Below are 57,323 nucleotides of genomic sequence, written 5' to 3' on the forward strand. Positions count from 1 at the left end.
ACCCCCCCCAAACGGTGATTTGGCCTCAGAATAAAGAAGACCCCTACCAGCGTTTGCACCGGTAGGGGTCTCTTCTTAGTGGCGGGGGTAGGATTCGAACCTACGACCTCTGGGTTATGAGCCCAGCGAGCTACCGAGCTGCTCCACCCCGCGTCAACTGTCCTGGCTTTTACAAGCACTCACAGCGGGCGCTGGTCTCTCTGACCAACGAGAAGTAACTGTAGCACGGCGTTCCCAGCAAAGACCAATCCCCAGGTCATAGCCGGTTTCGCTACAACCTGGGGAGTCTGCGGACCATAGAAACCTATGATTCTCTGTTAACTACTCGTTGCACGTCTTAATCACCGTAAGCCTTACTGGCCGTTGGCCTTTTGGTAGTCAGCGGCAGCGCGGTCAAGTTCGGCCAGTGCCTGGCCCTGTGCCGCGTAGTCACCGTTCTTCTGTGCGTCGTTAAGCTTTTGCAGTGCGTCGGAGATACGGCGAGCGGCATCGTCACGCGCGGCGACATCAACCTTGCGATCTTCCTTCGGTGCCTCGTCGTCGGACTCAGCGTCGGCGGCATCCTTGTCCTTATCCGCCGGCTGCTCCCCAGCCTCTTCCTCACCGCGGACCTTGGTCACGGCGGAAGCATCGATACCGACCTGGCTCAGAGCCTCAGTGACCGTGGCGCCGTAGCCCACCTGGCCGCGGTAAGCGACGAGAATACGCAGCAGCTTCGGGAACGCGGTCTCCTGGCCCTTGCGCTGGGTGTAGACCGGTTCGACGTAGAGAATCTCGCCATCGCCAACCGGCAACGTCAGCAGGTTACCGTTGGTGACCACGTTCGTGCCCTCGAGCAGGGTACGGTCCTGGGCGACCTCATCTGCGGACATCATCGTGTCCTGCGCCTGACGCGGACCCATGGTCTGGGTGTTGGTCGGCAGGGCACGGATGGTGATGCGGCCGTAGGTCTCCGGATCAGAGGACGCACTCATCTGGGCGGCGAGAAACTCGCGCTCCAGACCACGGAAAGCGGAAATCAGCTGGAAGCTCGGCTTGCCGGTCTCCGGATCGGAAGCGACAACGTAGTACGGCGGCTGGGAGAGGTTCTGCTCTTCCGGCGCGGTCGGGTCAGACGGGACAGACCAGAAGGAGTCATTGGCGAAGAACACGCCCGGATCGCTGACGTGATACTTGGCCATCAGCTCACGCTGAACCTTAAACAGGTCCTCCGGGTAGCGCAGGTGCTCCTGCAGCTCCTCGGAGATCTCCGACTTTGGCTTCACTACGCCTGGGAAGACACCCTCCCAAGCCTTGAGCACCGGATCCTTCTCATCGAACTCGTAGAGCTCAACGGTGCCATCGTAGGCATCGACGGTCGCCTTGACCGAGTTGCGGATGTAGCTGACCTCGCTGTTTGGCAGCGGGCGTGGAGTGCCATCGGGGTTAATGGAGTCCTGCGTGGTTTCCTGGAGGCTCATGCGCTGGGAGTACGGCATCTTGGCCAGCGTGGTGTAGCCGTCGACGATCCACTTCATACGACCATCGACTACAGCCGGGTACGTCTTGGTGTCAGTGGTCAGCCACGGGGCGACCTTCTGAACACGGTCACGCGGATCGCGGTTGTAGATGATCTTGGAGTCCGGCCCAATGCGGTCGGACAGCAGGATGTTCAGCTCCTGGTAACGGGTGGCAAAAATCATGCGGCTGGCAAGTCCGCCAACGCCAACGCCGCCCTTACCGTCGTAGGTGAAGTTACGACCGTCAGCATCGTACTCATAGTCCTTGCCGTCACCGTTACCGCCAACAATCGCGTAGTCGGCATCGCTGTTGGCGATAACCGGGCCGTAGTAGATACGCGGCTGCTTCAGGTTCAAGTTCATGCCGTTCGGGTCCTCGGACTCGAACAGGTCAGCCACGGTATACAGCGGGTAACCGCCGCGGGCGGAACCGGACTCGGAGGCAACCTCGTCGACCTTATTAGCCGGTGCGGCAACAAAACCATTGCCGTGCGTGTAGACCGTGTGACGGTTGATCCAGTCAGTTTGGTTGCCTTGCAGCGTCTGCGGGTTCAGCTCACGAGCGGCGACGATGAAGTCACGGGACGCGCCATCAATCTGGTAGCGGTCAATGGCAAGCGGATCGGAGAAACCATAGAAGTTCTTCAGCTGACGCTGCTGCGTGAAGGTACGTGGCAGCACTTCCGGATCCAGGATTCGGATATTGGCCAGAGTAGCGGCATCGCGGGAAATCGAGTCCGCCCCTTCCTTCGCGGCTTCCTTATCGCCTTCCTTTTCAGCCGGAACGCCCCAGTCGCGCTCAACCTTCACCTTGTCGTCGGTAAGCCCGTAGTGGTAGCGCGTCGATTCAATATTGCGCGCAATGTACTCGCGTTCCTTGGAAGCGCGGTTCGGGTTAACCGAGAACTGCTCAACTGCCATCGGCCAGGCCACGCCAATCAGACCGGCGGAAACCAACATCAGCACAGTGGCAAACGCCGGGATGGAAAGATTGCGCAGGAAAATGGCCGCGAAGAATGCAGCGGCCACGACAATTGCGATGACCAGCAGCGTAATCTTCGCCGGCAGCAGCGCATTGATATCGGTGTAGGAACCACCGGTGAAGGTCTTCTGCTTGTTATTCAGCAGCTCATAGCGGTCCAGCCAGTAAGACACAGCCTTGAGCAGCATGAAAACACCGGCCCAGCACGCCAACTGCGCACGAGCCGCATTGGAAACGCGGGTCTTCTCCCCTGTAGTCGGATTACCTGGGCGGATGCCACCAAGGAAGTAATGCGTCACCAGCGACAGCAGGAACGCAATGACTACCAGGACAACCAGCGTCGAAACGATGTACGACCACAGCGGCAACTGGAATGCATAGAAGCCCAAGTCCTTGCCGTACTGCGGGTCAGTCTCACCGAAGGACTGTCGATTTAAGAACAGCTGCACCGTCTGCCAATTACCCTGCCCCACAAGGCCACCGAGTACGCCGAATACAACGGGCAGCGCGGTGAACATCGACTTCGAACCGGATTCAGCCATCCGTCGGTACACTGCCTGCGGGCTGCGTGGATCCGTCAGTCCGAGGTCGACGGGTCGCGAGCGCCACGCCAGCCACATAGATAGAAATGTCAGTACGCCCGTTATCAGGCCTACGGTGATAAACAGGACGATACGAGTGAGCCACGTGGTGGCGAATACCCCTCGATGGCCCACTTCACCGAACCACTGAAAGTCCGTATAAAGATTGACGGCGATCGGAATAACAAAGGTCAGCGCGGCAATCACCAACACGGTAATCGCCAGCCACCCCGGGCGGCCACCCGCCGATCGTCTCGGTCGAGTCTGGTTTAGAGACAACGTCTCTCCTGTTCGAGTTGAGCTTGACTTGCCAGCGAGCTGGTAAGTCGGTCGTATGCTTATCTGTCATCTACTCTAAATAAAGTTCCTAACAATTGACTAAGGATGCTGTTAATACAGCGTTGCCAGGAAAGGGGCGTCGTCAAGCGTCATGAGCGAAAACAACGGCACTCAGACTCATCTCAGCCAGCAGGCACTCAATCGCGCCGTGCGTGAGGCTGCCGAATACGTCCACGCCGAAGGTTGGGACCGCGCTCCGAGTCTCTTCGCCCTCGTCCCCACCGCCGCGCTTGCCGACGTGCTTGCCGACGAGCTGATTGACAGCGCCCCGCTGACTGTCGTTGCGCAGGAACCCCTCCCCGAGGGAATTGAAGGTGGTAGCCCTGAGTTGGCGGACTTTATCGCTCGGACATCGTGGCCGGCAGGTGTCGTCGGTGCCGTGTTAGCGCAGGAAATTATGGTCGTCGCCCCGGAGCAGGCGGACAGCTTTGAGGGTGCATCCCTGGACGAGGTGCGGGCGCAGGCGGATGGTGAGGCGGCTCGTCAGGCACGTCTTTTCAGTGGCGTTATCAGTGAAGGTCCACACCTAACGCTGATTCAGCCGCGCCCCACAGAGGCAGAACTGGATGAGCGTGGCCCCTTTGCTGAAGATGAGATTGAGCTAAAAGATGGTTCTGGGGTAGCCGATGGTGTCATCGCTGCGCTGTATTCCACGTTCGGAAGCGCCTCATAAATCCGCCTACCAGCGATAAGAGACAAAAAACGGCATTGAAAGCGCCGAATATCCATATAACTAGCTGATTCCGGTTGACATCAGGACTAGAACCTAGTTGTATAACAAAGTGATAAAGGCGCGTCTCTAAGTATCCGCTCAGGGTTCTGTCGGGCTTGGTTCTTCCAGGGACGGTCTGTAGCGAAGAAATCGCGAGTGTAGCGCGAGTTTTTCCTTCTATTGGTTTTCAACTAAGAGGTTTTTAATTATGAAGAACAACGTTGTTCGCCGTGCAGCAGCCTCGGCAGCTGCAGCTTCTGCGCTGGCAGCCTCCCTCCTGACTGGCGGTGTTGCCAACGCTCTTCCTACTGGTAACTACGTTGCTTTCGGCGATTCCTTCGCTGCTAACCCGGGTCAGTCCGACCCGGCCGTACCGGGCCGTGGTGGCTGCCCGATTTCGGTCTCGAACATCGGCTCTCACGTTGCTCGTGAGACTGGCCTTGAACTGCACGACTACTCCTGCAACGGCACTACCGCTTTCATGCCGACTCAGCCGCAGAAGTCCCTGATGGGCCAGGTTGACAACGCCATCGCTCAGGGCTCCCTCGGCCCGGCTACCCAGCTGGTGACCATCTACGTTGGCGCCAATGACGCAATGCAGGGCGCTGTGCTGCCAATGCCGGTTCAGGATGACCTGTACACCACCAACGTTGTGGCCGCTGTAGAGAAGATCAGGGCCGCTAACCCAACTGCTCGCGTCATGCTGATTGGCTACCCGGCTTTCACCTCTAATGACCCGACTCACTACGCATGCCCGGTTAACGCCGCAGGTTTTGCACCACACATTCCGGCTGCCGGCATGCACGACTTTGAGATGGCTCTGCAGAACCGCCAGCAGCGAGCTGCAAATGAATCCGGTATCGGCTTCGTCAACATGAAGGAAGTTGCCCACATCGACGTGGCAATGTGTGGTCCGGACGGTGAACGTCAGGTCTCTGCAATTCTGGATACCGATGTTGCTTCCTACAACATGACCAACCACCCGACCTTCCACGGCTCGGCAGTTACTGGCACCACCATCGCCAACGTCTACAAGAGCACTTTCTAAGACTTCTCAACGTCGCTCAGGCGTTATAGAGTGTAAAACCCCTCGACCCCGCTTTGAAAAGTGAGGTCGAGGGTTTTGCTGTCTGTTGCCGCCGCGGGCCCAGTTTTTACACTTTCGCTTCCGCCACGTCCGCCTCTGCAGTGACCTTAATGCGTTCTCTTCCCTTCAGCGCGCGGAGGGCGTAGAGAATAGTTGCTAGGTCGATAACCTCCTGCAGTAGCGCACCGACCACTGCTGGGATGTAGCCGAATGCTGCAACAAGCATCAACGCAACGGAAAGCACGATACCGATCCAAATGGCTGTCTTGGCTACGGTCAGCGTCCAGCGACCAATATCAATAGCTCGCGCCACTCGAGAGATATCGTCGCGAGTGATGACCACATCTGCCGCCTCGGAGGCTTCCGTGTCACCGCGTGCACCCATGGCAATACCGATGCCAGCAGCTGCGAGCACCGGGGCATCATTGATTCCGTCGCCCACCATGATGACCGGGTGCGGCTCCATTTCCTTCAGCAGGCGTACCTTGTCCTGCGGCAGCAGAGAGGCATGGTATTCGGGAATGCCTACCTGACCTGCGATTGCATGCGCGGTGTTGGTGTTGTCACCGGTAAGCACCACCGTTCGTTCAAAGCCGTGGTGCTGGAGTGCACTAACTAGCTCCGCTGCATTTGCGCGTGGCTGATCATCCAAGATCAATGCGCCGGCGTACTTGTTGTCAATGGTGACGTACGCTGCCGTCTGGCCGTGACGGAAATCAATTTCCCTAGCCTCCGGCGCCACCCGCCGAATGAAGTCCAGCGTGCCGACGCGCACCTTCACTCCATCGACCGTGGCTTCCACGCCTTCGGCATCTACTTCCGTACCATCTTCGGCCACTGGCAGCTCCAGCCCATCGGCTGCCTGGATAATGCTGTCGGCCAGGACGTGCGTGGAGAACTGCTCGGCTGCCGCAGCGTAAGCAAGCATCTGATCACGATCGACGCCTTCCGTGTGAATCTCGGCGACTGTTGGGCGGCCATAGGTCAGCGTGCCGGTCTTATCGAAGGCGATTGACTTAGCAGCAGCAAGGCTCTCTAGAACGGCACCGCCCTTAACAATCACACCAGCATTGGATGCACGACTCATGCCACCAAGGAACGCCACCGGAGCGCCAATCAGCAACGGACACGGGGTAGCTAGAACGAGCACCTCCGCGAAGCGCACGGGATCGCCACTCATAATCCATGCCACCGCTGCGATGAGCAGCGAAACTACCGTAAACGGCACCGCGTAGCGATCCGCCACACGCACAATAGGTGCCTGCTGATCTTCTGCCTGCCGCACCAGCGCAATAATCTTCTGATACTGAGAATCTGCCGCTGACTTGGATGCTTGAATACGAACTGCCTGTGTCCCGTTGACGGAACCTGACAGAATCGTGTCTCCGATATTCTTATGTACAGCCGCTGCCTCACCCGTTAGCGAGGACTCATCGACCGAAGTTTTATCAAAAGTCACACCGTCAACCGGAACGACCTCCGAAGGACGTACCAGCAGGTAGTCGCCTTTTGCGACATCCTCAATGAGGATTTCCTCCGCCTCATCCGGCGCCGCCTCCAGCGACGGCAGACGACGTGCCATATTCGGTGCACGATCTAGAAGGCTGCGCAAATCCCGCTTTGCGCGGTAGGCCGCATAGTTTTCCAGTGCCTCACCGCCGGTGAGCATTAGAGCAATGATCGATGCCGCGATGTATTCCCCCACCGCAAGGGTCGCAACCATCGCAATAACAGCGAGAATATCTAGCCCGAATTCCCGGCGTATTATCTGCTTTACCATGTCGAATGCTGTCAAAATAATGACGAACCCGACAAAAACTGTTGCAACAATTTGGGCTGTAGCTGTCAAGCCTGTGAAATGCAGAATAAGCACAACAATAAGCTCGATTACTACAGCAACCAAAAGACGGTATTTCTTTAAAATGTTGCGCATTTTCCCCATAACCCTATAATGCCAGGTTATTGGGCATTTTGCGAGTTCAAAGGGTGCAATTCAGATTGTTCAACGAGCATTACCTAATGCCTTTTACTTTGCAGTGCCTGACCAATTAAAAATACAATTGCACAACATAAAAAATATAAAAGCAAAATCCCCGGCCATGATGACCGGGGATTTCCATCTGTGGAGCTGCCGAGAATTGAACTCGGGTCCACCGCCAACTCGCCAGGGCTTCTCCGTGCGCAGTTCGCACAATCGCCTCTACTCGACCCTTCGGCTCAGGCAAACATGTCCGAATGACGGGCCCAGCCGCAAGTAAGAAGATCCCCGATGAGCCTTACGGCACACCCATCGGGCGAGCCCTTTTAAGTCGATGCCAGGGTCCGGACCAAAGGGCAAGCCCGGTCTGACAGACACGCTAGTCGCTTAATTAGGCAGCGAGAGCGTAGTCGCGCTGAGTGTTCTCGGCGCTTAATCAGTTGCTACGACGCTTAAACGGTGGTCTCTAGCCTGCACCGGCACGCTTCCCCTGGCTCACTGTACGGTGTCGAAACCATGTCAGCCCCATACAATGCCTTCGAGCACGGGAAAGTGCGTAGCACTCAAAGGATGTTCAAGAATAACGCTTTACGACGAGTAAAGTCAACAGACCTCGTCGTAAAGCCCACTACCCCTTGATGCCTTTCACACGGCGGCCCAGCGCACGAGTAGCTTCACGCTCCTCCGTGCGGCGCTTGATGTCCTGGCGCTTGTCATAATCCTGCTTACCGCGGGCGAGTGCGAGCTCGACCTTCAAGCGGCCGTTGGTGAAGTACAGCTTCAGGGGTACAAGCGTGTTGTTGCCATCGCGGACCTTGCCCCACAGGGTGTCAATCTCCTTGCGGTGCAACAACAGCTTGCGCGAACGACGCGGCGAGTGATTTGTCCACGATCCGTAGGAGTACTCCGGGATATGCAGCCCGCGCAGCCACACTTCTCCGTCATCGATGGTCGCGAAGGCGTCGTTAAGCGATGCTTTGCCCTCGCGCAGCGCCTTGACCTCAGTGCCCACGAGAACGACACCGCATTCATAGGTGTCAAGAATGTTGTAGTCATGGCGGGCACGACGATTGGTGGCCACCACCGCGTTGTTGGCGCTGACCTTTTCTTTTTTCGACTTCTTCTTGCCCATAACCTGCTTAACTCTAGTCGAAGAAGGTGCACTACAGCTATTCCCGAGCTATTCCCTAACTTATTCCCTTAACTTTCCCTTATGCGCCTGCTTACAGCTCGCATACTTACAGCTCGCATACATATGCCTCTGGCCTTTTACGTTGTGACGCAACTTACTTTCCCCTAACCTTTTACCAACGTCTAACACAGAGAGATTTATACATATGGGACAGTCAAAAACGTTGGAACCGGACAAAGCGCCACCGAAGCCAAAGGGGTTCCTAGCCACACTTGAACGCATCGGCAACGCACTGCCAAATCCGTTTTGGCTGTTCGTGATTCTTGCCGGTGTAGTCATCGTTTCTTCGTGGCTCGGTGAGACTGCGGGTATGCAGGCCAAGGATCCCGCGTCGGGTGACATCATCGAGGTGGAAAGCCTCGCTACCGCTGAGTATCTGCAAAAGATGGTTTCTGAGGCGGTAACGAACTTCACGGACTTTGCGCCGGTTGGCCTGATTCTGGTGTGCATGCTCGGTGTCGCAATTGCGGAGTACTCCGGTTACATCGGCTCGGCAATCCGCGCGGCAATTTCCAAGGTGCACTCCCCTGTCCTGCTGACATTCATTGTCGCCCTGGCCGGCGTGACTGGTTCGATCGCTTCTGACGCCGTCTACGTGATTCTCATTCCGCTAGGCGCCGCCTCATTTGCCGCCGTTGGTCGTAACCCTATTGTCGGTGCGATGGTCGCCTTTGCCGCCTCGTCGGCCGGGTTCAATTCGTCGCTGGTGCTCAACATCACCGATGTGCTGCTGGCAGGTATCTCCACGCATGCGGCGCACTTCGTGGATCCGGAATACGTAGTTTCTCCGCTGGCCAACTACTTCTTCACCATGGCCTCGTCGATTGTGCTGGCGCTGATTATTACGGCTGTTACTGAGCTGTTTATTACCAAGCACGTGGAGAAGACCGTCCACGACGACCACATTGACCACGATGCCGCGGAGTTCACCAAACCGGGCGCTTCGGAGGAAGCTGCCGAGGAAAACGCCAAGAAGGAGGAGCGGAACACCGCATCTAGCAGCTCCAGCAATGGCCGCGACAAGCTCATCCTGAACGCCTCCGAACGCCGCGGCCTGCGCTATGGCAATATCGTCGCCGTCATCTTCCTGGCACTGTGGTTCACCGCGCTCTTCACTCCCGGCTCGCCCTTGCGCGGCGAGGGCGACGGCATCTTGAATTCCGTACTGCTTACCGACGTCGTGGTGTCCATTGCCCTCTTCTTCGCTGTGGTCGGTATTGCGTACGGCATTGGCGCCAAGACCATCACTTCCTCTGCAGATGTGCCCGCCTTCATGGAGCGTGGCCTGGGCACACTGACCACAATGATGGTGCTCTTCTTCGCTGTCTCGCAGTTCACGGCCTACTTCAAGTGGTCCAATATCGGTCAGTGGACCGCTATCAAGGGCTCCGAGTTCCTGACCAAGGCGGATCTGCCGCCGCTGTTGCTCTTTGCTGCCTTCGTCCTGATGGTGGCTGTTCTCAACCTGCTGATTACCTCGGGCTCCGCACAGTGGGCACTGATGGCGCCGGTCGTGGTGCCGATGCTGATGTACGTCAATGTCTCCCCAGAGGTCTCCCAGCAGCTATTCCGTATTGGTGACTCCCCGACCAACATCATTACACCGATGTCGCCGTACTTTGCGCTGGCACTGACCTTCCTGCAGAAGTACTACAAGCCGGCGGGTGTCGGCACGCTGATGTCACTGGCCATCCCTTACTCGCTGTGCATGCTGGTGGGCTGGTTCCTATTCTTTGTCGTTTGGTATCTCGCGGGTATTCCGCTGGGGCCAGGGGTTCCGGTGCGTTAACTCACAACTTCTGGGCAACTGAGGGATTGGTCGAATTTTTCGGTCAATCCCTCAACTATTTGCGGTACTCGGGTTTAGTATTGCGTACGGTCGCCACCACAACGGGCGTCGTTAAGCGAAAACGTACACACTTTGAGCACACACTGAGACGCGGATATAACCTATGCCAACAAAGCACCTAAAATTTACGGGATCGACAGGCGAGACTCTGGCTGCATCGATTGATCTGCCGGACGGTAAGCCACGCGCGTGGGCGCTATTTGGTCATTGCTTCACGTGTAATCGGATGGTGCCCGGCGCGTCACGCACCTGCAAGGCGCTGGCGAAGAAGGGCATTGCGGCGTTCCGGTTCGACTTCACTGGCCTTGGGCAATCCACTGGCGATTTCGGTGAGACGACGTTCCAGACCAACATTGATGATCTCAAGGCCGCCTACAAGTTCATGGAGGCAGAGTTCGAGGCACCGTCACTGCTAATTGGGCACTCGCTCGGTGGCGCAGCGGCGCTGAACGCCGGGCACGATATGCCGAAGGTCAAGGCGGTAGCGACAATCGGTGCGCCTTTCGATCCAGCTCACTCGATTGTGCGCATTGCCGGTGATATTTCGACGGTCGATGAGCATGGCACGCAGGTTCTGCAGATTGAAGGCCGTGGCATTCCCATCTCCCGTGAGTTCCTGGAAGTGTTGGCGGACTACAACCCGGAGGTTTATCTCAGCCAGCTGCGCAAGCCGCTTCTGATTCTGCACTCTCCGACCGACCAGACCGTGGGTATTGACAGTGCGCAGAAGATTTTCCAGGTATCTCGCTATCCAAAGTCTCTGATGAGCTTGGATCGCGCGGACCACTTGCTCACTCGCGCTAAGTCCGCTGCGCGTGCCGCTGACCTGATTTATGCGTGGGCTGACAGCTATCTTCCGGAGGCTGAATAACCCCGTTATCATTAGGGGTTATGGACACGACTGAACACTCTGGCCACTCACACGGCCACGGTCACTCACACGGTCATTCACACGGCCACGGTCAGGGCCACTCTCATTTTGACCCCGCGAATACTCCTGCCCGCCGCCTGCTCGCGGCTGCGGGTCTAACTCTTGTCGTATTTCTCGCCGAGCTCATCGGTGGCTTGGTTTCGGGTTCACTGGCGCTGCTGGCAGATGCCGGCCATATGGTGACGGACTCCGCGGGCCTGCTGATGGCGGTTGCCGGTTTGGCTATCGCCCAGCGCGGAGCCAATCACCGCGCGACGTACGGGTACCGTCGTGTTGAAGTTCTGACTGCTCTCGTCAACGGTCTGACAGTTTTCATCATTGCCGCTGTGATTCTCTGGGGCGCAATCCGGCGATTCGGGTCAGTGGAGCAATCTGAAATTCAGACCACCTCGATGCTCATCATCGCGGTCATCGGCCTGCTGACCAACGTTATTGCGGCGTTTCTGCTCGCGGGTGCTGCCAAGGAAAGCGTCAACGTCCGTGGCGCATATCTTCATGTGCTTGTCGACGCCGCTGGTTCGGTCGCCGTCATTATCTCCGCTATCGCTATTGCATACACAGGTTGGACCGCCATCGACTCGGTGGTCTCCATCGTGATTGCGCTCTTCATTGTCCCGCGCGCTGCCATTCTGGTGCGCGACTGCCTTCACGTGCTGCTGGAGTACACCCCGGAAGGCGTCGACACGGAGAAAATTGCTGCTGACCTGTCTGACCTGGACGGAGTCGTCGATGTCCACGATCTCCACGTCTGGTCCCTCAACGGCAATGACCTGTTGGCATCTGTCCACCTCGTGCGCTGCGACACGCTCCCCAACGGCGACGAGCACGCATTGCTCGACCGTGCGCAGGCACTGCTTCACGACGTCCACGGGATTGAACACGCCACGGTGCAGATTGAACGAACCGGGCATGCTGACCACGAGTACCCGGCTCATACCTAGATTGTTCGGCTAGTAGCTGAAGTAAGGCGCTAGCCCTCGAGCTGCTCCCCTAGCTCCAGCCATTCCATCTCCAGCTCTGCCTTTTGCTCAGCCACCTCTGCAGCACGGCGATCGAGATCCGCCAGCTTTTGTGTGTCCAAGTTGGCTACATCAGCACTCGCTTCCGCCATCTGCGCATGCAGTTCACTTTCTTTCTGGCTGAGCTTCGCCATCTTCCGCTCCAGGGCACTCATCTTCTTTTGAACAGCATGAGCTTCCGCGGCCGAGAGCTTCGAGGCATCCTCCTCTGAAGCTGCGCCACGAGCCTGCGGACTACCTGTATTTGCTTGAGAGGCACCGCCACTAGCGGCCGAGTCAGCTAGCTGTGCGCGGCGCTGGAGGTACTGACCAATCCCACCTGGCAGGTTCGTCAGCTCGCCATCGCCGAAAAGAGCCCAGGTCGAGTCGGCAATACGCTCAATCAGGTAGCGGTCGTGCGAGATGACCACCAGCGTGCCCGGCCAATTGTCCAGCAGGTCTTCCAATTCCTGCAGCGTGTCAATGTCCAGGTCATTCGTCGGCTCGTCGAGCAGCAGGAAGTTCGGCTCACTCATCAACACACGCGTGAGTTGCAAGCGACGGCGCTCACCACCGGAGAGGTCTGCGATTGGAGTGCGCTGCCGTTTCGGGGAGAATCCCAGCCGCTCGGCCAGTTGCGAGGCACTAATCTGCTTCTTGCCCAGGTCAATATAGGTCGCTACATCCTCCACAGCGTCGAGCACACGCATATCCAACGGCAGGTCATCGAGCTCCTGGCGCAACCACCCCAGGCGCACCGTCTTACCCTCGATTCGTTTGCCCTCACTCAAGGGGTAGTCCCCGGCCAGAGCACGTAACAAAGTGGTCTTACCCGAACCGTTGACACCGACCAGGCCAATGCGCTCACCGGGGGCCAGACGCCACGTGACGTCGTTAAGCAGCTCCCTGCCGTCGGGCGTTTCCAGGCAGGCATGCTCCAACTCCACGACCACCTTGCCCTGCCGACGCTGGGAAAACGCCATCAGCTCCACGGAATCACGCGGCGCCGGGACGTCGGCGATGAGCGCCTCAGCTGCTTCGATGCGGTAGCGAGGCTTCGAGGTGCGGGCCGGCGCACCACGGCGCAACCACGCGAGTTCCTTGCGCGCGAGGTTCTGACGACGCTGCTCGGCGGCATCGGCCTGGCGCGCACGCTCGGCACGCGCGAACGTCCAGTCGTTGTAACCTCCGTCGTAGAAATCGACAGTGCCGTCGTGGACTTCCCACGTCTTCGTGGCAACGGTATCCAGGAACCAACGATCGTGCGTGACGACGACCAGGGCTGCTCGGCGCGAAAGAACATGATCGGCCAACCACTGCACACCCTCAATATCGAGGTGGTTCGTTGGCTCGTCGAGAATGAGCAAATCCAGATCGCGGACCAGTGCGGCCGCCAGGTTTACGCGACGGCGCTCACCGCCGGAGAGATTGGCGACCTTGGTATCCATACCGAGGTCATTGATGCCGATGCCATCGAGGACCTCTCGGATGGAAGCGTTACCCGCCCACTCGTGTTCGGCGAGACCCAGCGGTGCGATAACACACTCGAACACAGTGGAATTCGGGTCGAGCTCCGCGCCCTGGGTGACATGCGCCATGGCCATGTCGTTGGCTCGCGAAATACGTCCGGAGTCCGCCGGCTCCACGCCTGCCAGAATCTTCAGCAGCGTGGACTTGCCGCCACCGTTCAAACCGACGACACCGATGCGGTCGCCCTCTTGAACGCCGAGACTGACGCCATCGAGCAGCGTCTTGAGCCCGAAGGACTTAGAAATATTCTCGCAATTAATCAGATTCGCCATGATGAGTATTTATTGTGCCCCATTCGACGTTGCCAAGCACACGCCGGACATACCAGGCCACCGGCAGCTCATCGAACTGCTCTCGGGTTACCCATTTAAATTCCGGATGCTCGCCGCTGAGCTGGACATTCTGCGTGTCGTCGGCCTCGCGTACTAGAAAAGTCACCGTGTGGAAACGGAAGTTCTCCCCGCCCAAATCCGGGTTGGAATAGTGGGCAAATTCGCTGACCTCCGCTGCGCGCAGGCCGGCCTCTTCACGCAGTTCGCGCACAGCGGCCTCCACGGGCTCCTCCCCTGCGTCGAGCTTGCCACCGGGCAAATCCCACTGGCCCCCGAGGAAGCCCTCGTATTCACGCAGCAGAAGCAGCAAGCGGTCACCGCGGAAAACTATGCAGTTGCACACCCAGCCGTCGTCGTTAGGCCAGAACTTAGTCCAAGCCACGCCGCGCGGTTCGCGCCGGGCGATTTCGGCCCTGCTGGGGTTGTCATCACGGTGCATGAAGGGTGTGCCTGCCTTTTTCAGTTCTGCTTTTTGGCTCGCTTCTAGGCGCCTCTTCCCACTTTAGCGGTGCGCTCACTACAAAAGGGTGTACCAGGTGGATTCACCGATGAGGCTTGGTGAATACCAGTAATTTATAATTCACGGATATTCTTTTGCCACTAAATTCTCCTGGCGCAGCGACCGCACTTCGTCACTGCGCTTTTAGTTATTGAAAGAACTTCCCTACCTCTATGCCTCGTCCAGTAAAACATCCCGAGCAGTACGTACCGGCTCTCGACGGAATCCGTACCATCGCGGTCGCACTTGTAGTTCTCTATCATCTGGCAGTGCCAGGCTTCGGTGGTGGGCTTCTCGGCGTCGCTGTCTTTTTCACTCTTTCGGGCTATTTGATCACCACAAACCTGGTCAATTCCAAGCTCCGCCACGACACATTCCGCCTAAAGACCTTCTGGTTCCGACGCTTCCGGAGGCTCTTGCCGGCCGTCATCACCACGCTGCTGGCGGTCATGTTCCTCACCATCGCATTTCGCCCTGAGGAGACCGCTAAGACCGGTTGGCAGGCCCTGTCGGCACTGTTCTACGTCAACAACTGGCATACGATTGCCGCGGGCGAATCCTGCTTTGACAAGTTTGCCGGTCTCGGGCCGCTGGATCACATGTGGTCACTGTCCATCGAGGAGCAGTTCTACCTAATCTGGCCGCTCATTCTGGTTGTGCTCTTTGCCACACTACGCGGTCGTCGCCGCATCGTCGCAGCCACCATCGCACTGACCGTCGCATCGTTCGGGCTGATGTGGTGGCTGGCGTCCGCCGGCGCCGAGCACACGCGCATCTACGAGGGAACCGACACCCGCGCAGGCGGACTGCTACTCGGCGCGGCCCTCGCCATCGCCCTTGCTTTTCGACGTCACGAGGGCGCCACCGCCAACTTGAACCGCGGTCTTTCCGGCATGCTGGGACTCATTGGCCTGGCCAGCATCATTGCATTAGCAACGCAGACCTCACAGCAGGGTATATTCCTCTACCACGGTGGGCTAATTCTCGCGACCATCGCGAGTGTTCTGGTCATTATGGCCGGATTGAACCGCGAAAGCCTATTCAGCCGAATCCTGGGCGCCACCCCAATGCGCTGGCTGGGTGAGCGATCCTATGGCATCTACCTATGGCATATGCCGATCATCGCATTTCTTCCCCGGCAGTGGCTGCCAGGTACTACGGAGAACACTGTCGTTGCCTGGTCTAGCAGCGCGCTAGTTTTCATCGGCTCAACCGCGCTGGCCGCCATCAGTTGGGTAATACTGGAAGACCCAATTCGTCGGCACGGCATTATCCAGCCACTGCGAGAGCGTCTCCAGGCGCGCCGTAATCGCCGTGCTGGGAAGAACGGCGCGAATGAATTTGTGCCCCGCTACATGGGCGCTATTCCCGCTACCTCGACAATTACGATGCTGGCACTAATCCTCATCGGTACACCGTTGCTCATCAGCGGCACGGACAACCGCGGCGAAGGTGCTGGCAACTCTGCCGTAGCCATGGAGCTGCCGAAGGATGCCTCGAAGAAGTCCAAGGCGGAAACGAAGTCAACAAGTGACACAGAGGCTTCTGATGATACTCGAATGCGCTGTACAACAGTTGTGCATGTAGGGGACTCGACCTCCATTGGCCTGTTCGACACTAACCAGGTCCCGGAGGGCGCTGCTACTGGCTTCCAGACCTATCTCGACCATGGTGCCAAGGAAGTGACCGACAGCGTCTTCGGCGCCCGTGCGACAAACCAAGGCTTCCAGGACTACCCCTCAGCGGTACAGTCCGTAAGCGAGTTGCTGAGCATGGGACAGGATTCGAATACCTGCTGGGTCATTGCCACTGGCGTCAACGACGCGGCGAACTACGCTGCGTTGCCAGACTACGGCTACGAACAAAACCCTGAGGAAATCAAGGCAAATATCCGCACCATGCTGGACCTTCTCGAGGGCCAGATGGTCATGTGGAATACGGTCGGCACCTACCAGCCGGCAGACAGCTACTACGACAATGCCAACATGAAGCTGTTTAACAAGCTGCTGAAGGAAGTCGCCAAGGAATACCCGAATGTCGCGATTTGGGACTGGGCCTCGGAGGTCTCGGAGCACAACGACTGGTTCATCCCTGGCGATGGCACACACTACCTACCGGAGGGCAACGCGGAGCGTGCAAAGCGCTTCGCCAGCGCTTTGGCCCACGCCTTCCCCGAGGACGGCACAGGCCACAAGCCAGCTAAGAAAATTGTCAACAGTTAGTTCAGCTAGCTCAGTTAGTTCAGTTAGGTTTTAGCGCGAGACCTCAGCGAGGCGAACGAAATCGGCAATTTCGAGCTTCTCTCCTCGCTGCCTGGGGTCAATCCCCGCTGCCATAAGCGCCTCTTCGGCTGCGGCACCAGATCCGTAAATCCCCGATAGGGCCGCCCGGAGGGTCTTGCGGCGTTGCGCAAAAGCAGCGTCGATAAGCGGGAAGAGTCGCGCGCGGAACTGCGGTGAGATTTCCCACGGGGCCGCCTCGGGGGCACCGGAGACATCGGAGGTCTCTGGAGCGTCGGAGCGGGCGTAGCAGTCAATGCGCACAAGCCCGGAATCAACCTTGGGGACCGGCCAGAAGACGTGCGGGCCAATGGCCCCGGCGCGACGCACTGTGCCGTAGTAGGCGGCCTTGACACTGGGGACACCGTAGATCTTGGAGCCCGGCTGAGCCGCCAGCCGGTCAGCGACCTCAGACTGCACCATCACGAGCACGCGGCGGATGGTGGGTAGCTCGGCAAGCATGTGCAGCAGCACCGGTACAGAAACGTTGTATGGCAGATTGGCCACCAGCGCATCTGGGGCAGTCTGAAAGTCCTCGCGGCTGACCTTCAGCGCGTCTTTCTCAATAAGCTCAAGTGCGCAGCCTTCGGCGCGCTCAGTGACTGTCTGGGGCAGACGCGCCGCCAGCCGATGATCGATTTCAACCGCCGCGGCACGGCCGCAGTGTTCGAGCAACCCGAGGGTCAGCGAACCCAAGCCGGGGCCAACCTCAACAGGGTAGGAATCCTCCGGCAAGTCCGCCGCAGCAACAATTCGACGCACGGTGTTGGCGTCGTGGACGAAGTTCTGCCCCAATTTCTTCGTCGGGACAATATCCAGCTGCGCCGCCAAGTCGCGTACTTCGACCGGCCCCAAGAAAGAAACTTCTGCTTTAGTCACAGTTAGATACTACGGGGTCAACGCAAAAATAGTTTTAGCGGAGCCCCATGGAAGCGGTGCAAGCGGGCCATGCGCCCCAACCCTGACCAGCCTGGACGCGCTCAGCGACAGCAATCTGCTGCTCGCGGGAAGCCTGCGATGCGCGCGGTGCATACTCAGTACCGCCATAAGCTGCCCAGGTGGAATCGGTGAACTGCAGACCACCGGAGAAACCGTTACCGGTATCGATAGCCCAGTCGCCGCCGGACTCACACTGAGCCAGCTGATCCCACACACCGTAGCCGGCAGCCGGAGCTGCAATGCGGGACTTAGTGCCCTGGCGGATAGTGGAGATACCCGGAGCCTTTAGCTCCTTTTCTTCCAGGACCTCGCGTCCGAGCTCTTCACCGTCGCGAGACGTGACCTTGACCTGACGCTCTACCTGGCCCGGCTCACCCTCCTGCTCAACGATGCGCTCGTCTTCGAACATCGAATCATCTTCAATGATGTTCTCGTGAGCTGGAATCTCCTCAGTCTCGGTGATGGTCTTATCAATCAGACGAGACAGAGCGATGCGCATCCCCTCGGTGACCGGAGCATCCAGACCCGGCTCGACGGTGTCATCTTCACGCAGCTCAATGCCACGCTGAGCCAGCACATCACCGACGGTCATAGCCGGGACTGTAAGGTCGATGTCCTTGGCATCGTCGTGAAGCACAATATTCTTGGCGCGAACGACGTCGAGTTCGACCCCCTTAGCGGAAATCTCGCCCTTTTCGACCTCGACCTTGTCCTTATCGGAGATGAGCCCCTGCTTCTTCAGACCTTCAATCAGCTCATCGGTAGTGATGGCATTGGTCTTGTGCTCCTGCGGCTTGCCATCGACGATCATCGTGACCGGCTTGGCAGAGCGGTAGACCAGCTTGCCACCGTCCGTGAGATCGCCCTGACGCTGAACCAGGTCTCCGCCGGCGGTTTCGACACCAGCCTTCTCCAGAATGGCCTTGTCATCCTTGGACCAGGTTGCAATCTGCTCGACCTTGCCGTCGATTTCGACGGTGATGGTGTCATAGTTGGATGCTGCGACAGTGCCCCCCAGAGCAACAGCAGCGACCAGACCGCCTGCGGCGATCTTGGACGAAGTGGAGACTCCGTCGTTAGCACGATTGAGATGACGCTTCTTCGCAGCACTCACGGGGTTCGTCACAGCCTTTCGGAGGATGGGCAGTTAGCAGATGAAAGAAATACAGTTTGTAACAGTACGGTAAAGATTCAGTGTTGTCTAAAATATATCGATAAAAGTGACGGGAAATACAACAAACCGCCCCGGCTGCATTTCCACAGCTCAGGGGCGGCAATACGCCGGCACATGCTTAAATGCCGTACACCCGACGTGCGTTATCCGTCAAAATCTGTGCCATCTCCTCCGCCCCGATTTCTCGGGCCGCAGCCATCGCACGTGCCTGATGACCGATAAAAGTGGACTCGTTGCGCGCACCTCGGAAAGGCTCCGCGGTCATGTACGGGGCATCGGTTTCCACCAGCAGCTGCTCCGCCGGCGCCTCAGCCACAGCCTGCCGCAGATAATCATTGCGTTTGAAGGTCACGTTGCCGGTAAAGCTCAGCAGGTAACCGCGTGCAATGGCTTCGCGGGCAACCTCGATGGGCGAGGAGAAACAGTGCAAAATGACCGTATTGTCATAGCCGTCCAACGCCGCCATCAGGTCTTCATCGGCGTCGCGGTTATGAATCATCAACGGCTTGCCGACGGTCGCTGCGAGCTCCATATGCCACTGCAACGCAGCCAGCTGTTCGCTCTTCGACGCGCAGCCGTCGAGGGAATCCAACCAGTACCAATCCAATCCCGTCTCCCCCACGGCCACAACCCTGGGGTCGGCAGCCATTTCGGTTAGGCGAGCCTTGGCGTCGTCGTCAAGCTCTTGTGCGCGCGTCGGATGGATAGCGGCGGCGGCCCAGACGTTGGGGTGCGCGTGTGCGGCGGCAAAGGCCAGTTCGGTTTCCGGCATGCCATCGCCGACCGTGCAGACTCCGACGACACCCGCTGCGGCAGCCCGATCCATGAGAGCCGCAATCTCCTCCGGAGTTTGCGCCCCGCAGGACGCGAGATGCGTGTGGGCGTCAAACAGCGGAGTGAGATACTCCGCGGGTTCTGCAATCTTGCGTTTGCGCTTTCCCATACCTCTACTGAGCCTCTACTTCACCTGTGCCCACTCGGGGCCGTGCTCAGCCAACTCAGAGTCGAGCTTGGTGAAAATCGGCTTCGGCTTGGCCAACGCCGTACCCGGCTCAATGTCGAAGCGACGCCAGGCGGCCTTCTGATTGACGTAGTCACCAGTGATGATTGGGTAGCTCCTACCCTCTGCCGGCAGGTCAGCGCCGACCGGTTCGACCGGCATGTCGTCCTGGACTTCCTGGACTTCCGGCATTGCGGCCCAGATGCCCTCGCCGCCCAGGGTCTCGAAGACCTTCTGCGCGCTTTCCGGCAGGTACGGGGTCAGCAGCACATTGGCATCGCTGACTACCTGCAGTGCTGTCCACAACACGGTGGCCAGGCGCTCGCGCTGGGACTCGTCCTTCGCCAGCTTCCACGGCTCCTGCGCAGCAATGTAGGCGTTGGCCTCTCCGACCAGGTGCATTGCGGCAGTGATACCAGCGCGGAAGCGGGACAGTGCGAGTGCGTCGCCGACCTCGGCGAAAGAGCGCTCAGCCAGGTCGAGCAGTTCACGATCAGCGTCGGTGAGTTCGCCCGGAGTCGGCACCTCTCCGAAGTTCTTGAAAGCCATGGACACGGTGCGGTTGACCAGATTGCCCCACGAGTTGGCCAGCTCGTTATTCACGCGGCGGACGAACTCATCCCAGGTGAAGTCGGTGTCCTGATTCTCAGGGCCTGCCATTGCGATGAAGTAGCGCAGCGGATCCGGGCCGAACTCGGCCAGGAAGTCCTTCACATAGATGACAACGCCCTTGGAAGAGGAGAACTTCGAGCCCGACATGGTCAGGTACTCCGAGGAGACGACCTCCGTCGGCAGGTTCAACTCACCGAGCTGACCGACCTCGCCCCCACGGGATCCCTCGCCACGGTAGCCCAGCAGCTCAGCCGGCCAAATCTGGGAGTGAAAGGTGATGTTGTCCTTGCCCATGAAGTAGTAGGACAGTGCCTCCGGGTCATTCCACCACTTGCGCCACGCTTCCGGGTCACCAATGCGCCAGGCCCACTCAATGGAAGCGGATAGGTAACCGACGACAGCATCGAACCAAACGTAGAGCTTCTTCGTCCCGTTCTCCGACCAGCCCTCCAGCGGAATCGGCACACCCCAGTCAATGTCGCGGCTCATTGCACGCGGACGGATGTCCTTCAGGATGTTCAGGGAGAACTTCAACACGTTCGGGCGCCAGTCCTTGCGCTCTTGAAGCCACTCGGTCAAGGCCTCTGCCAGAGCCGGCAGGTCGAGCAGGAAGTGCTCAGTTTCAACGAACTTCGGGGTCTCGCCGTTGATTTTCGACACCGGATCAATCAGATCGGCCGGGTCAAGCTGGTTACCGCAGTTGTCACACTGGTCGCCGCGGGCACCGGAAGCGCCACAAATTGGGCAGGTACCTTCGATGTAACGGTCCGGCAGCGTACGACCGGTCGACGGGGAAATCGCACCCATCGTGGTCTGCTTGACCATGTAGCCGTTTTCGTAGAGCCCACGGAAGAGCTCCTGGACAACGACGTAGTGGTTGCGTGTGGTAGTGCGCGTAAACAGGTCGTAGGAAAGCCCCAGACCCGCGAGGTCCTTCACAATCTGGCGGTTGTAACGGTCGGCCAATTCCTGGACAGAAACGCCTTCCTTCTCCGCTTGCACAAGCAGTGGCGTGCCATGCTCATCAGTACCGGAGACCATCAGCACGTCATTGCCAACCATTCGCTGGTAGCGAGCGAAAACGTCCGAGGGGACACCGAAACCTGCAACATGGCCGATATGTCGCGGGCCGTTAGCGTACGGCCACGCAACTGCTGTGAAAATGCGAGACATATCTAACAGGGTAATAGATGACCTACCATCGCGATGAACTGTGCCCCTTACGGAGTCCTCATGAAGTCTTCATGAACTGTCCCCTAGCGTCATCGCGCGCTTGCGCGGTCACTACGCTTATGTCCTATGTCCACTCGGTCCACCTCCTCCGACTCGGCTGCTGACTTCACTTCGCGCGCGACCACTGCGCTAGCCCGTCTTATCGCTGCCGGTCATCGCCCCGCCGCACTCATCGGCTCCTGGTTCGGCTATCGCGCGGTTCTCGCCGCCAACGTCGAGCTCACCGCCTGCGATTCGGCAGCGCTTTTCACCAGCCCCGACCACGATGCGTGGATTTTTGGGTTCCGCCCCTACTCCGGAACCAGCGCGCATGGAATCGCTGCCTGCGTCGCATTGCTTGCCGACGACGGCACGTGGCATTTCGACGGCCCCGGCACCGGCGCCGGCGACCCCTTAAATCCGGATTTCCAAGCCCTTCAGGAGGCCATCACTTACTCGCGCGAAAACACGCGTGCCGACGCGCTCCCCGCGGCCACGCCACTGGAGTGGGATCAGGGCGACCGCGTCCGTCACCAGCGCGCTGTAGAAAGCTGCAAAGAGGCAATTGCCGCGGGCGAGGTGTACCAAACCTGCATCTCTACACGCTTTCACGCGGAGCTGAATGCGGGATCGGACACGGACGTCGATGCGGACAACGCTGCACTAGCCCACGCCGGCGCGTGGTTTTCCTCCCGCGTGGCGCGGTATCAACCGGCTCGAGCAGCATTCTTGCCCGGCAACCTCGATGCGGGAATTCCGATTCTGGCCTCACTGAGTCCGGAGGAGTTCCTCATCCGCTCGGGCACAACCGTGACGGAAACACCTATCAAGGGCACGATTCCCGCCGACCGCTCCCCGGATGAGCTATTGCGCAGCGACAAGGATGTCGCCGAGAACATCATGATTGTCGACCTGGTGCGCCACGACCTCGGCCAGGTGGCCAAGACTGGCACTGTGAAGGTCACGGATCTGCTCAGTGTGCGCCCGGCACCGGGCGTGTGGCACCTCTTTTCCACGGTCGCTGCGGAACTTCCCGATCAGCTCAGCCACGCTGAGCTGATCGAAGCCTGCTTCCCACCGGCCTCAGTCACCGGTACACCGAAGCTGCGAGCAATTGAGCTTTTGCGCGAGTGGGAGCCCGAGCCCCGTGGTGCTCACTGTGGCGCGATTGGTGCGGCTCACGGGGATGCGCTTGAGCTCAATGTCGCCATTCGTACCGCTGAGTACGCAAAAGACCCGAACTCGGGGAGAGTTCGGGTCGAAGCTGGCATCGGCGGTGGCATCACCATCGAGTCTACGCCCGAGGGCGAATGGGCCGAGATTGAGGCCAAGGCCGCACCGCTGCTGCTAGAGAGCTAGTTGCGTAGTTTACGAGCACGACGGCGCTCGCGCTGTTCAGCTGCTTCCACCAAGCGGCGCTCGCGAGCCATGCGCAGAGCAAACTGGCGCTGTTCCTTGTCATCGAGGTACATCGGATCGTCGGAAAGCCCCTTAACCAGCGCCACCATCAGCGCCAAAATAACAATGACGAACGGGCTCGCCGCCAAAATGGTTAGATTCTGCAGGTTCGACAGGGCATCGCTGCCGCCAGTGACCAGCAGGACAATGGCGATTAGCGCGGTGAAGATACCCCACATGGCGGTGACACTGCGGGAAGCGGTGAGTCGACCGAACTGGCTCATCGTGCCCATCACCGTCGATGCGGAGTCTGCGGAAGTAATAAAAAAGGTAGCCAGCAAAATCATTGCGATTACTGAAGTAATTGCGCCACCTGGCATGGAATCCAGCAGGTTAAACAACTGGCTCTCAGCCGAACCGTCACCGTAGATGGAGGAATGCTGCTGCTCGTGAGTAATGGCGCTGCCGCCGAAGATAGAAAACCAGACGGCAGAGACGATTGACGGCACTGCGACGACGGTGAAGACGAACTCACGGATAGTACGCCCACGGGAAATGCGCGCGATGAACATACCGACAAACGGCGACCAGGAAATCCACCAAGCCCAGTAGAAAATCGTCCAAGTCGATAGCCACTCACCTGCCGTGCCATCAGCGGAGGCACTAGAGCGGGCGGCCATCTCGAAGAAGGAATCCAAGTAGCTGCCGATGGAGGTCGGAATCAGGTTCAGAATCACCACGGTCGGACCGAGGATTAGCACCAACAGTGCCAGTAGAGCTGCGGCAATCATGTTGAAGTTGGAGATGTACTGAATACCCTTGCCAACACCCGAGAGTGCGGAGGCCAAGAAGGCGCAGCCCAGAATGAGGATAAGACCAATCCACAAACTTGTGCCCTTGATGGCGGTGAAACCGTTGATCTCCAAACCAGCAGAAATCTGCAACACGCCTACACCGAGGGAGGCTGCTGTGCCAAAGACTGTGGCGAAAATCGCAAGTGCGTCGATAAGCTTGCCCAACCATCCCTCCGCGCGACGTGCGCCAATGAGCGGGATGAACGCCGCGGAAATCAGCTGCTTACGACCAAGACGGTAGGTCGAGTAAGCAATGGCGAGGCCGACGATGGCGTAGAGCGACCAGGGGTGCAGAGTCCAGTGGAACATCGTCGAGGCCATAGCGGTGCCGACTTCCTTTGGCTCGTGACCAGGCACGCCTTCGCGATAGAAAGTCAGTGGCTCAGCGACACCATAGAACATCAGACCGATGCCCATACCGGCGGCAAACATCATGGCAATCCAGCTCGGAGTGGAAAACTCTGGCTTCTCGGTGTCTTTGCCCAAGCGAATGTGACCGAACTTGGAAATCGCAACGGACACGATGAAGAAAACAAAAATGGTACTGGCCAAGATGAACAGCCAACCAATGTTCTCCACGACCCAGTTCAGAGAACTAGATGCAAACGTGGAGAAACTATCTGGCCACACCAAGCCCCAGATGACAATTGCCAGAATTGCGATAACGGCCGGGATGGTCACCCCTAGGTTTAGGGGAGCCTTGAAGTCAGCGATGCTGGCCTCACCAGCGACAGGTTCCCCTACGTCTTGTTGTATTTCATGTTCTGGTGGATTCGTCATTCCTCCACCATGTCCACTATTGACCTGGGATTTCAACTTAGAATGCGGGTTTTCTCAGGTTTTCTTCATTTTTTCCCAGATTGCAAAAACTGCCAATAATGGCGTTTACCCTGTTCACTGCCGTGTACTGGGACGTTTTCTGGCACAAAGTAACAATCGCCTAACGATTTTCCTCGCGAGCAGCCAAAACCGCCTGATAGAGATCACGGTGCTTTGTCATTCCAGCCTCCGCCGCAATCTGCTTCGCGGCATCCTTCAGCCGCATACCATCAGCCACGAGGTCCTCCACGCGGTCAACCAAGTCCTCCGTGGATACCTCCGTTGCCTGCTGCCCCGCGCCCTCAATCACCACCGTAATTTCGCCGCGGACACCTTCCTCCGCCCACGCAGCCAACTCTCCCAACGTCGCACGGCGAGTCTCTTCAAACCTCTTGGTCAACTCACGGCTTACCGACGCGCGCCGCTCCTCACCCAAAATCTCCGCGGCATCCGCCAACGTGACAGCCAATCGATGTGGCGACTCAAAGAAACAACAGGCCCGCTTCTCTGTCTTCAGTGATTCCAACCAGGCCCGGCGCGCCCCCTGTTTACGAGGTGCAAAACCATCGAAGCAGAAGTGGCCGACACCCAAACCGCTGAGAGCCAATGCGGTAGTCACCGCGCTCGGTCCCGGTACACAGGACACCGGCACGCCCGCGTCGTGAGCAGCCGCCACCACAGCCAGGCCAGGATCTGACACCACCGGCATCCCAGCATCGGTCACCACAATGACTTTCTGTCCCGCCTTCGCCGCCTGAATCAGCGACTCAGTGCGGCTATCTTCGTTGTGGTCGAAGTTCGAAATAAACTTCCCCTTGGGGGAAATGCCCAGCGCTGTGGCTAGGTTGCGCGCCCGCCGGGTGTCTTCCGCGGCGATGATATCGGCGTCGATAAGCGCACCGCGCAAGCGGTCGGAGGCATCGGCGATATTGCCCAGCGGCGTTGCCACCAGAGTGATGCCGGGAGCCAGCGTCGTAGCCTCGCTAAGGGGCTCGTTCTCGTGCGGTTGGAAGTTCGATGCCGAATGCGTCATGATTCCATAGCTTAAACTGACATTCGTGACCGATGCCGCTTTAACCCCACCACCGGAAACCGAGCGCCGCGCGAAAAAGCGTTTCCTGCGCCCGATTCCCCCGGTTCCCCCGCTGCCGCCACTGCGGCGGTGGGATAAATGGGATACCGCCACTTTTGTGGTTCTCGGAATCATCGCAGCGCTAACGCGTTTCATCGGGCTTGCTGCCAAGACCGACAATGGCACCCCGCTCTTCGATGAAAAGCACTATGTGCCGCAAGCATGGCAGATTCTGGAGTCCACGCGCGACCCCATCTCGTCTGGCATTGAGGACAATCCTGGCTACGGTCTGATTGTGCATCCGCCAGTGGCCAAGCAGGTCATCGCCTTGGGTGAGTGGATCTTCGGTTACTCGCCAATGGGCTGGCGGTTTATGTCGGCGGTGTGTGGCACGCTGGTCATCCTGCTGCTCATGGACATCGTCCGACGCATCTCTCGCGGCTCGCGGTTGGCAGTGGGTATCGCTGGTCTCTACGCGCTTGCCGACGGAGTGCTGTTTGTCTCCTCCCGGGTCGGCATGCTGGACATGATTCAGACCTTCTTCATCATCGCGGCCGCGTGGGCACTTCTCATTGACCAGGCCGATGCCCGCAAGCGCCTGGAATCCGCCACGGAACTAGGTAGTTTCGGCCCCTATCTCAGCTATCGCTGGTGGCGACTGCTCGCCGGCATCATGCTGGGGCTTGCCACCGGGGTGAAGTGGTCTGGTCTGTACTACATTGCCGCATTCGGTCTGTGGTCCGTCTTCACGGATCTGGTGTCACGCAAGAATGCCGGTGCGGACAAACCCGTGCTCGGCGCACTCGCCCGCGATACCGCCCCGGCGTTGCGTGATCTAGTTGTGGTCCCGCTGGGCGTTTACTTCTTAAGTTGGCGTTCCTGGTTCGCCGAAGAAACGTCGGTCTATCGCCATGTCTCGCCCGAAGAGCGCGATACAGGGCTCCCCGGCACCGGCTGGCTTCCCGAGGCCGTGCAGAACTACCTGCACTACCAAAACAGCGTGCTGAAGTTCCACGCCGAGCTGACCACCTCTAATGGCCACAAACACCCTTGGGAATCCAAGCCCTGGGAGTGGCTGGTCAGCTGGCGGCCAATGCTCTACTACTCCACCGAAACCACCTGCAGTGGTGGCCAGGAGTGCAAGGGCTGGATGATGCTCTTTGGCACCCCGCCCATCTGGTGGTTGCTGGTCCCCGTGGTCCTGTGGGCCACATGGCGCTGGCTCGGCCGCCGCGACGGCCGCTACGCGCTGCCAGTCATCGGGTTCCTCGCCTCCTGGCTGCCGTGGGTCATTGGCTACGACCGTCAGATGTACTTCTTCTACGCCACCGCGCTGATTCCATTCGTACTCATCGCCTTTGCTCTGCTTGCCGACGATCTCTCACACTGGCGGCCTCGCGATAAGCCGGTGGGGTTGGTAATCGTTGGCACGCACGCCGCACTAGTGGTGGCCGCGTTTGTGTTCTGGCTGCCGATTTTGACCGGCTACCCGCTGCCTCTCAACCACTTTGATTGGCGGTTCTGGTTGCCGTCCTGGAGCTAGTCCCGCTGTGGTGGCACGCCAGTGACCGGCAACCCGGAGGCGGCCCGCCATGCCTGTGCGATTGCCGTCGGCGTATAACCGCCCAGCCACACTACGGCCAGCGTCAAAGCGGAGACAAACATCAAGGCCAGGCCTGCAATCTCTGATGCTCCCTGGGCGCCGATGAGAATGTCACGAATACCAAAACCGATGCTGAACGTGGCGACGGCACCGTAGACCGGCGCCATGCCCATGGCAGCGCGTGGCCGCCAAGCAGCCCAGAACAATCCCACTGCCAATGCGAGCCGAATTGCCGCGAGTTGGATGGCAAGGCGTGCTCCGAGCTCCATTGGGTCAACGGTGGCAGTGGAACCGTCGATAGGCGCTCCCGTGCTTGTTGCGATTCCTGCACCTTCCTGCGGCTGCGTCGAGGAAAGTCCGAGCGTCATCATGCCGGAGGCGTCGACCAGCGTCGCAATCCCCCAGACAGCCCAGCAAAGGCCCAGCGCAATGAGCACCCCGCGGGCGGTACCGGACATGAGCAGCCATGCGCGCTCACGCCGGCGGCGCTCCGGTTCTATGGAGACCAAAATGCGCTCCGAGAGATCATCCGTGGAAAACTCCGGCATGCCATCGGCAGGCCCAACCGTAAGGGCGCGGTTTAGCCGCACCGCTCGCTCATACCAAGCTCGACACTCCTCGCAGGCCCCAAGATGGGCATCGATGACTTCATCGGCAATGCTTGCCTGCTCGCCATCGAGGCGAGCTGACAATGCTGCGCGAATTTCCTCGCACTCCACGGGGAATCTCCACCGCCTTTAACTCTTAAGGGGGTTGTACCTAATGAGGTCTTACCTGATGAACTGCCTGTCCAAACTGAAACGGCCGGCGCCGAATACGAGAATCATCACCAGACCACCGATGAGTGACATCACAAGCTCCGCACCGTTATCGCGGATAAACAGGCCATTGCCCAAGTGCATCGACCACCAGGCACCTATCATCTCAATGATGAAGACCATCGCCACCGTCGGGGCCAAGAGTCCCAGAATCAGCAACGCGCCTCCGACCAGTTCTACTAGAGCGACAACCCAGACCGTCAAGTGCGCCTGCGGGATATTCGCGGCGACAAAGTAACCGGTCGTCTTGTCAACACCGGTGATAAAAATCTTGTCCCAGCCGTGGCAGATGAAGATAATTCCGAGTATAAGGCGGAGAATCACGAGCGCGATATCGCGCATTACCGGTCGATCCATGGGGGACATGCTACCCGACGGCACGGTCAAAACACGGTAGCACTGCGGCAGCGAGAGGCCAGCGGCTTGAACATGCAAAAAGGCTTCTCCCAACCCCTCGGGAGAAGCCTTCCGCCAAACACACCCGGTGTGTCATGTCTTAGGTAGTGACATCGTAACAGGCCGAGTTTCTAACAAAAAATCGCGCTGACGTGCTCAGACAACTTTAAGGTTGTTCTACGGCTCAGCTCACAGGACTAGCTCACGCGAGCCTGCGGCATTTCGTCGTAATCGTCGTCATCAAAGCGGTAGTCCGTGTAGGCCAGATCTGCGAAATCCGGATCCTCATCATCGAGTTCGACTACTACCGCGCCCGGACGGCGCAGTCGCTGTGGAATTCCCAGCTCATCATCCTCGCGGTTACGCACACCGAGGCGGGCCATCTTCATCCGGCGAATTCGGCGAGCCCGCAGTTCCTGCTCTGCACGCACGGTGTGGCGCAGGTTGACCAGGTACAGGGTCATCAAGCCGACACCGACCAGTGGAATCCACCAGGTCCAACCACCCGCGAAAGCAGCGATGATAATCGTGACTGCGATGAACGCTGCCAGCCCAGCAACAGAACGGCGGCGACGGGCAAAGCGAGTCTCAGCGTACTGGGCATCCGAAACCGGATCGAACCCACCACGACCACGGCGCTTCTCAGCGAACGCGTAATCATCTTCGGTCAAGGTGTCATCGACAGCGATTGACTCATCGTTGGACTCGGCACTGTGGTCGCTGTCGTCCTCGACGGTCTCGTCGAGTACTGCCTGCTCGTCTACAGTGTCTGCTGCCTCTTCAGTCTCAGAGAGAGCCTCAGCGTCAGATTCAACGGCATCTTCGAACATCAAGTCATCGGCGTCGACGAATTGACGGCGAACGTCAACGCTCACATCGGAGGAGGACTCATCTGCACGAACCACGTCACCTTCGGCGGAGGCGACGGCGGAGTCAGATTCAGCATCCTCGTCATCAACGACAGCCTGCAGCGACTGGTCTGCAGACTCATTATCGGACACGTCCACGTCAGAGCGGTCAGAATACTCAGCAGTGACTTCCTCGGTAGCGGAATTATCCGCCTGCGGGGTCTCCTCCTCTACATCTGCCGCTTCCAGCTCGTAGACGATATCGCCGTCGACGACGGCCGGGTCGGCCGCCTCGTCCACGGTGTCGTCGATAAGCACGTCGCTGACATCGAAGTCATCGTCGACCTGCGCGTCAACGGTTTCGAGAGAATCGTCGACTTCTTCGGCTACGCGCACGTCCGACTCCTTGAAAGACGGACGACGGCGCGTCGTGGCCAACTCCTCGCCACCACGATGCAGCACGCGGGTCTTACCAAGCGCATCGGAGGTACGACGGATCGGCTTGCGCGTATTGACCACCAGCGGGGCCAGCACAAACAACCACAGTACAACGATGAGTATCAGCAACAGTGAAGTTGACATATTTTGTGTCTCCTTGCGATTTCGCCCGGGGTTTCGCCGTCTCTCCCCGGCCCAAATACGCCGCCCACATGCCCTTCCACAGAGGCATTTGCGAAGGCAGTCAGCGTATCTAGAGCGAATTCGCCCAATAGTAGAGTTGTCATCACCCTATCGGCGTGTGTTACTCAGACTACTCAGGCGCGCCGTTGCGGTGGGTATTTCTCCGCCTCTTCATATTGCGCACGACCACTCGCCACGATGAGGTCCACTGCACTGTCCTCCCCCACCCGTGCATAGGTCAGATGATCGCGCCACGCGCCATCCATATGGAAGGCTTCCCGCGCCACGCCCTCGTACTCGAACCCACAGTTTTCCAGCACACGTATCGACGGAACATTGCTGTCCAACACAGTTGCTTCAATTCGGTGGACGCCAACTCTCGTGGCATAATCCGACGCCAACGCCACTGCAGCAGTGGCGACCCCTCCACATGTAAAGCCGCTACCGACCCAGTAGCCAATCCAGGCGTGAGCGACGGGGAAAGGCGTAATACCGCCGAGTGTGAGCATCCCGGCGAACTGGCCGTCTACCTCAATGGTGGAGACAATCATGTCTCCCGCAGCCTCTGAACGACGCCAACTGCGCAGGTTACGGCGGAAAACAGAAGCCCTGTGGACATTATCCCAGTCGTCCTCGAGGGTTGGCTCCACGGGGCGCAAAATGGGCTCGTCGCGCAGCCGCAGTGCCCGCCATGCGGAGGCATCAGAGCGCTCTGGCACACGCAGGCGGACTCGGCCGCCACTGGTCACAAGACGAGAAGTACGCACAGCAACAATACTCGCGGTAGTGGAGTGTGGTCAGGCCTGGCGCGCCATGAACAGCACGTCAACTACATCTCCCGGACGCACGTGCAGCACGTCTTCCGGAATCACGATGAGGCTGTTGGCTTCCGACATACCGGCCAGAAGGTGGGCTTGCGCACCGCCGGAACCTCCCAGCGGCTGCACCATGTATTCGCCGGTCTCACGGTCACGCATGAGCTGGCCACGGATGTACCCACGGCGCTTCTCCGCCGACTCAATCGGGCCGACAGCACGAGCGGTGACAGCGCGGCGGCGGGGATTGCGCTTCCCCAACGCCAGCCGAATGAGGGGACGAACCATGACCTCAAAAACGACCAATGCGCCGACCGGGTTCGACGGCAGGAGGAACGTTGGAATCTTGTCATCTCCCAGCAGACCAAAGCCCTGGACTGAACCAGGATGCATAGCGATGCGGGAGACATCAACCTCGCCCAATTCAGCCAGCACACGGCGAATCTGCTCACCCGCAGCACCGCCGACAGCCCCCGTGATGACCAAAAGCTCACTGCGAATGAGCTGGCCTTCGATGATTTCTCGAATACGACGGGGCTCACCGGTGGCAATACCCACTCGGTGTACCTCGGCCCCAGCATCGCGGCCGGCTGCAGCCAGCGCATAGGAGTTGACATCGTAGACCTGACCGAGGCCCGGCGTGCGGTCAACATCGACCAACTCATTACCAATGGAAATCACGGACATACGCGGCTTGGGGTGCACCAAGACCTTCGAACGCCCCACCGCTGCCAGCAATCCAACCTGTGACGGTGAAATTACCGAGTCCAAGGACACCGCCACGTCACCCGGCTGCACATCGTCACCGACTTTGCGCACAAAGTCACCGGAGTAGACCGGATGGAGAACATTAACTCGACGGCCACCGCGGTCGGTCCAGTTTAGGGGCACGACGGCGTCGGCAAGCGACGGCAATGGCGCACCAGTTTGTACGCGCACGGCCTGCTTCGGCTGTAGCCGCATCGGGTGGTGAGAGCCGGCTGTCACCTCACCGACAACAGGCAGCTCGACCTCGCGAAAATCAACATCACTCTGACGCGCATCCGGAGGTAAAGACCCAGATTCGCCGACGATATCGACAGCGCGCACTGCATAACCATCGATTGCTGACTGCACGAATCCGGGCAATGGCTGCTCAGCGATGACGTCCTCAGCGCACAACATGCCGAGGGATTCCGAAATAGCAACGCGCACAGGATCAGGCATCACAGCGTGTGCGGTGATTGCCGCCAACTGTTCTTCCACAGAACGCATGTTTTACCTTCCTCGGCACCAACCCGCGGTGCGCTTTATGGCTATTCAGCTTCTCAGTACAAGCCTCTATAAAAAGGCTTTAAGCCTGTTCATCCTGCGCCAGACGCTGCTGCATGTAGTCGCGCAGCCCCTCGCCGTAGTCCGGATGCCTGAGTCCAAAGTCTACGCAAGCACGAATGAAGCCACCAGGATTTCCCAGGTCATGGCGGAACCCCTTGTGGACGACCACATGAACCGGATGCCCCTCTTGAATCAGCAGCTCAATTGCATCGGTGAGCTGGTACTCGCCGCCCTTACCGCGCGAGATGCGGCGCAGCGCATCGAAGATGGCGCGATCGAGCAAGTAACGTCCGACTGCAACGAAGTTGGATGGAGCATCCGCAGGGTCTGGCTTTTCCACCATGCCCTTGACTCGCTTCACATCGTCCCAGGCATCAGCGTCGGCCGCATCCGCACCGAGTTCACCAGACTCCGCCGGGGTGGCGTCCTCAATATCGAAGACACCGTAGTTGTAGACCTCTTCGTGAGGAATCTCCAGCGCACACAGCACCGAGCCACCAAAGCGCTCGCGCACTTCCGTCATGCGATCCATCACGCCCACTGGGAGCACGAGATCGTCGGGAAGCATGACAGCAACGCTGTCCTCATCGTCTTCGAGCAGTGGCTCTGCGACCAACACCGCATGCCCCAGGCCCAGCGGGCGATCCTGGACAACGGATTCCACGCGGATGACCTCGGTGGCGCGGCGTACCTTCGCTGCAATTTTGTCCTTGCCACGCTCGGCGAGAGTCTGCTCAAGGTCCGGGCGCGGGTCGAAGTGCCCAAGCACGCCGTCCTTACTCGGCGCTGTGACAATAGCCAGGCGTTGCGCACCAGTGGCGGCGGCCTCTTCGGCGATCATCTCGATGCCCGGCGTATCAACCACGGGCAGCAATTCTTTCGGCACTGTCTTGGTGGCAGGCAAGAATCGCGTACCCATGCCCGCGGCAGGAACGATGACAGTTCGAACCGGAGTAGTCATGTCCGAACCAGACTCTTTAGACGATGAGACCATAATGGCAACGATACCTATATAACTTCCATTTGCTTGGAGGCTGACCCCGCTTTTTCAACGCATTAATCAGAAATTTTCTCCAGCGCTGACGACAGCGGTTGCTCCCCTGACTGACAGAGTAGGTTTGCAGGTATGGCTCCGCTTCCCGAAACCACGTCCGATTTCAAAACCCGCACACGGCACGAGGTACTCACCGCACGCGCCACCAAGGGGCAGCGTGAGCGCATGCTTGACGACGAAGCACTGGTACAGCGGTTGCAAGAATGGTTATCCAATACCGTCGGCGACCTCGCAAACCCCGTCATTGCCGCTTATGTCCCCGCTGGCGACGAACCCGGCGCAAGCGTTTCTAATTCGACTGGTGGTGAGCCCGGCCAGGGCTTTGTGGAGGCTCTGGCCAACGCGGTTCCCAGTGCACGAATTCTGCTTCCCGTTTGCCCGCCCGGTCCACCACAGCCGCTGCATTGGGGTTACTACAACGGCAGCTTCAGCAAGGGTCGATTTGGACTCTTGGAACCTGTTTCGGTGGAAAGCGCCGCCGGCCCGGAGGAGTTAGGTGCCGCCGACGCCATTATTCTGCCGGCAGTTGCGGCCGACCCCGCAAGCGGGATGCGGTTAGGGCGTGGCGCTGGTTACTACGATCGCAGCTTGGTTTTCGCTCGACGCGACGGTGATACGGATGGGGTGAGAGCCGCGGCCATCGCTGTTGCGGTTTTCGACACCGAGTTGCGCACAGAGCTCGCCTACGATGAGCACGACGTTCCCGCCGATTATGTGATCACGCCAGCGAGGATTTCACAGATTTAGTGGAACCAATTTCGGGGTTTTCGCGCCTAACTTAATATGAGCCCAAAACATTCGTCCCGGTTTCCGCATCCATTCCCAAAGCTCCGCCCCACAACTATTCGGCGGATAGTTGCCCTCACTGTTTTCCTATGCGCAGTCGGCCTGGCGGCAGTGGAATCTTTAACGCCCCGCAGCGGCCATACTCGGGTAGTGATTAGCGCCAAATCCATTGCCGCTGGCGCATCGGTGGCAGAACAAGATGTGGCTTTCAAGGACATTCCTCGGGATCTCGTTCCCGGCGGGGCTGTAACGGACATCGCTGCTGTGCGGGGACGCACCCTGGCCACCGGCATGTCACCGGGCGAGATATTTACAGAGCAGCGAATGGTTGGCCCGTCACTTGCGAAGTCGCTGACGGGGACGTCGGAAAGCAAGATTATTGCTATCACGTTGACTGATTCGGGCATTGTGTCCGCTCTTCACACTGGTGACAGCGTGGATATTGTATCGACAGCAGATGAGCGCGGGATGGCGGCGCCGATTGCACACGGAGCAAGGGTGGTAAACATTGTCGATGATGAGGTGGTGTTAGTCGCACTGCCTGCTGGCGCCGCAGAGGTGGTGGCAGCGACCTCATTGGCCTCCCCACTCACACTGCTCCTCGCGGGAGAGTGACCAAAATCTCATACTTTATCGAATTTCACGCCTTTAACCAGGGGAAACTCTAAGAAGTTGACTTGTCCTATAACGTCGTACATGGCTACAATGGTGTCGCAACTCAAAACTACGATTAGGGCACTGCCCAACACCGCACTGCCCCGTTTTCAAATCGTATAGACCTGTATTGAGGAATGCGATGACTCACAGGTCTCGTTTGATTTGGTCCATTTTCTACAGAAGGAAATCTCCTATGCTTAAGGGCTTTAAAGACTTCATCATGCGCGGCAACGTCATCGACCTGGCGGTCGGTGTCGTCATCGGTTCTGCATTCACAGCAATCGTGACCGCTTTCACTGACAGCCTGCTCGAGCCGCTGCTGAACACCATCGGTGGCGCTGAGGTCAAGGGTCTTGGCTTCGAAATCATCAGCGGCAATCCGTCGACCTACCTTGACTTCGCAGCCGTCATCACTGCAGCAATCAACTTCCTGCTGGTCGCTGCCGTTGTCTACTTCGTCATCGTTGCTCCGATGAACAAGTTCAACGAGATTCGTGAGGCTCGCTTGGAGACCTCCGCTGAGCCGGAGGTCACTGAGGCTGACCTGCTGACTGAGATTCGTGACCTGCTGGCAGAGCAGAACGGTAAGCCGAAGACGGAGCTGAACTAGCCTCTAGCTGCTAGTTGTGGGCTTCCGATAAGAAGCTAACTAACGCTTTTACACAGCGCTCATCCCCAATGGGGTGGGCGCTGTTTTGTCCAGTAGTCCGCATCAAAATCACGAGCATCCTCCGGGGATTCATCGTGGTAGTGCACTGTGCGCGCAGTTTTCGCACTGCGTGACTGGACAAAGTTTTTCGCCGGTGCACCTGCGCGGCGACGCTGCCTACGGCTGCCACTGCGCGACGTGGCTTGCTCGGTCTGATTGGGCTGCTTAGCGTCGCCCATTCCTAGACGCTCCAGCGGCAGAGATCATCAAGCACATGAGAGACCAGCGGGAGAATTGTCGCCATGCCATCGCGCACCGCAGCGCGAGACTCCGCGAGATTGATAATCACTGTCTGCCCGGACACTCCGGCCAAACCGCGGGACAGCCCCGCATCCAAGGCGCCAGCTCCCATACCGGAGTTACGAATAGCCTGCTCGATGCCCTGCAGCCGCACATCGAGAACCTTGCGAGTGGCATCCGGAGTCTTCGCACGAGGACCAACGCCAACACCGCCCACCGTGACGACCAAATCTGCGCCACCGACAACAGCGGTATCTAGAGCCTTCCGAATCTCACGCTTCACTGCACCCGTGCTGACCACGGCATCGACCGAGTAGCCGTCTTCTTCCAACAGCTCAACCATGAGCGAAGCCGCACCATCCGGGTTCTCGAAATGGTCGCCCACGAGGACAACGAACGCATTTCGGACCTGGCCGTCGTCGTTGATAAGACGCTCCATCTCAGCGAGGTTGACGTCACTTGGCTCAGTACTCACGGTTTCACTCATCTGCTCTATCTCGCTTTCTCCCACAGCTTTTCACTCGAAGTTTCACTCGAAAACTCTTCTACAGATGGTGAGGTACTCACTCCACCACGCTGCCTATCAATCCTGGGCTTCTGCCAAGGTGACATCGACCGTTCGCTCGTTGCCGCCTCGCTCATCTGTAACTGTAAGTGTGACAGAATCCCCGATCCGATGCGACCGGATAGCCGCAATTAGTGCAACGCCGTTGTCAAGTGTGCGGTCATCAACCTTGGTAATCAGGTCACCGTCTTTCAGCCCTGCTTTATCAGCTGGGCCGCCTGGCGTTACTTCTCGCACCAGTGCACCACGTGCAATCGGACGCGAATCGATCTGGGCACCAATGACAGGCATCCGTGCCTTACCGGAGTCGATCAGGTCTTCCGCTATGCGACGAGCCTGATTAACCGGAATTGCGAAACCAAGGCCAATGCTGCCCGCCTGCTCCGACGCCTCACTGTTAGAGGCAATCACGCTGGGCACACCGATGAGGTTGCCTTCCATATCCACAAGCGCTCCGCCGGAGTTACCCGGATTAATCGCCGCATCGGTCTGGATTGCATCAATGACCGAGGACTGACCGTCTTCACCAGCGGCGGTCACCGGACGGTTCTTAGCAGAGACAATGCCCTGTGTAACAGTGGAGGTCAGTCCCAGTGGCGAACCAACGGCCACCACTTCCTGGCCAACCTGAACCTGCGAGGAGTTGCCCAGCGAGATTGGGCGCAGCCCGTTAACACCTTCAATTCGAATAACGGCAATATCCGTAGCCGCATCTCCTGCAACCAGAGTTGCCGGGTGCGTGGTGCCGTCGGAAAGCAGGACTTCCATATGTGCGTCCGGACCCGCGCCTGCGACAACGTGGTTATTCGTCAGCACCAGGCCGTCGGACGACAGAATGGAACCTGACCCCGACGCCGTGCCCCGCTCCGAAGCAGTGGTGATGGAGACGACACTGGGAAGGACTTTCTGCGCGACCTTCTCCACGGATCCCTCAGCTGCTGCTACCTGGCGGGTTTCCGCAGGCTTATCCAGCGCGTTGTCCGCGGGGGCCGACGACTGTGAGTTGTGAACTACCCATGCGCCGACACCGCCACCAATACCGGCCGAGCACAGCATCAAGGCAGCGACTGCCAGCGCCCCCATGCCCTTAGCCCCCTGGGCCCCCTTGGTCTTCGGCTGATTGGCTGCAACGTCCCACTCTGAACCGCCTCCATAAGCGCCGTTCGGCTGAGACGGGATGGTGTTGTAGTGGGAATTCTCCCAGCCGTGCTCATTGACAGAAAACTGGTTCGTCTCACCAGCATCCCCCATGGCACGGTTCTCGCTGAAGTTGTGAGATTGCGAGGAGTAATGTCCCCGCTCATCTCCTCGCGAGGAATCGTTGAAAGAGTTGCTCATACGTAATACCTTGCACTGTCTGTCTAACAATTGGCTGAGAGCAGTCTGCGGTCTCGCCGATAATTCCCCGAATGAAACACCGAATCCCCGCCACACACTTCCTTAAAAGGCCGCGCACAGCGGGGATTACTCAGCTTTGACGTGGGGTTATGCGTTTCTAGCTAGGCTCTTGAGCGGAATCGGAGTCTTCACCTTTTCCGCTGTGGGGACTGCCCGGCAGAGTCACTCGCATCAAGGCACCGCCATCATCGGACTCATCGGCAGTAATCGTGCCCCCGTGGCGGACGATGACCGACTTCACAATGGCCAAGCCCAGGCCGGATCCAGGCATCGAACGTGACTGAATGGAGCGGTAGAAACGCTCGAATACCTTGTCTCGATCTTCCTTCGGAATACCTGGCCCCGAGTCCGCCACCGTGAATTCAGCGACAACCTCGCTGAGCGGTGTCAGACGAACCCGCACGGTGCCATTTTCTGGCGACCACTTTGCAGCATTGTCCATCAAGTTCAAAACTGCGCGACCAAGACCCGCCGAATCCCCGTAGACATACCACGGAGCTGTCTGCACATCGAAAGTAATATCCGGACGACGACGCTCAACACGCGCCAGCGACGTAGAAATGATTTCGTCGACATCGACATGCTCAATAACCTGTTGCGGGCCATCTTCGCGCGCCAGATCAACCAGGTCACCGACCAACGTCGACAGCTCTTCCAGCTGTGCGATGACGTCAGCTTCCAGATCCGCGCGATCCTCATCCGAGATTGCCGCTCCCGAACGGGAGGCCATCATCAGCAGTTCAATATTTGTGCGTAACGACGTCAGCGGAGTCTTCAACTCATGACCAGCATCTGCAACCAGCTCTGCCTGCTTAATGCGCGACGCTTGAAGTGCGGCCAACATCTCATTGAAGCTGCGGGTAAAGCGTGCAAGCTCATCGTCACCCTCCACAGGGATTGGGCGCAGCTCGTCGGTTTCCGTCACTCGTTCCGCGGCGATGCGCAGCCGAGTGACCGGACGCAGACCCGTTGTTGCCACCGTAATACCTGATCCGATTGCGAAGAGGATTCCGATAGCAGAGATACTCAGCAGCACTGCACTGAGCGCTTTCAAGACCGACTGTGTCGAACTCAAGTCCTGCGAGAGGATCAGCGTCGCACCGTCTTCAGAGCGGACGGCGTACACACGACGGCCGTTGTACTCATCGGTGCGAATCGACTCCTGTCGATTCCCCCGCAACACCGCAAGTTCGGGGCCACCAATAGAGATTGAGCCACCGCCTTTGCCCGCCACACTGCCGTGGGCAAAGTACACCGCGTCCAAATCGGGGTTCAGAATCCTGTTTGAGTCCGCTTCAAAGGAGGGGCCAATGGCAAACTCCGAAGCGTACGGTGACATCAGCAGCTTTTCGGCCTGGCTACGGAGGTTACTGTCCACCTCGCGGTACAGCGCTGCCTGCACAGTAAAAAACGCAGCCAGCGTCATCAGCCCCACCGACATCGCCACAATGAGCGCCGTCAGAATTGTCAGCCGCCAACGCAGCGAAGGGATACGCGAGCTCCGTGGCAGGCCGGGAAGCGATTCCCCTGCCATCGTCGCAGCATTCGCGGACTTCTCTTGCTTACCGACGGTACCTTGCCCCGGATTGGTCTCCGTGGCAGAACGCTGATTTGATTGCACGCCACCGCCGGTCGAACGACGACGGCGCAACATCACGGTGCGGTCTCCCGCATCACATAACCGACACCACGAACGGTGTGAATCAGACGCGGCTCGCCCTCTGCCTCCGTCTTGCGACGCAGGTAGCCAATGTAGACCTCCAGCGCATTGCCGGACGTCGGGAAGTCATAGCCCCAGACATCCTCCAAGATGGCGGTACGAGAGAGTACACGCCGCGGGTTGCTCATCAGCAACTCCAGCAGCGCAAACTCTGTACGAGTGAGACTAATGCGGCGTTCACCGCGGAAGACCTCACGAGTTTCCGGATCCAGGGAGAGATCCTCAAACTGCAGAGTTGCGGCATCTTCCATCGCAGGCACTTCCAGAGCAGACCGACGAAGTAGCGAACGGACACGAGCGAGCAGCTCTTCCAATGCGAACGGCTTGGGCAGGTAGTCATCTGCGCCGGCATCAAGACCAGCTACGCGCTCGGAGACTGAATCACGTGCAGTCAACATCATGACCGGCAGATCATCGCCTTCGCTGCGCAGCCGACGGCAAACATCCAGACCGTCGAGCTTCGGCATCATGACATCCAAAATGGCCAAATCCGGACGATCCTTGGCAATCTTTTCCAAGGCCTCTGCGCCATCCTCGGCGAGCTCGACCGTGTAGCCATTAAAAGTCAACGATCGCCGCAACGCTTCGCGTACCGCTTGATCGTCATCAACTACCAAAATCTTCATACTGCCCATTGTGCCTTGAAAATATAAGGCGAGTGTAAATGTGACACAGATTCTTCGTGAGAGAGCTCCCATAAAACCCGGCCATAGAACTAGAAAAACCTCACCCCATCGCCAAGTACAGGCGATGGGGTGAGGTTTAAAAGCTCTTTATCAACTGTTCCTTACACACTGAACGCACTCTGGGCGCTCGAAGCGCTCTGTGGTTCAGCGAGGAACGTTGTCAGCATCCTAAAAGATGCGCGTTAGAACTTCTCGACGTCAACCAGGCCGAGCTGAACAGCCTTGGCGATGCGACGAGGAACGTTGTAGACGCGGCCGTTTACCTTGACTTCCTGGAGAGCGACGTTGTTGCTCTTCCACTGGGAACGGCGAGCGCGGGTGTTAGCACGCGACATGCGACGCTTTGGTACTGCCATTTTCTTATTCCCCTCCTATTCTTAGTTCTTCTTCGCGCGGCGAATGCGGTTACCGTAACGGCGCTGGAACTTCTCGACGCGACCAGCGGTGTCCATGACACGCTGAGCACCGGTCCAGAACGGGTGCGACTCGCTGGTGACGTCAACGACGATCAGCGGGTACTCGTTACCGTCTTCCCACTCGACAGTGCGGTCGGAGGTGGCGGTGGAACGGGTAAGGAAAGAGTGACCCGTGCCTGCGTCCTTGAAAACCACCGGGTGGTAATCAGGATGGATGTCCTTCTTCATTAATTCTCGTTTCCCTCAGGATTGAACTTCAGGTCGCTTTCCCCCAGCTAAGAGTGAGAGAATCGTGCCTGAGTTGGGTACGAACACGACTTACAATGACACGCACCAGCTCAATACTTCTACAAACCGGCATGTGACACTCGATGGAATATTACAGGCTCAAGCCCGAAAATTAAAAAAGGGCCCTGCACTAACGCCCGTCGACAAGCATGAACCCTATAACGACACTCGAGAGTAGCGCCGAGAAAACCACAGTGGAACAGCGATTAGGTTATCCCGCAACTCGTGTGTAAACTGTTCTCTCGCTGTTGTCTAGTTATTCGTTTACGCGCTCAGCGTCGAGTGTCAGTGGGCAGCGCCCCGGAAAAGACCAGGCGGAATCCTCGGTTATTCAATAATCCGGCGTGGCGCACCAGTGATGTCGGCATTGGGCGGCAAGGAAGCAAAGGAATCCCTATGTCGGCGATTTGCCAGGTTACGGGACGCAAGCCGTCTTTCGGCAAGACCGTGTCCCACTCCCATCGGCGCACATCGCGCCGTTGGAACCCCAACGTGCAGCGTAAGAAGTTCTACCTCGCCTCTGAGGGGCGTCACATCACTCTGAATGTGTCCCCGAAGGGTCTGAAGACCATCGACAAGTACGGTATCGAGGCTGTTGTTGCTCAGATTCGTGCACGTGGGGAGAAGATCTAAAAAATGGCACGTAATGACATTCGTCCAATCATCAAGCTGAAGTCCACTGCGGGCACCGGTTACACCTACGTGACCCGTAAGAACAAGCGCAACACCCCGGACCGTATCACCATTAAGAAGTACGATCCGGTTGTCCGCAAGCACGTCGAATTCCGCGAGGAGCGCTAATTCATGGCTAAGAAGTCCAAGATTGCCAAGAACGAGCAGCGCAAGGAAATCGTCGCTCGTTATGCAGAACGTCGCGCTGAACTGAAGCGCATCATCAAGTCCCCGCACTCCACTGACGAAGAGCGCATGGACGCACAGTACGAGCTGAACCGTCAGCCGCGTGACGCGTCCCCGATTCGCGTCCGCAACCGTGACGCTGCAGATGGTCGCCCGCGCGGCTACCTCCGCAAGTTCGGTCTGTCCCGTGTCCGCGTTCGTGAGATGGCCCACCGTGGCGAACTCCCGGGCGTCCGTAAGTCCAGCTGGTAAGTCGAGGAGCACCAATGAAGCGCAATCACTCTAACAAGAAGGCGCGGATGGAGCAGTCCCGCCGCCCGAAGAAGAACCCGCTCAAGGCCGCAGGCGTTGAGAAGGTTGATTACAAGGACATTAACCTGCTCCGCCAGTTCATCTCTGACCGCGGCAAGATTCGTTCCCGCCGCGTCACCGGTCTGACTCCGCAGCAGCAGCGCCAGGTCGCTACCGCTGTGAAGAACGCCCGAGAGATGGCACTCCTGCCGTTCACCAGCCGCTAAAGATGGCTGGTCGGCGGGAGCCGATCATTCGAACACCCGCCGAAAGGCCTTATTTACGCGCTGGCCGCATGACGATACATGCGATAACAGCGTAAAGCGGACTCAGTCCTTCCCCACCGAGGGGATTGGATTGGGTCCGTTTTTTAATGTCTAAAATATGCACTTATGCCTGCTCTCACCGAAATATTCACCGGCTTTGGTTCCGTCGCAGTACTGATCATTGTTGGCTGGTTGTTTGGGCGCAGTGAGATCGTCGATAAGCGGGCATCTTTTACCCTGAACATGGTCGTGTTCTGGATCGCGATGCCGTGCATGCTCGCGCACACTCTCGCGACGGCGGATTCGGCGAGCATCTTCGGTTCGGCGTTTGGTGTCGCGGCACTGTCGGCGCTTGGCACGGCGGCGTTCTACCGGATTTTTGTGGCGCCCATGTTCAAACAGCGCGGCGCCGATGCTGTGGTCGGCGCGATGTCATCGAGTTACAACAACGTCGCTAATCTCGGCGTGCCCATCGCAGTCGCAGTGCTTCACGACGCTACCGCCGTCGTCCCAGCCCTTATCTTTCAAATTGCCTTCTATGCGCCCGCTTCCATGACCGTGCTGGAAATCCTCACTAACCGCGGTCATTTCCGACCACGCAATGTCATCATGGCACCGCTGAAGAACCCGATCTTTCTGGCGGCGATGGTGGGGCTTGCGGTTAATGCGTTTGCTATCGAAGTACCTCAGTTCGTAGCGCATCCAGTGGGGCTATTGGGGCAGGCCGCGGTGCCAATGGCGCTTCTGGCCTTCGGTATCAGCCTGCATGGCATGCCGTTTATGGAAGCCGGTCGCTCCCCTCGTCGCGCCGTCGTGGTGGCATCTACGCTGAAGCTTTTCCTGCACCCCACGCTGGCTCTGCTGTTCGGCCATTTCGTCTTTGGTCTCAGCGGGCATGCGCTGCTGGCAGCTGTGATTATCGCCGGCCTGCCGACAGCTCAAAACGTCTACACCTTCGCCTCCCGCTTCGGCCGGAACCTTGAACAGGCGCGCGATTGCGGCGTGATTACGACAATCGCCTGCTTGCCGACGGTCCTGTTGTTCACCCTGCTGTTGAGTTAGGTAACTCTTCCCGACGGCCTGGAGAGAATCTCGTTACCCTTGGAGGCGTGGAGATTCTGAAGACACTTCTCGAGGCCGACCCGTCCGTGCCTCGTTTGACCTGTTATGACGAAACTACCGGCGGTCGTACCGATTTGTCGGCCCAAACCCTGGACAACTGGGCCAGCAAGATCGCCAACATGCTGCACGATGAGTTCGACCTCGTCGCCGGAGACCAAGTATGGATTGATTTGCCGTTGATCTGGCAGTCCGCCTGCATCATCCTGGGCTGCGAGCGTGCTGGCGTCACCGTTAGCGATGAAGAGCCGCTGGTCGTATTCACCACTGTCAGCAACGTCAGCACGTGGGAAGAGAAGTTCCCAGATGCCTACATCGCAGTGCTTACCGACGACCCCTTTGGCCGCGGTGTCGTGGAATGCGGTGATGATATTCCACCGGGAGTCATTGACTTCGGTCCGGAAGTTCGTTTCCACCCAGACGCATATCTAGGCGCGGGCCCGGACTCCGACCAAACCCCCGTTATTGGGGAAAAGTCCGCTGCTAATCTGCTTTCGTCGGCTGGAGACTACGCGGATGAGATGCAGCTCACGCCCGGTTCCCGCGTCGTTTCCGACGGCTGGCTGATGCCTGATTCTTCACAGGTCATCGCAGATAAATGGGCACGTAATGTGCTGTCGGCTTGGGTTCGTGGAGGTGCTGCCGTCGTCGTGCGCGGTGGCGATAGCGAGCGTGTCGCTGCTATTTCTACGGCCGAAAAAGCCCGTGTGATTTAATCGCGGCCGGTCCGTCGAGAAGCACGCTAGGTAGTCGCGATAACCTGGAAACCGTGATTACCCGACCATATATTCTTGCGATTCTCGCCCTTATCAACGTCTTGGGCGCACTGGCTGTATGGGATCTGAGCCCATGGTGGTGGATTCTGATGGCCTTCATCCTCTTCCTGGATGTTGTGGCTGTCTATGACATGCTTCAAAAGAAGCACTCCATCTTGCGGAACTTCCCGGTCATCGGCCATCTGCGCTACATGGGTGAGACCATTCGCCCTGAGATGCAGCAGTACTTCATCGAGCGCAATTTCGACGGCGCTCCGTTCGACCGCGATACCCGTACCGTGGTCTACGAGCGTGCGAAGGGGCTGTCCTCGAAAAAGTCCTTCGGTACTGAGCGAAAGATTAACGCGCCCGGCTACGAGTACGTCCGCCACTCCATGGCTCCGAACCCGCACATCATCGAAGATCCACGTGTAGACATCGGAGGCCCGGACTGCACCCAGCCGTATTCAGCATCGATCTTTAATATCTCGGCCATGAGTTTTGGCTCGCTGTCCCCGAATGCTGTCATGGCGATGAACAAGGGCGCGAAGCTGGGCAATTTTGTTCAGGACACTGGCGAGGGTGCCATCAGCCCGTACCACTTGAAGTACGGTGCGGACATTTATTGGCAGCTGGGTTCCGGCTACTTCGGTGCTCGTACCGAAGATGGCGATTTCGACCCCGAGCTCTTCCGCGAGAAGGCTAAGATTCCGCAGGTCAAGGCAACGTATCTGAAGGTTAGCCAGGGTGCAAAGCCGGGTCTCGGTGGCATGCTGCCGGGTCACAAGGTCAATGAGGAGATTGCGGCTACCCGCCACGTACCAGTTGGCAAGGGCGTGATGAGCCCGCCGTACCACCACGTCTACTCCACCCCGCGTGAACTTGTCCGGTTTATGGGCACCATGCGTGAGCTCAACGGAGGCAAGCCAGTCGGTTTCAAGCTGTGCGTCGGCTCCCAGCTCGAATTCCTCGCTGTGTGCAAGGCCATGCTGGAGGAAAACATCACACCGGACTTCATCATCGTCGACGGCGCTGAAGGCGGCACCGGCGCTGCACCGCTGGAATACTCCGACCGTGTTGGCCTGCCGCTAACCGACGGCCTGATTTTGGTCCACAACGCGCTCGTCGGTGCCGGTCTGCGCGATCGCATCAAGCTGGGTGCGTCCGGCAAGGTCATTACTGGCTTCGACATTGTTAAGCGCATGTGTATCGGCGCTGACTTTGTGAATTCGGCCCGCGGAATGATGATGGCCACGGGGTGTATTCAGTCTCAGCTGTGCCACACCAACACTTGCCCGGTGGGCGTGGCTACCCAGGATCCAAAGCTATGGAAGGCCCTGGATGTCGACGACAAGGGCCAGCGTGTGGCCAATTACCACAACGCCACGGTTAAGGAGGCAGCTAACCTGTTGGCATCTATGGGACTGAAGAGCTTCTCCGAGTTAGGACCGACCCACCTTCTACGCCGTACAAGCGAGCAGGTCGGCGAGTCCTACGCCGAGCTCTACAACTGGCTCCAGCCAGGCGAGCTGCTGAGCGGCACTCGCTTCCACAACTGGGCCGAAGCCTGGGAGACCGCCGATCCGGACACGTTCCACTACCCCGCAGTTCATATGCGCGGGTAGTTCGGGGGCTGGCTCGATGCCCTACTCGCCCATCAACTTCTTGCGTAGACGCTCATCCTTTACCAGGACCTCATCACGCATGTTGGCCTGGTAATTCTCCATCGCCACAATGAGCTCGGGGTAACCAGCCGAGAGGATACGCACAGCCAGCAGGCCTGCGTTCTTAGCGCCGCCCACGCCGACGGTTGCCACAGGAACGCCGCCCGGCATCTGAACAATTGACAGCAGTGAGTCGATGCCCTCTAGATTCTCCAGCGCACGTGGCACACCGATAACCGGCAGCGGAGTGGCGGACGCAACCATGCCCGGCAGGTGCGCAGCGCCACCGGCGCCAGCAATGATGCAGCGCAGACCCTTGTCAGCGGCCGACTTTGCGTAGTCAATCATGCGTTCCGGAGTGCGGTGCGCAGAGACCACGCCTACCTCAAACGGAATTCCGAACTCAGCCAGGACTTCAGCTGCCGGCTCCATGGTCGGCCAATCCGAGTCCGACCCCATAATCAGGCCAACCAACGGACCGGTTGCGTTGGCCAGCTTCGGGCTTGCCACCTGGTTTGCTTCAGCCAATGTTGTCTCCTTCGAGATATGAGCGAGAGATGAGTAGAAACTGCCTCAGCGAAACAGCCTAAGTGCTTAAGCGTCGTTAGCCGGATCGCCGTCTGTCCAGACACCGTCGACAATGTAGCCAGCGGCAAGGTTGGCAATTCGACGAGTCTCCGCGATACCTTCCGGGCTCGCGTCGTAACCGCACAGGTTGACGTGGCCAAGCTTACGTCCCGGACGCCAATCCTTCCCGTACCAGTGAATCTTTACCGATGGGAAGCGACGCCACACCTCCGCGAAGCGCTGAGCAATCGGCACATCCGAGGCCTCTTCGCCGCCAAGAGTATTGACCATCACTGTAACCGGCGCAGTCGGACGAGTGGACCCCAGAGGCAGATCAGCGACCGCACGCAGGTGCTGCTCAAACTGGCTGGTCTCACAGCCGTCCTGAGACCAATGGCCAGTGTTGTGTGGGCGCATAGCCAACTCGTTGACGAAAATCTCCGGATTGCCGTCGGCATCGACGGTCTCAAAAAGCTCGACTGCCAGCGCACCGGTTACCCCCAACTCGGAAGCGATGGCCACGCTGAGCTTTTCGGCCGCGCTCGCAAGCTCGTCGGAAAGTCCCGGCGCCGGGCAGATGGCCTCGACACAGATGCCGTCACGCTGCACGGACTCGAGGACCGGCCAGGCCTTGACCTCCCCCGACGGTGTGCGCGCACACATGGCCGACAGCTCGCGAACCAGCGCGACCTTCCGCTCGGCCATCAGCGGCACGTCTTTGCCCAACAGCTCGTCGACAAGCGTGCGCAGATTCTCGCGGTCCTCGGGAACCACACGCCGTGACCGTCGTAACCGCCACGGCGGGCCTTCAGGCAGACGGCGCCGTCAACGCGGTCGAAGAAAGTCTCGGCATCCTGGACGGACTCAATAGCAGCGTAGGCAGGTACCGGCGCGCCCAGTTCCTCCAGGCGCTGGCGCATCAGCAGCTTATCCTGCGCGTACAGCAACGCCGACGGCTGAGGCTGAACCGAGTAGCCCATCTCGGTCAGCTTGTTGAGGAATTCGGTGGGAACGTGCTCATGGTCGAAAGTCACGGCCTGCGCACCGGCGACAGCGCGCTCAACGTCCTCCCAGACGTGGTAGTCGCCGATGATAACGTCCGCACACACCTGCGCCGCGGAAGCATCCGGGGAACCGGCGAGCAAACGGATGGACTGTCCCAGCTCAATGGCCTCAGTCTGCATCATGCGAGCCAGCTGACCGTCACCAATCACCGCCACAACCGGCACACCATCAGCATGCGCGGGATGCTGTGCAGCAGTTAGCGCTGCAGCGGAATCAGAAGTGGAATTAGTGGAGTTTTCAGGGGTATCCGAAGCAATCACACCCCTGATTGTAGGTTATGACCCAAAATTCTAAGTCAACCGGGAGACCAACTTAGCCACCTTGCGGGAGCTGGGAATATCTTCCACAGCCAGCGGCGGGCCGAAACTGCGGGTCTGCAGATACAGCACGCCGCCCTTGCGATTGACCGCACGCACCGAACGCAGATCAATCGAGACCATCTGCGGGCGCAGAATGCCACGGCGCAGAATAATTCGCCTATCAGTCAGTACAAACCGCTCCCCCAGCCAACTTAGTACCGGACGAACAACGCGCCAGAGAATAAGCCCCAGCCACGCGAAGAGCAGCAGCTGACGCACACCTTGTAAATCTCCCGGAGCAATCGCAGGGCCGTCGATAAAACCAATCAGCAACCAGCAGACGCCGGTGATAACCATGAGCTCCAAGAGCGGCCACACCAGCCGACCAAAGGTTGGATTAGTGTCCAGCAGAATTGCCTCGCGCGTGTCCAACTCATCATCGGGAAAGGCCATACAACACTACCTCCGCTCCGAATCAGTCTGCGAGGACGCATAGCCGCCGTCAGTGGCACGAACATGGAACACGTCACCGGCCGCAACAAAGTGGCTTGTGCCAGCTTCATCGGTGACGATCAATTCGCCGTCGGCACACACACCAACCGCCTTGCCCACCAGCACGCGATCCCCCGATAACTCCACGCGCACGTTCGATCCGATGGTCGCGCACACCGCCTCGTAGTCCCGCAGCAGCTCAGCATCGCCCTTTCGCCACTGCGCTTGACGACGTCCCAGCACACGCAGCACACCAGCGGAGATGTCGTCGCGGTCGAGGTTTTCCGCTCCCGCCAGGTATAGCGAAATGGCGTGTGGCACCGGCAACTCATCTTCCTGCAGAGAAACGTTGATGCCGATTCCCGGAATGAGAGTTGGCGGTGTCAGCGACGCGGCCTCCACCAGAATTCCGCAGAGCTTACGACCGTCAACCAGGACATCGTTCGGCCACTTCAGGGAAACGCGTTCAGGCGCAAGACCCGCAACTTCCACGACAGCATCGACAACTGCGAGGCCCGCAACTAACGGCAACAGACCCAGTTGCTCCGGTGCGAGCCCTTCCGGGCGCAGCAGCGCGCTGAGTGCAATGGACGCACCCTTCGGGGCCGTCCAACTACGACTCAGTCGACCGCGACCTGCGGTCTGCTCCGAGGCGATGAGCGCACTGAGGTCTGTCACCTGCCCCAGTGCCGCCTGCTTCCGAAGATCGGCATTGGTCGAACCAGTGGTTTCGACAACCTCAATGGAACTCCAGCCCAGCGCGGCTGCGCGTACACGCGTGGCATCAAGAGGCTTGCGGGAAGCAACAATTCTGGGGTCGGTCATGCACAGCAGTCTAGCGCCATGGCCGGATTCACTGAGTCGTGGCCGTTCTCAAGGGCTCGACAGCGTGAGAATCATCACAGCTCGCCTGCTTTACTATTTTCCTTCTCAAACACTACATTCCATAACATGACTATTTCCTCACGTTTGGCGGCGGAGCAACACACCACCGCTTTTCTCAATGAAGACCTTCTACGCCGACGCACTGCTGCACTGACTCCAATGGGGTCGCGAGGCTACGACAAGCTCAAACTGACTGAGCGCATGAATGCCCGCGAGCGCATTGACTATCTGCTGGACGAAGGATCTTTTGTCGAATTCGATGCGCTAGCCCGCCACCGCACTACCGCATTTGGAATGGAAGCCAAACGTCCCGTGACCGACGGAATTATCACCGGCTGGGGAACCATAGACGGCCGTGAGGTCTGCATCTTCTCTCAAGACGGCACAATCTTCGGTGGTGCACTCGGAGAGGTCTACGGCGAAAAGATGGTCAAGATTCAGGAGCTTGCCATCACTACCGGCCGCCCCCTTATCGGCATGTACGAAGGTGCCGGCGCCCGCATCCAAGATGGCGCAGTCTCACTGGACTTTATTGCCCAGACGTTCCACCACAACGTTCGCGCCAGCGGCGTCATTCCGCAGATTTCAGTCATTTTTGGTGCCTGTGCGGGCGGAAATGCCTACTCCCCAGCGCTGACGGACTTCGTTGTCATGGTGGAGGAAAGCTCCCGTATGTTCGTCACCGGCCCTGACGTAATTGAAACAGTCACTGGCGAAAAAATCAGCCAGCACGAGCTCGGCGGCGCCGACACTCATATGGAGATCGCCGGAAACTCCCACTACACCGCCACTAGCGAGCAGGATGGACTCGACTGGGTCTGCGATTTGCTCGACTACCTCCCCAACAACACAACTTCCCCCGCGCCCAGCTGGGCTTCCGATGCCAGTGACGAAATCACCGACACCGATCGCACCCTTGACAGCCTGATTCCCGACAGCCCATCCACGCCGTACGACGTACATGAAGTTATCTACACGCTTTGCGACGATGCGGAGTTCCTGGAAATCCAGGAAAACCGGGCAGCCAATGTCGTGATTGGCCTTGGCCGTCTCAACGGTCAATCTGTTGGGTTTGTCGCTAATCAGCCCATGGAATTTGCGGGCTGCCTAGATATCGATGCAGCGGAGAAGGCTGCTCGATTCGTCCGAACCTGCGATTGTTTCAACATTCCACTTGTCTTTCTCGTAGACGTACCGGGCTTTCTCCCCGGTTCGAATCAAGAACACCAGGGAATTCTGCGCCGTGGCGCCAAATTGCTCTATGCGTATGCAGAAGCAACCGTTCCTAAAATCACCGTCACCATGCGCAAAGCCTATGGCGGCGCGTATTGCGTGATGGGATCAAAGGGGCTCGGCGCGGATGTAAATCTGGCTTGGCCGACGGCACAGATCGCCGTGATGGGCGCCTCTGGTGCAGTACGCTTCCTCCACCGCGGCGAGATTCGAACCGCCACCGAAGCAGCTCTCGCAGCAAACCCAGCGGCCGATCGATTTGGCACTCCCGAGAGTGTGAAAGAACTCATTGCTGAACTGGAAATGGGGTACGAGCAACACATGCTCACGCCTTATCGTGCCGCCGAACGGGGGTTAATTGATGAAGTCATCCTCCCCTCCGAGACACGAACTCGGGTGATAAAAAATCTGCGCCTGCTAACTTCAAAGAAAGTACCGTGGCCTGCGCGCAAGCACGGCAATATTCCGCTGTGAGAGCAGGCTTTTTGCTGTACGACGAGCTAGTCATTACCCCTACTTTTGTTAACAGCGATTGCCCCCAACTACCTCCCCCCGTTTTCGAAACGTAAACTAGTTGGCATGACGACTGCCGCAAATACATCAACCGGTGAAACCCCGGATTTGACCACTACTGCTGGAAAACTGGCCGATCTGCGAGCCCGCCTCGCAGAAACCCAGGCCCCAATGGGCCAGGCCGGTATTGACCGCGTCCACGACAAGGGCAAGATGACCGCTCGTGAGCGCATCGAGTTCCTCTTGGACGAGGGCTCGTTCGTGGAGGTTGACGCTCTCGCACGTCACCGCTCCAAGAACTTCGGCCTCGACGCCAAGCGCCCTGTGACTGACGGTGTTGTAACAGGCTACGGCACCATCGATGGCCGCCAGGTCTGTGTCTTCTCGCAGGACGGCGCCATCTTCGGTGGCGCGCTCGGTGAAGTCTACGGTGAAAAGATTGTCAAGATCATGGATCTGGCCTTCAAGACCGGTGTCCCAATTATCGGCATCAACGAGGGTGCGGGCGCCCGCATCCAGGAGGGCGTTGTGTCCCTCGGCCTCTACTCCCAGATCTTCTTCCGAAACACCCAGGCTTCTGGCGTTATCCCACAGATCTCCCTGATTATGGGAGCCTGCGCTGGTGGCCACGTCTACTCCCCGGCTCTGACCGACTTCATTGTCATGGTCGATGGCACTTCCAAAATGTTCATCACCGGCCCGGACGTTATTAAGACCGTCACTGGCGAAGAGGTCACACAGGAAGAACTGGGTGGCGCTGGTACTCACATGAGCACCTCAGGTACTTCGCACTACACCGCTGCTGATGACGAAGACGCTCTGACTTTCGTTCAAGAATTGGTCAGCTACCTGCCGTCCAACAACCGCGCTGAGGCTCCTCGCATGGAGGCTGAGCCGTTCGAGGGCGCCATCGCTGACAACATCACTGAGTCTGATCTCGAGCTCGACACGCTGATTCCGGACTCCCCCAACCAGCCGTACGACATCAAGGACGTCATCACCCGTCTGGTCGACGACGAGGACTTCCTGGAGATTCAGGAGGACTACGCACAGAACGTGGTCATCGGCTTCGGTCGCGTCGAGGGTCGCTCGGTCGGTTTCGTCGCCAACCAGCCGATTCAGTTCGCTGGCTGCCTCGATATCAAGGCATCCGAGAAGGCGGCTCGCTTCGTCCGCACCTGTGACGCCTTCAACATTCCGATCATCATGCTGGTTGACGTTCCAGGCTTCCTGCCGGGCACCAACCAAGAGTTCGACGGCATCATCCGCCGTGGCGCCAAGCTGCTGTACGCGTACGCTGAGGCAACCGTTCCGAAGATCACGGTCATCACCCGTAAGGCTTACGGCGGAGCTTACTGTGTGATGGGCTCCAAGGACATGGGCGCTGACATCAACCTGGCATGGCCTACCGCTCAGATTGCGGTCATGGGTGCTTCCGGCGCTGTCGGCTTCATCTACCGCAAGGAGCTCAAGGCCGCTGCGGCCGAGGGCAAGGATGTCGTCGCACTGCAGAAGGAGTACGAGGCAGAGTACGAGGCCACTCTGGTCAACCCGTACATGGCTGCTGAGCGCGGCTTCATCGACGCCGTTATCCCGCCGAGCGAGACCCGTGGCCAAATCATCGAGGGTCTGCGTCTGCTGGATCGCAAGGTTGTTAACGTACCCGCCAAGAAGCATGGGAACATTCCGCTGTGACCGATTCCACGAACACCCCAGCAACCGAAGGCAAGGATGCCGCTGCAGCCCCGGCTGCACCGTTCATGTCCGTTCTCAAGGGCAACCCGTCTGACGCTGAAACCGCCACGCTCGCGCTTTTGTTCGCAGGTATGGCAGCAGCCGGCGGCGCCTCAGAGGATCGTGGTCCCCGCAACGACTGGGGTCGGCTGGAAGAGGGCTTCAACCAGCCGCACCAGTACGTGCCGGGCACGTTCCGCAACGTCCATTTCTACTAGTACAGCTACTGCTTACCGCGTAGTCGTTACCGTACGCTAGCTGCGCCAATCTGCTAGTGCGAAGCGCCATCATCGGGTTTTCCGATGGTGGCGCTTTAATCGTCAACGCTAGTATTTAAGGCTATGAACACTAAGTCACTTTCCGCTGGATTATGCGCACTGATACTGTTCCTCGTCGGCTGTGCTCCCACCGACGATGCCGCCGAAACCCCCTCGGATAAATCGGCTGGAGGTTCGGGAAGCGTCGCTAAGCGAATCGTCTCTCTGTCCCCCACTGCTACCGAGACGCTCTATGAGATTGGCGCGGGCGACCAAGTTGTTGCTGTCGACTCGTTTTCCGACGTCCCGGAGAACGCTCCACGCCGTGACTTCAGTGGCTTTACCCCCAACCCAGAAGCCGTGATTGCAGAAGATCCGGATTTGGTGATTGCCAGCGTCGATGCCAACGGCTTGGGCGCGGCACTGGATGCTGTCGACATTGAGTTGCTGCTCCTTCCCGCTGCCACAACTTTTGAGCAGGCATACGACCAGATTGAGCAGGTTGGTGAGAGTACCGGCCATGCGGATGATGCGCAGAAACTGGTTGGCCGAATGAAGAAAGAGATTGAGGCCACTGTCGACAGTGTTGACCCGGAGATTCGGGATGCGGGGCTGAGTTACTTCCACGAAGCGGATTCGACGCTATACAGCGCCGGCGATGCCACGTTCATCGGACAAGCGTACTCGTTATTTGGCCTGAAATCCGTCGCTGGGCCGGGTGATGATTATCCGCAGCTGACAAATGAGGCAATTATTCAGGCAAACCCGGATTTCATTTTCCTAGCCGACCATGGTGATGCCGGCGGCGTGACTGAGGAAGACGTTGCCTCTCGACCTGGCTGGAACGAGATTGCTGCGGTAAAGAACAAGCAGATCATTCCGCTGGATCCGAATCTAGCCAGCCGTTGGGGTCCGCGGCTTCCACAGCTTATCCAGGACATTGCCGAGGCGTTGAAGTCGTACCAGCAGGTGCCGGCCCCGGCTCAGTAGCGACACTTTAGAGTCACAGTAGCGACCCAGTAGCGAGAAATTGTTGTCATTCATTCCCAAAGGCACCGTGCCTATTGTCCTTACCGCAATTGCCTTAGCGGCAACACTTGTGCTGGGTGTGTTCATCGGTGCCGCGCCCCTGCCGATAGCGGGTGTCTTTCACGCGCTCTCTGGTGGCCTCATCGGCGGGGATGCGGCTGCGCTGACTGCTCGGCAGTCGGCAATCCTCTTTAATGTGAGACTTCCCCGCGTAGTGATGGCTGCACTAGTCGGCGCGGCGCTGGCCACAGCCGGTGCCGCTTACCAAGCTGTGTTCCGCAATCCACTGGCGGACCCATACCTTCTCGGCATCTCTTCCGGAGCCTCCCTGACAGTGACGGTCGCAATCCTCTTCGGCGTGGCTGCCGCAGCAATCCCGTTGGTCGGCTTCCTCGGAGGCGTTCTCGCAGTAGCGGTCACTTACGTTGCAGGCACATCGCTCGGTGACCGTTCCTCCCCAGTTACTGTCATCTTGGCAGGTGTGGCGGTAGCTGCCTTTGCCAACGCTATGCAGCAGTTTCTACTGCAGCGCAACGAAGATTCCCTCCGACAGGTATACGGCTGGATGCTCGGTCAACTCGGTACCGCGACGTGGAAATCCGTACTTACAGTGGCACTACCGATTGCACTGGGCGTGTGTGTCATCGTCGCGTCGTCACGCAGCCTTGATGTGCTGAGCGTCGGGGATTCCGAGGCGGCGTCGCTCGGGCTGAATGTGGAGCTTGTGCGCGTGGCGATGGTCTGCGCTGCCACTCTGATTACCGCCGCTGCGGTGAGCGTGTCCGGACTGATCGGTTTTGTGGGAATCATCGTGCCACACACTTTGCGGCTTCTCGTCGGCCCCGGGCACCGACTATTGCTGCCCCTAGTCGTTCTTGTCGGCGCGATGTTCCTACAGCTAGCGGACATCGTCGGCCGAACTGTACTGGCCCCCGCCGAGGTTCCGGTAGGCGTCGTTACGGCTGCAATTGGTGGACCGTTTTTCCTCTTTCTACTGCGCCGATATGGCAAGTCGAGGGGACGCTCATGACACTTTTGCTGAACTGTCAGCACGTCGAATTCCGCTACCCCGGCGCCGACGACCCATCGCTGCGAGACATTTCGCTGTCGGCCCACAAGGGCGAGTGGCTAAGCCTTATCGGCCCGAACGGTTGCGGCAAATCCACCCTGCTGCACTGCATCGCCGGGCTCAACCGTTGCCGTGGTGATATCGAGATTGCGGGTATTCGCCCGCGAAATACTCCACGCCGCAAGCTCGCTCAAAGAGTCGCGCTCATGCCACAACGCCCAATCATCCCGGAGGGGCTACGAATCCGCGACTACATCGCTCTCGGTCGCACTCCGTATCGCGGTCGCGACGGCGGGGTCGTCGACGCAGTGATGGCTCGTCTGAATCTCGCGACTTATGCGCAGCGCACGCTTAACGACGTCTCGGGCGGCGAACTCCAACGAGTAGTATTGGCACGTGCTCTGGCGCAGGAACCTGAGGTTCTACTTCTCGATGAACCCACTTCCGCCCTGGATATCGGCATGGCGCAACAGGTGATGGAACTGGTCGACGATATCCGCCACGAATCCGGGTTGACTGTTATTGCGGCTGTGCACGATCTGACCTTGGCCGGCCAGTACAGCGACCGCATTGCGCTATTGGCCACCGGCCAGTTGGTGTGCTCTGGCACCCCTGGTGAAGTTCTGACAGAAGCCATAATCGAGGAGGTATACGGCGCAACGGTGCAGGTAACAGAAATGGGCGCTCCGGCTGTGATTCCGCAACGCCCATCGTGGCAGGGACCGGTGCAAGGCCGCGATCGCACCTAATACAGGTCCGGTCCACCTAGTACTGGTCAGTTCTTCTAGGCCTGACCACCTGCAGCATCTCCGTCACACTCATCATCGAGCTCACGATCGAGACGGCGCTGATCGCGGTTACGAGCTGCTGGCCACACCACTTTGAACAGGAAATAGACAAAAGCCAGGCCAACAACAGCGCCTCCCACAGCGCCAGCGATGGACCCCCACGTTTCCGATAGTGCCCCGCCAGCGCTTGCCTCAGAGAGCATTTGCACTCTGATAAAACCAATCAGCCACAGTCCAATGACGACTACGACTGCGGCAATCTCGCCTCTTGTAAGACCATTAATTTTCGGCATTGGCACTTGACGTCTTAACCACCGCTGCGAAAACAGGAGTCCTACCAGCGGCATCAAGATGATTGCCACCGTCACGCCCACCATCTTCGGCTCTGGAATGAGCCAAATCAGTACAGTTGCAAGCACGTAGTTCGCCCACATCGTCATAGTGAACCCGTAGGTGTAGGACTTATGCAGCAACATCCGCTGATACTCATCGTCCACCGTCGCATCGCTGTGTTCAATAACGACATCTGCGTAGGACATTGTCAGTTTCCTTCCTCGCCAAAGATTTCTTCGACTGTTTTTCCAAGCACCCTGCAGATTCTCAACGCCAAATACACCGAGGGTGAGTAATTTCCCCGCTCGATATTTGCGATTGTTTGCCGCGAGACCTCCACCTGCGCAGCTAAGTCCGCTTGGCTCAGCTCTAACCAGCGGCGATATCTCCTGACCTGGTTCGAACGGCTTTCCCCACTCATCTGTGAACTTTCTTTAACCTTATGTCAAGTTTATTATACATTCTTCACGGATGGACCGTCACTTCGCGGGTGGACCGTCACTGAAACGCCCACATTCTTACAATCAGTCACACCCCATGCATGTTTGCCCCATGCATGTTTGCCATAAAAATTAGGCTTTTATGATTCCCCTCATTAAAATCAAAAGCCATGAGCAGCCCCCGCATTGTCCTGGCTTCCACCTCGCCCTCGCGCCTGCACATCCTGCGCACTGCGGGCATTGAGCCCCTCACGGTAGCGCCCAACGTCAACGAGGACTCTCTTATCGCAGCACTGCCAGACGCAACGTCGGTACGCATCGTTGAACAGCTCGCACAGGCCAAGGCACACGCCGTCGCCCCGGAATACCCCAACGATATCGTCATTGGCGGGGATTCAATGCTGCTTCTCGACGGACACTTGCAGGGAAAGCCTCACACCGAAGGAAAAACCATTGAGCGGTGGCACCAACAGAGCGGTCGGACAGCCGAGCTAGTTACTGGTCACTGTGTCGTCACACCAAAGGGCGAACACATCGAGGTAGCAATTACCTCCCTCGATTTCGCAAAAGTCCCCGAAGAGGATATCCGCGCCTACGCCGCAACGGGAGAGCCGCTCGAGTGCGCTGGTGCGTTCACACTGGAGGCCCTGGGCGGCTGGTTTGTTGACGGCATTAGTGGCGACCCATCCAGCGTGGTCGGACTATCACTACCAGTCGTGCGCAGAGCCCTATACCGTTATGGCTACTCGGTCTCTCAATTCTGGAACCGGTAGCCGACGCATGAGCAGTCATAAAGCAAAAAGTGTGTCCGGTTCTCAAGATAGTGACTGTTCAGGACGCATAAAACGGGGTTAAGTAGCAAAA

General features: G+C 58.5%; 53 protein-coding genes, 1 tRNA gene, 1 other RNA gene and 1 pseudogene. 25 read left to right on the forward strand and 31 right to left on the reverse strand.

The genetic code is table 11. The features are described from left to right. Positions 1-79: 79 nt before the first annotated feature. Together CORAM0001_RS08370 and CORAM0001_RS08375 are read right to left on the reverse strand one after the other, a co-directional pair. Positions 80-153 (reverse strand) — tRNA-Met (locus tag CORAM0001_RS08370). A 200-nt stretch (positions 154-353) separates the two neighbouring features. Then, the gene (locus CORAM0001_RS08375; protein ID WP_005511408.1) at positions 354-3,341 is read right to left on the reverse strand and encodes a UPF0182 family protein; all 2,988 of its coding nucleotides are present in this window, start codon (positions 3,339-3,341) and stop codon (positions 354-356) included. Between the two features lie 151 nt (positions 3,342-3,492). Between CORAM0001_RS08375 and CORAM0001_RS08380 the strand changes: the two genes are divergently transcribed. After that, positions 3,493-4,074 carry a PPA1309 family protein gene (locus CORAM0001_RS08380; RefSeq protein ID WP_005511433.1) on the forward strand — a complete coding sequence of 194 codons (582 nt, stop codon included), beginning with the start codon at positions 3,493-3,495 and terminating at the stop codon, positions 4,072-4,074. Positions 4,075-4,321: 247 nt separating this feature from the next. Continuing rightward, entirely contained in the window at positions 4,322-5,161 is an 840-nt protein-coding gene (locus CORAM0001_RS08385) for a GDSL-type esterase/lipase family protein (protein ID WP_005511434.1), read from the forward strand. A gap of 106 nt (positions 5,162-5,267) precedes the next feature. Here the strand turns inward: CORAM0001_RS08385 and CORAM0001_RS08390 are convergent, their stop codons facing one another. From CORAM0001_RS08390 to smpB, 3 genes are all read right to left on the reverse strand, one after another. Then, entirely contained in the window at positions 5,268-6,980 is a 1,713-nt protein-coding gene (locus tag CORAM0001_RS08390; protein ID WP_208854655.1) for a heavy metal translocating P-type ATPase, read from the reverse strand. 340 nt (positions 6,981-7,320) lie between these two features. Next, positions 7,321-7,705: a transfer-messenger RNA gene (ssrA, locus tag CORAM0001_RS11100) on the reverse strand. A gap of 101 nt (positions 7,706-7,806) precedes the next feature. Continuing rightward, positions 7,807-8,310: an SsrA-binding protein SmpB gene (gene smpB / locus CORAM0001_RS08395; RefSeq protein ID WP_005511394.1), complete on the reverse strand. Its 504-nt coding sequence runs from the start codon at positions 8,308-8,310 to the stop codon at positions 7,807-7,809. A 205-nt stretch (positions 8,311-8,515) separates the two neighbouring features. Here smpB and CORAM0001_RS08400 point away from each other — a divergent pair, with 205 nt between their 5' ends. The 3 genes from CORAM0001_RS08400 (at position 8,516) to CORAM0001_RS08410 (ending at position 12,091) form a co-directional block, all read left to right on the forward strand. Then, positions 8,516-10,159: an AbgT family transporter gene (locus CORAM0001_RS08400; RefSeq protein WP_040361712.1), complete on the forward strand. Its 1,644-nt coding sequence runs from the start codon at positions 8,516-8,518 to the stop codon at positions 10,157-10,159. 163 nt (positions 10,160-10,322) lie between these two features. After that, the gene (locus CORAM0001_RS08405; RefSeq protein WP_005511397.1) at positions 10,323-11,090 is read left to right on the forward strand and encodes an alpha/beta hydrolase family protein; all 768 of its coding nucleotides are present in this window, start codon (positions 10,323-10,325) and stop codon (positions 11,088-11,090) included. 20 nt (positions 11,091-11,110) lie between these two features. Then, positions 11,111-12,091: a cation diffusion facilitator family transporter gene (locus tag CORAM0001_RS08410; protein ID WP_005511425.1), complete on the forward strand. Its 981-nt coding sequence runs from the start codon at positions 11,111-11,113 to the stop codon at positions 12,089-12,091. Between the two features lie 29 nt (positions 12,092-12,120). Here the strand turns inward: CORAM0001_RS08410 and CORAM0001_RS08415 are convergent, their stop codons facing one another. Both CORAM0001_RS08415 and CORAM0001_RS08420 read right to left on the reverse strand, forming a co-directional pair. Further along, positions 12,121-13,950 carry an ABC-F family ATP-binding cassette domain-containing protein gene (locus tag CORAM0001_RS08415; RefSeq protein ID WP_005511403.1) on the reverse strand — a complete coding sequence of 610 codons (1,830 nt, stop codon included), beginning with the start codon at positions 13,948-13,950 and terminating at the stop codon, positions 12,121-12,123. Further along, positions 13,934-14,449: an NUDIX hydrolase gene (locus CORAM0001_RS08420; protein WP_005511416.1), complete on the reverse strand. Its 516-nt coding sequence runs from the start codon at positions 14,447-14,449 to the stop codon at positions 13,934-13,936. Before CORAM0001_RS08420 ends, CORAM0001_RS08415 begins: the two co-directional genes overlap by 17 nt. 233 nt (positions 14,450-14,682) lie before the next feature. On the opposite strand from CORAM0001_RS08420, the gene CORAM0001_RS08425 reads away from it, so the two are divergent. Next, complete coding sequence (locus CORAM0001_RS08425; protein ID WP_005511442.1) at positions 14,683-16,731, forward strand: acyltransferase family protein; 2,049 nt, start codon at positions 14,683-14,685, stop codon at positions 16,729-16,731. A gap of 30 nt (positions 16,732-16,761) precedes the next feature. On the opposite strand, the gene rsmA is transcribed toward CORAM0001_RS08425, so the two are convergent. The 4 genes from rsmA to metG form a co-directional block, all read right to left on the reverse strand. Further along, complete coding sequence (gene rsmA, locus CORAM0001_RS08430; protein ID WP_005511423.1) at positions 16,762-17,667, reverse strand: 16S rRNA (adenine(1518)-N(6)/adenine(1519)-N(6))-dimethyltransferase RsmA; 906 nt, start codon at positions 17,665-17,667, stop codon at positions 16,762-16,764. A 34-nt stretch (positions 17,668-17,701) separates the two neighbouring features. Then, positions 17,702-18,853, reverse strand: a complete 1,152-nt coding sequence (locus CORAM0001_RS11610) for a resuscitation-promoting factor (RefSeq protein WP_279625282.1) — start codon at positions 18,851-18,853, stop codon at positions 17,702-17,704. 166 nt (positions 18,854-19,019) lie between these two features. Next, a complete protein-coding gene (locus CORAM0001_RS08440) occupies positions 19,020-19,844 on the reverse strand; it encodes a TatD family hydrolase (RefSeq protein WP_005511436.1) in 825 nt (274 codons plus the stop codon). Between the two features lie 15 nt (positions 19,845-19,859). Then, positions 19,860-21,686, reverse strand: a complete 1,827-nt coding sequence (gene metG / locus CORAM0001_RS08445; protein ID WP_005511395.1) for a methionine--tRNA ligase — start codon at positions 21,684-21,686, stop codon at positions 19,860-19,862. Between the two features lie 126 nt (positions 21,687-21,812). Between metG and CORAM0001_RS08450 the strand changes: the two genes are divergently transcribed. Next, a complete protein-coding gene (locus tag CORAM0001_RS08450) occupies positions 21,813-23,084 on the forward strand; it encodes an aminodeoxychorismate synthase component I (protein WP_005511404.1) in 1,272 nt (423 codons plus the stop codon). Here CORAM0001_RS08450 and CORAM0001_RS08455 read toward each other — a convergent pair. Together CORAM0001_RS08455 and rsmI are read right to left on the reverse strand one after the other, a co-directional pair. Further along, on the reverse strand, positions 23,081-24,757 hold the full coding sequence (locus tag CORAM0001_RS08455) for a BCCT family transporter (protein WP_040361716.1): 1,677 nt from the start codon (positions 24,755-24,757) through the stop codon (positions 23,081-23,083). The two genes, CORAM0001_RS08450 and CORAM0001_RS08455, sit on opposite strands and share 4 nt — an antisense overlap. Before the next feature lie 160 nt (positions 24,758-24,917). Beyond that, positions 24,918-25,829, reverse strand: a complete 912-nt coding sequence (rsmI, locus tag CORAM0001_RS08460) for a 16S rRNA (cytidine(1402)-2'-O)-methyltransferase (protein ID WP_005511420.1) — start codon at positions 25,827-25,829, stop codon at positions 24,918-24,920. 85 nt (positions 25,830-25,914) lie between these two features. Here rsmI and CORAM0001_RS08465 point away from each other — a divergent pair, with 85 nt between their 5' ends. Next, positions 25,915-27,411, forward strand: a complete 1,497-nt coding sequence (locus CORAM0001_RS08465; protein ID WP_425265866.1) for a dolichyl-phosphate-mannose--protein mannosyltransferase — start codon at positions 25,915-25,917, stop codon at positions 27,409-27,411. On the opposite strand, the gene CORAM0001_RS08470 is transcribed toward CORAM0001_RS08465, so the two are convergent. From CORAM0001_RS08470 to CORAM0001_RS08495, 6 genes are all read right to left on the reverse strand, one after another. Continuing rightward, positions 27,408-28,190, reverse strand: coding sequence for a zf-HC2 domain-containing protein (locus CORAM0001_RS08470; RefSeq protein ID WP_005511391.1), 783 nt, complete (start codon positions 28,188-28,190; stop codon positions 27,408-27,410). The two genes, CORAM0001_RS08465 and CORAM0001_RS08470, sit on opposite strands and share 4 nt — an antisense overlap. 51 nt (positions 28,191-28,241) lie before the next feature. Then, positions 28,242-28,646 carry a DoxX family protein gene (locus tag CORAM0001_RS08475; protein ID WP_040361727.1) on the reverse strand — a complete coding sequence of 135 codons (405 nt, stop codon included), beginning with the start codon at positions 28,644-28,646 and terminating at the stop codon, positions 28,242-28,244. A gap of 236 nt (positions 28,647-28,882) precedes the next feature. Further along, a complete protein-coding gene (gene sepX / locus CORAM0001_RS08480; RefSeq protein ID WP_005511396.1) occupies positions 28,883-30,115 on the reverse strand; it encodes a divisome protein SepX/GlpR in 1,233 nt (410 codons plus the stop codon). 173 nt (positions 30,116-30,288) lie between these two features. Continuing rightward, positions 30,289-30,921, reverse strand: a complete 633-nt coding sequence (locus CORAM0001_RS08485) for a GNAT family N-acetyltransferase (RefSeq protein ID WP_005511385.1) — start codon at positions 30,919-30,921, stop codon at positions 30,289-30,291. Between the two features lie 30 nt (positions 30,922-30,951). Further along, the gene (glp, locus tag CORAM0001_RS08490) at positions 30,952-32,223 is read right to left on the reverse strand and encodes a molybdotransferase-like divisome protein Glp (RefSeq protein WP_005511382.1); all 1,272 of its coding nucleotides are present in this window, start codon (positions 32,221-32,223) and stop codon (positions 30,952-30,954) included. Between the two features lie 79 nt (positions 32,224-32,302). Next, positions 32,303-33,277: a UTP--glucose-1-phosphate uridylyltransferase gene (locus CORAM0001_RS08495; RefSeq protein ID WP_005511393.1), complete on the reverse strand. Its 975-nt coding sequence runs from the start codon at positions 33,275-33,277 to the stop codon at positions 32,303-32,305. Between the two features lie 132 nt (positions 33,278-33,409). Between CORAM0001_RS08495 and CORAM0001_RS08500 the strand changes: the two genes are divergently transcribed. The 3 genes from CORAM0001_RS08500 to mscL all read left to right on the forward strand — a co-directional run bounded on the left by CORAM0001_RS08500 (position 33,410) and on the right by mscL (position 35,390). Then, the gene (locus CORAM0001_RS08500; RefSeq protein WP_005511443.1) at positions 33,410-34,084 is read left to right on the forward strand and encodes a 5-formyltetrahydrofolate cyclo-ligase; all 675 of its coding nucleotides are present in this window, start codon (positions 33,410-33,412) and stop codon (positions 34,082-34,084) included. Between the two features lie 189 nt (positions 34,085-34,273). Then, positions 34,274-34,738, forward strand: coding sequence for an SAF domain-containing protein (locus CORAM0001_RS08505; protein ID WP_244262041.1), 465 nt, complete (start codon positions 34,274-34,276; stop codon positions 34,736-34,738). A 235-nt stretch (positions 34,739-34,973) separates the two neighbouring features. Further along, positions 34,974-35,390 carry a large-conductance mechanosensitive channel protein MscL gene (gene mscL, locus CORAM0001_RS08510; RefSeq protein ID WP_005511392.1) on the forward strand — a complete coding sequence of 139 codons (417 nt, stop codon included), beginning with the start codon at positions 34,974-34,976 and terminating at the stop codon, positions 35,388-35,390. Between the two features lie 280 nt (positions 35,391-35,670). On the opposite strand, the gene CORAM0001_RS08520 is transcribed toward mscL, so the two are convergent. The 6 genes from CORAM0001_RS08520 to CORAM0001_RS08545 form a co-directional block, all read right to left on the reverse strand. Beyond that, on the reverse strand, positions 35,671-36,240 hold the full coding sequence (locus CORAM0001_RS08520) for a MogA/MoaB family molybdenum cofactor biosynthesis protein (protein WP_005511427.1): 570 nt from the start codon (positions 36,238-36,240) through the stop codon (positions 35,671-35,673). A gap of 72 nt (positions 36,241-36,312) precedes the next feature. Then, a complete protein-coding gene (locus tag CORAM0001_RS08525; RefSeq protein ID WP_005511409.1) occupies positions 36,313-37,632 on the reverse strand; it encodes a S1C family serine protease in 1,320 nt (439 codons plus the stop codon). A gap of 157 nt (positions 37,633-37,789) precedes the next feature. Next, on the reverse strand, positions 37,790-39,346 hold the full coding sequence (locus tag CORAM0001_RS08530) for a sensor histidine kinase (protein ID WP_005511402.1): 1,557 nt from the start codon (positions 39,344-39,346) through the stop codon (positions 37,790-37,792). Then, positions 39,346-40,038, reverse strand: a complete 693-nt coding sequence (locus CORAM0001_RS08535; RefSeq protein ID WP_005511429.1) for a response regulator transcription factor — start codon at positions 40,036-40,038, stop codon at positions 39,346-39,348. Before CORAM0001_RS08535 ends, CORAM0001_RS08530 begins: the two co-directional genes overlap by 1 nt. 242 nt (positions 40,039-40,280) lie before the next feature. Next, positions 40,281-40,454 (reverse strand): 50S ribosomal protein L32, encoded by a 174-nt coding sequence (gene rpmF / locus CORAM0001_RS08540; RefSeq protein ID WP_005511439.1) that lies wholly within the window; start codon positions 40,452-40,454, stop codon positions 40,281-40,283. Between the two features lie 21 nt (positions 40,455-40,475). Then, entirely contained in the window at positions 40,476-40,742 is a 267-nt protein-coding gene (locus tag CORAM0001_RS08545; RefSeq protein ID WP_005511390.1) for a type B 50S ribosomal protein L31, read from the reverse strand. Between the two features lie 456 nt (positions 40,743-41,198). On the opposite strand from CORAM0001_RS08545, the gene rpmB reads away from it, so the two are divergent. From rpmB to CORAM0001_RS08580, 7 genes are all read left to right on the forward strand, one after another. Further along, a complete protein-coding gene (rpmB, locus tag CORAM0001_RS08550; protein WP_016423274.1) occupies positions 41,199-41,435 on the forward strand; it encodes a 50S ribosomal protein L28 in 237 nt (78 codons plus the stop codon). Between the two features lie 3 nt (positions 41,436-41,438). Beyond that, positions 41,439-41,603: a 50S ribosomal protein L33 gene (gene rpmG / locus CORAM0001_RS08555; RefSeq protein WP_005511413.1), complete on the forward strand. Its 165-nt coding sequence runs from the start codon at positions 41,439-41,441 to the stop codon at positions 41,601-41,603. Positions 41,604-41,606: 3 nt separating this feature from the next. After that, a complete protein-coding gene (gene rpsN / locus CORAM0001_RS08560; protein WP_005511414.1) occupies positions 41,607-41,912 on the forward strand; it encodes a 30S ribosomal protein S14 in 306 nt (101 codons plus the stop codon). A gap of 14 nt (positions 41,913-41,926) precedes the next feature. Next, positions 41,927-42,178 carry a 30S ribosomal protein S18 gene (gene rpsR, locus CORAM0001_RS08565; protein ID WP_005511410.1) on the forward strand — a complete coding sequence of 84 codons (252 nt, stop codon included), beginning with the start codon at positions 41,927-41,929 and terminating at the stop codon, positions 42,176-42,178. Between the two features lie 165 nt (positions 42,179-42,343). Continuing rightward, entirely contained in the window at positions 42,344-43,279 is a 936-nt protein-coding gene (locus CORAM0001_RS08570) for an AEC family transporter (RefSeq protein ID WP_005511407.1), read from the forward strand. A 47-nt stretch (positions 43,280-43,326) separates the two neighbouring features. Beyond that, positions 43,327-44,052, forward strand: a complete 726-nt coding sequence (locus tag CORAM0001_RS08575) for a TIGR03089 family protein (protein WP_005511430.1) — start codon at positions 43,327-43,329, stop codon at positions 44,050-44,052. A 53-nt stretch (positions 44,053-44,105) separates the two neighbouring features. Further along, on the forward strand, positions 44,106-45,716 hold the full coding sequence (locus CORAM0001_RS08580) for an FMN-binding glutamate synthase family protein (RefSeq protein WP_005511412.1): 1,611 nt from the start codon (positions 44,106-44,108) through the stop codon (positions 45,714-45,716). Positions 45,717-45,737: 21 nt separating this feature from the next. Here the strand turns inward: CORAM0001_RS08580 and purE are convergent, their stop codons facing one another. The 4 genes and pseudogenes from purE to CORAM0001_RS08600 all read right to left on the reverse strand — a co-directional run bounded on the left by purE (position 45,738) and on the right by CORAM0001_RS08600 (position 49,003). Further along, positions 45,738-46,214 (reverse strand): 5-(carboxyamino)imidazole ribonucleotide mutase, encoded by a 477-nt coding sequence (gene purE, locus CORAM0001_RS08585; RefSeq protein ID WP_040361729.1) that lies wholly within the window; start codon positions 46,212-46,214, stop codon positions 45,738-45,740. Between the two features lie 135 nt (positions 46,215-46,349). Further along, a pseudogene (locus CORAM0001_RS08590) lies at positions 46,350-47,509 on the reverse strand (5-(carboxyamino)imidazole ribonucleotide synthase). Between the two features lie 168 nt (positions 47,510-47,677). Further along, positions 47,678-48,139, reverse strand: a complete 462-nt coding sequence (locus CORAM0001_RS08595) for a YdbT family protein (RefSeq protein ID WP_005511422.1) — start codon at positions 48,137-48,139, stop codon at positions 47,678-47,680. Positions 48,140-48,145: 6 nt separating this feature from the next. Further along, positions 48,146-49,003 carry a biotin--[acetyl-CoA-carboxylase] ligase gene (locus CORAM0001_RS08600; protein WP_005511424.1) on the reverse strand — a complete coding sequence of 286 codons (858 nt, stop codon included), beginning with the start codon at positions 49,001-49,003 and terminating at the stop codon, positions 48,146-48,148. A 126-nt stretch (positions 49,004-49,129) separates the two neighbouring features. Between CORAM0001_RS08600 and CORAM0001_RS08605 the strand changes: the two genes are divergently transcribed. The 6 genes from CORAM0001_RS08605 (at position 49,130) to CORAM0001_RS08630 (ending at position 55,647) form a co-directional block, all read left to right on the forward strand. Next, entirely contained in the window at positions 49,130-50,770 is a 1,641-nt protein-coding gene (locus CORAM0001_RS08605) for an acyl-CoA carboxylase subunit beta (protein WP_005511386.1), read from the forward strand. 105 nt (positions 50,771-50,875) lie between these two features. After that, the gene (locus CORAM0001_RS08610) at positions 50,876-52,504 is read left to right on the forward strand and encodes an acyl-CoA carboxylase subunit beta (RefSeq protein WP_005511398.1); all 1,629 of its coding nucleotides are present in this window, start codon (positions 50,876-50,878) and stop codon (positions 52,502-52,504) included. Further along, on the forward strand, positions 52,501-52,761 hold the full coding sequence (locus tag CORAM0001_RS08615) for an acyl-CoA carboxylase epsilon subunit (RefSeq protein WP_005511381.1): 261 nt from the start codon (positions 52,501-52,503) through the stop codon (positions 52,759-52,761). Before CORAM0001_RS08610 ends, CORAM0001_RS08615 begins: the two co-directional genes overlap by 4 nt. A 123-nt stretch (positions 52,762-52,884) precedes the next feature. Further along, the gene (locus CORAM0001_RS08620) at positions 52,885-53,790 is read left to right on the forward strand and encodes an ABC transporter substrate-binding protein (RefSeq protein ID WP_005511437.1); all 906 of its coding nucleotides are present in this window, start codon (positions 52,885-52,887) and stop codon (positions 53,788-53,790) included. Between the two features lie 67 nt (positions 53,791-53,857). Further along, on the forward strand, positions 53,858-54,859 hold the full coding sequence (locus CORAM0001_RS08625; RefSeq protein WP_244262042.1) for a FecCD family ABC transporter permease: 1,002 nt from the start codon (positions 53,858-53,860) through the stop codon (positions 54,857-54,859). After that, complete coding sequence (locus CORAM0001_RS08630) at positions 54,856-55,647, forward strand: ABC transporter ATP-binding protein (protein WP_005511435.1); 792 nt, start codon at positions 54,856-54,858, stop codon at positions 55,645-55,647. The genes CORAM0001_RS08625 and CORAM0001_RS08630 overlap by 4 nt, the downstream gene beginning before the upstream one ends. A gap of 35 nt (positions 55,648-55,682) precedes the next feature. Here the strand turns inward: CORAM0001_RS08630 and CORAM0001_RS08635 are convergent, their stop codons facing one another. Together CORAM0001_RS08635 and CORAM0001_RS08640 are read right to left on the reverse strand one after the other, a co-directional pair. After that, a complete protein-coding gene (locus CORAM0001_RS08635; protein ID WP_005511406.1) occupies positions 55,683-56,225 on the reverse strand; it encodes a hypothetical protein in 543 nt (180 codons plus the stop codon). A gap of 2 nt (positions 56,226-56,227) precedes the next feature. Then, the gene (locus tag CORAM0001_RS08640) at positions 56,228-56,440 is read right to left on the reverse strand and encodes a helix-turn-helix transcriptional regulator (protein ID WP_040361723.1); all 213 of its coding nucleotides are present in this window, start codon (positions 56,438-56,440) and stop codon (positions 56,228-56,230) included. Positions 56,441-56,629: 189 nt separating this feature from the next. Between CORAM0001_RS08640 and CORAM0001_RS08645 the strand changes: the two genes are divergently transcribed. Beyond that, positions 56,630-57,232, forward strand: a complete 603-nt coding sequence (locus CORAM0001_RS08645) for a Maf family protein (RefSeq protein WP_040361725.1) — start codon at positions 56,630-56,632, stop codon at positions 57,230-57,232. Positions 57,233-57,323: the final 91 nt, after the last annotated feature.

Origin of the sequence: Corynebacterium amycolatum SK46 (assembly GCF_000173655.1) — a bacterium.
Classification (GTDB): Bacteria; Actinomycetota; Actinomycetes; order Mycobacteriales; family Mycobacteriaceae; genus Corynebacterium; species Corynebacterium amycolatum_A.

Bases quoted from the DNA above. Each gene is read 5' to 3' on its own strand.
- CORAM0001_RS08380 (WP_005511433.1), top strand. From the start codon at position 3,493: ATGAGCGAAAACAACGGCACTCAGACTCATCTCAGCCAGCAGGCACTC.
- CORAM0001_RS08385 (WP_005511434.1), top strand. From the start codon at position 4,322: ATGAAGAACAACGTTGTTCGCCGTGCAGCAGCCTCGGCAGCTGCAGCT.
- CORAM0001_RS08390 (WP_208854655.1), bottom strand. From the start codon at position 6,980: ATGGTAAAGCAGATAATACGCCGGGAATTCGGGCTAGATATTCTCGCT.
- smpB (WP_005511394.1), bottom strand. From the start codon at position 8,310: ATGGGCAAGAAGAAGTCGAAAAAAGAAAAGGTCAGCGCCAACAACGCG.
- CORAM0001_RS08400 (WP_040361712.1), top strand. From the start codon at position 8,516: ATGGGACAGTCAAAAACGTTGGAACCGGACAAAGCGCCACCGAAGCCA.
- CORAM0001_RS08405 (WP_005511397.1), top strand. From the start codon at position 10,323: ATGCCAACAAAGCACCTAAAATTTACGGGATCGACAGGCGAGACTCTG.
- CORAM0001_RS08410 (WP_005511425.1), top strand. From the start codon at position 11,111: ATGGACACGACTGAACACTCTGGCCACTCACACGGCCACGGTCACTCA.
- CORAM0001_RS08415 (WP_005511403.1), bottom strand. From the start codon at position 13,950: ATGGCGAATCTGATTAATTGCGAGAATATTTCTAAGTCCTTCGGGCTC.
- CORAM0001_RS08420 (WP_005511416.1), bottom strand. From the start codon at position 14,449: ATGCACCGTGATGACAACCCCAGCAGGGCCGAAATCGCCCGGCGCGAA.
- CORAM0001_RS08425 (WP_005511442.1), top strand. From the start codon at position 14,683: ATGCCTCGTCCAGTAAAACATCCCGAGCAGTACGTACCGGCTCTCGAC.
- CORAM0001_RS08440 (WP_005511436.1), bottom strand. From the start codon at position 19,844: ATGGGAAAGCGCAAACGCAAGATTGCAGAACCCGCGGAGTATCTCACT.
- metG (WP_005511395.1), bottom strand. From the start codon at position 21,686: ATGTCTCGCATTTTCACAGCAGTTGCGTGGCCGTACGCTAACGGCCCG.
- CORAM0001_RS08450 (WP_005511404.1), top strand. From the start codon at position 21,813: ATGTCCACTCGGTCCACCTCCTCCGACTCGGCTGCTGACTTCACTTCG.
- CORAM0001_RS08455 (WP_040361716.1), bottom strand. From the start codon at position 24,757: ATGACGAATCCACCAGAACATGAAATACAACAAGACGTAGGGGAACCT.
- rsmI (WP_005511420.1), bottom strand. From the start codon at position 25,829: ATGACGCATTCGGCATCGAACTTCCAACCGCACGAGAACGAGCCCCTT.
- CORAM0001_RS08475 (WP_040361727.1), bottom strand. From the start codon at position 28,646: ATGGATCGACCGGTAATGCGCGATATCGCGCTCGTGATTCTCCGCCTT.
- sepX (WP_005511396.1), bottom strand. From the start codon at position 30,115: ATGTCAACTTCACTGTTGCTGATACTCATCGTTGTACTGTGGTTGTTT.
- glp (WP_005511382.1), bottom strand. From the start codon at position 32,223: ATGCGTTCTGTGGAAGAACAGTTGGCGGCAATCACCGCACACGCTGTG.
- CORAM0001_RS08495 (WP_005511393.1), bottom strand. From the start codon at position 33,277: ATGGTCTCATCGTCTAAAGAGTCTGGTTCGGACATGACTACTCCGGTT.
- CORAM0001_RS08500 (WP_005511443.1), top strand. From the start codon at position 33,410: ATGGCTCCGCTTCCCGAAACCACGTCCGATTTCAAAACCCGCACACGG.
- mscL (WP_005511392.1), top strand. From the start codon at position 34,974: ATGCTTAAGGGCTTTAAAGACTTCATCATGCGCGGCAACGTCATCGAC.
- CORAM0001_RS08525 (WP_005511409.1), bottom strand. From the start codon at position 37,632: ATGAGCAACTCTTTCAACGATTCCTCGCGAGGAGATGAGCGGGGACAT.
- CORAM0001_RS08530 (WP_005511402.1), bottom strand. From the start codon at position 39,346: ATGTTGCGCCGTCGTCGTTCGACCGGCGGTGGCGTGCAATCAAATCAG.
- CORAM0001_RS08535 (WP_005511429.1), bottom strand. From the start codon at position 40,038: ATGAAGATTTTGGTAGTTGATGACGATCAAGCGGTACGCGAAGCGTTG.
- rpmF (WP_005511439.1), bottom strand. From the start codon at position 40,454: ATGGCAGTACCAAAGCGTCGCATGTCGCGTGCTAACACCCGCGCTCGC.
- CORAM0001_RS08545 (WP_005511390.1), bottom strand. From the start codon at position 40,742: ATGAAGAAGGACATCCATCCTGATTACCACCCGGTGGTTTTCAAGGAC.
- rpmB (WP_016423274.1), top strand. From the start codon at position 41,199: ATGTCGGCGATTTGCCAGGTTACGGGACGCAAGCCGTCTTTCGGCAAG.
- rpmG (WP_005511413.1), top strand. From the start codon at position 41,439: ATGGCACGTAATGACATTCGTCCAATCATCAAGCTGAAGTCCACTGCG.
- rpsN (WP_005511414.1), top strand. From the start codon at position 41,607: ATGGCTAAGAAGTCCAAGATTGCCAAGAACGAGCAGCGCAAGGAAATC.
- rpsR (WP_005511410.1), top strand. From the start codon at position 41,927: ATGAAGCGCAATCACTCTAACAAGAAGGCGCGGATGGAGCAGTCCCGC.
- CORAM0001_RS08570 (WP_005511407.1), top strand. From the start codon at position 42,344: ATGCCTGCTCTCACCGAAATATTCACCGGCTTTGGTTCCGTCGCAGTA.
- purE (WP_040361729.1), bottom strand. From the start codon at position 46,214: ATGGGGTCGGACTCGGATTGGCCGACCATGGAGCCGGCAGCTGAAGTC.
- CORAM0001_RS08595 (WP_005511422.1), bottom strand. From the start codon at position 48,139: ATGGCCTTTCCCGATGATGAGTTGGACACGCGCGAGGCAATTCTGCTG.
- CORAM0001_RS08600 (WP_005511424.1), bottom strand. From the start codon at position 49,003: ATGACCGACCCCAGAATTGTTGCTTCCCGCAAGCCTCTTGATGCCACG.
- CORAM0001_RS08605 (WP_005511386.1), top strand. From the start codon at position 49,130: ATGACTATTTCCTCACGTTTGGCGGCGGAGCAACACACCACCGCTTTT.
- CORAM0001_RS08610 (WP_005511398.1), top strand. From the start codon at position 50,876: ATGACGACTGCCGCAAATACATCAACCGGTGAAACCCCGGATTTGACC.
- CORAM0001_RS08620 (WP_005511437.1), top strand. From the start codon at position 52,885: ATGAACACTAAGTCACTTTCCGCTGGATTATGCGCACTGATACTGTTC.
- CORAM0001_RS08630 (WP_005511435.1), top strand. From the start codon at position 54,856: ATGACACTTTTGCTGAACTGTCAGCACGTCGAATTCCGCTACCCCGGC.
- CORAM0001_RS08635 (WP_005511406.1), bottom strand. From the start codon at position 56,225: ATGTCCTACGCAGATGTCGTTATTGAACACAGCGATGCGACGGTGGAC.
- CORAM0001_RS08640 (WP_040361723.1), bottom strand. From the start codon at position 56,440: ATGAGTGGGGAAAGCCGTTCGAACCAGGTCAGGAGATATCGCCGCTGG.
- CORAM0001_RS08645 (WP_040361725.1), top strand. From the start codon at position 56,630: ATGAGCAGCCCCCGCATTGTCCTGGCTTCCACCTCGCCCTCGCGCCTG.